This is a genomic window from Bradyrhizobium septentrionale (assembly GCF_011516645.4).
Classification (GTDB): Bacteria; Pseudomonadota; Alphaproteobacteria; order Rhizobiales; family Xanthobacteraceae; genus Bradyrhizobium; species Bradyrhizobium septentrionale.
This window is the reverse complement of record NZ_CP088285.1, coordinates 3,863,423-3,919,395: the sequence shown is the minus strand read 5'-3', so window position 1 is coordinate 3,919,395 and position 55,973 is coordinate 3,863,423. Positions and strand designations below refer to the sequence as shown.

Annotated in this window: 51 protein-coding genes and 2 pseudogenes (2 of these 53 running past the window's edge); 21 read left to right on the top strand and 32 right to left on the bottom strand. The window is 64.8% G+C overall.

What is annotated here, in order from left to right; all coding sequences use genetic code 11:
• The 7 genes and pseudogenes from HAP48_RS20305 to HAP48_RS20275 form a co-directional block, all read right to left on the bottom strand.
• On the bottom strand, positions 1-205 hold the 5' portion of the coding sequence (locus HAP48_RS20305) for a hypothetical protein (RefSeq protein WP_029878796.1). 68 nt of this gene lie to the left of the window's left edge; only the first 205 of its 273 coding nucleotides appear in the window; the start codon lies at positions 203-205; its stop codon lies off the left edge, out of view.
• Positions 206-434: 229 nt separating this feature from the next.
• Complete coding sequence (locus HAP48_RS20300) at positions 435-1,661, bottom strand: integrase core domain-containing protein (RefSeq protein WP_420869824.1); 1,227 nt, start codon at positions 1,659-1,661, stop codon at positions 435-437.
• Between the two features lie 194 nt (positions 1,662-1,855).
• Positions 1,856-2,740, bottom strand: a pseudogene (locus HAP48_RS20295) (IS3 family transposase); the annotation flags it as partial.
• Between the two features lie 9 nt (positions 2,741-2,749).
• Positions 2,750-4,117, bottom strand: coding sequence for an IS110 family RNA-guided transposase (locus HAP48_RS20290; RefSeq protein ID WP_166204212.1), 1,368 nt, complete (start codon positions 4,115-4,117; stop codon positions 2,750-2,752).
• Positions 4,118-4,319: 202 nt separating this feature from the next.
• A complete protein-coding gene (locus HAP48_RS20285; protein ID WP_166204213.1) occupies positions 4,320-4,634 on the bottom strand; it encodes a transposase in 315 nt (104 codons plus the stop codon).
• A 146-nt stretch (positions 4,635-4,780) separates the two neighbouring features.
• Positions 4,781-6,691, bottom strand: a complete 1,911-nt coding sequence (locus HAP48_RS20280; RefSeq protein WP_166210848.1) for a propionyl-CoA synthetase — start codon at positions 6,689-6,691, stop codon at positions 4,781-4,783.
• Positions 6,692-6,801: 110 nt separating this feature from the next.
• Positions 6,802-7,584, bottom strand: a complete 783-nt coding sequence (locus HAP48_RS20275; RefSeq protein ID WP_166210851.1) for a hypothetical protein — start codon at positions 7,582-7,584, stop codon at positions 6,802-6,804.
• A 136-nt stretch (positions 7,585-7,720) separates the two neighbouring features.
• On the opposite strand from HAP48_RS20275, the gene HAP48_RS20270 reads away from it, so the two are divergent.
• Both HAP48_RS20270 and HAP48_RS50465 read left to right on the top strand, forming a co-directional pair.
• Complete coding sequence (locus HAP48_RS20270) at positions 7,721-9,265, top strand: cation:proton antiporter (protein ID WP_166210854.1); 1,545 nt, start codon at positions 7,721-7,723, stop codon at positions 9,263-9,265.
• A 75-nt stretch (positions 9,266-9,340) separates the two neighbouring features.
• Positions 9,341-10,109: pseudogene (locus HAP48_RS50465) on the top strand (hypothetical protein).
• A gap of 6 nt (positions 10,110-10,115) precedes the next feature.
• On the opposite strand, the gene HAP48_RS20255 reads toward HAP48_RS50465, so the two are convergent.
• On the bottom strand, positions 10,116-10,922 hold the full coding sequence (locus HAP48_RS20255; RefSeq protein ID WP_166210857.1) for an SDR family NAD(P)-dependent oxidoreductase: 807 nt from the start codon (positions 10,920-10,922) through the stop codon (positions 10,116-10,118).
• 257 nt (positions 10,923-11,179) lie between these two features.
• Here HAP48_RS20255 and HAP48_RS20250 point away from each other — a divergent pair, with 257 nt between their 5' ends.
• Positions 11,180-12,439 (top strand): MFS transporter, encoded by a 1,260-nt coding sequence (locus HAP48_RS20250; protein WP_224496518.1) that lies wholly within the window; start codon positions 11,180-11,182, stop codon positions 12,437-12,439.
• A gap of 371 nt (positions 12,440-12,810) precedes the next feature.
• The gene (locus HAP48_RS20245) at positions 12,811-14,028 is read left to right on the top strand and encodes an EAL domain-containing response regulator (protein WP_166210863.1); all 1,218 of its coding nucleotides are present in this window, start codon (positions 12,811-12,813) and stop codon (positions 14,026-14,028) included.
• Between the two features lie 14 nt (positions 14,029-14,042).
• On the opposite strand, the gene HAP48_RS20240 is transcribed toward HAP48_RS20245, so the two are convergent.
• Together HAP48_RS20240 and HAP48_RS20235 are read right to left on the bottom strand one after the other, a co-directional pair.
• Positions 14,043-14,945, bottom strand: a complete 903-nt coding sequence (locus HAP48_RS20240; RefSeq protein ID WP_210292665.1) for an HpcH/HpaI aldolase/citrate lyase family protein — start codon at positions 14,943-14,945, stop codon at positions 14,043-14,045.
• 19 nt (positions 14,946-14,964) lie between these two features.
• Positions 14,965-15,444 carry a hypothetical protein gene (locus HAP48_RS20235; RefSeq protein ID WP_029077678.1) on the bottom strand — a complete coding sequence of 160 codons (480 nt, stop codon included), beginning with the start codon at positions 15,442-15,444 and terminating at the stop codon, positions 14,965-14,967.
• A 208-nt stretch (positions 15,445-15,652) separates the two neighbouring features.
• Between HAP48_RS20235 and HAP48_RS20230 the strand changes: the two genes are divergently transcribed.
• Entirely contained in the window at positions 15,653-15,952 is a 300-nt protein-coding gene (locus tag HAP48_RS20230; RefSeq protein ID WP_166210869.1) for a hypothetical protein, read from the top strand.
• Positions 15,953-16,068: 116 nt separating this feature from the next.
• Here HAP48_RS20230 and HAP48_RS20225 read toward each other — a convergent pair whose 3' ends face one another.
• Positions 16,069-17,262 carry a hypothetical protein gene (locus HAP48_RS20225; RefSeq protein ID WP_166210872.1) on the bottom strand — a complete coding sequence of 398 codons (1,194 nt, stop codon included), beginning with the start codon at positions 17,260-17,262 and terminating at the stop codon, positions 16,069-16,071.
• Positions 17,263-17,390: 128 nt separating this feature from the next.
• Between HAP48_RS20225 and HAP48_RS20220 the strand changes: the two genes are divergently transcribed.
• Entirely contained in the window at positions 17,391-17,612 is a 222-nt protein-coding gene (locus HAP48_RS20220) for a hypothetical protein (protein WP_210292664.1), read from the top strand.
• Between the two features lie 10 nt (positions 17,613-17,622).
• On the opposite strand, the gene HAP48_RS20215 is transcribed toward HAP48_RS20220, so the two are convergent.
• Positions 17,623-18,252 (bottom strand): NUDIX hydrolase, encoded by a 630-nt coding sequence (locus tag HAP48_RS20215; RefSeq protein WP_166210875.1) that lies wholly within the window; start codon positions 18,250-18,252, stop codon positions 17,623-17,625.
• A 93-nt stretch (positions 18,253-18,345) separates the two neighbouring features.
• Between HAP48_RS20215 and HAP48_RS20210 the strand changes: the two genes are divergently transcribed.
• The 3 genes from HAP48_RS20210 (at position 18,346) to HAP48_RS20200 (ending at position 20,126) form a co-directional block, all read left to right on the top strand.
• Complete coding sequence (locus HAP48_RS20210; RefSeq protein ID WP_050629838.1) at positions 18,346-18,771, top strand: PaaI family thioesterase; 426 nt, start codon at positions 18,346-18,348, stop codon at positions 18,769-18,771.
• Positions 18,772-18,795: 24 nt separating this feature from the next.
• A complete protein-coding gene (locus tag HAP48_RS20205) occupies positions 18,796-19,806 on the top strand; it encodes an aldo/keto reductase (protein WP_166210878.1) in 1,011 nt (336 codons plus the stop codon).
• A 119-nt stretch (positions 19,807-19,925) separates the two neighbouring features.
• The gene (locus tag HAP48_RS20200; RefSeq protein ID WP_166210881.1) at positions 19,926-20,126 is read left to right on the top strand and encodes a hypothetical protein; all 201 of its coding nucleotides are present in this window, start codon (positions 19,926-19,928) and stop codon (positions 20,124-20,126) included.
• 98 nt (positions 20,127-20,224) lie between these two features.
• Here HAP48_RS20200 and katG read toward each other — a convergent pair whose 3' ends face one another.
• Complete coding sequence (katG, locus tag HAP48_RS20195) at positions 20,225-22,390, bottom strand: catalase/peroxidase HPI (RefSeq protein ID WP_166210884.1); 2,166 nt, start codon at positions 22,388-22,390, stop codon at positions 20,225-20,227.
• Between the two features lie 118 nt (positions 22,391-22,508).
• On the opposite strand from katG, the gene HAP48_RS20190 reads away from it, so the two are divergent.
• Positions 22,509-23,468 (top strand): LysR substrate-binding domain-containing protein, encoded by a 960-nt coding sequence (locus HAP48_RS20190; RefSeq protein WP_166210887.1) that lies wholly within the window; start codon positions 22,509-22,511, stop codon positions 23,466-23,468.
• Positions 23,469-24,480: 1,012 nt separating this feature from the next.
• On the opposite strand, the gene galU is transcribed toward HAP48_RS20190, so the two are convergent.
• Positions 24,481-25,356, bottom strand: a complete 876-nt coding sequence (galU, locus tag HAP48_RS20185) for a UTP--glucose-1-phosphate uridylyltransferase GalU (protein ID WP_029077687.1) — start codon at positions 25,354-25,356, stop codon at positions 24,481-24,483.
• Positions 25,357-25,664: 308 nt separating this feature from the next.
• On the opposite strand from galU, the gene HAP48_RS20180 reads away from it, so the two are divergent.
• Complete coding sequence (locus tag HAP48_RS20180; protein ID WP_224497065.1) at positions 25,665-26,981, top strand: lytic murein transglycosylase; 1,317 nt, start codon at positions 25,665-25,667, stop codon at positions 26,979-26,981.
• Between the two features lie 352 nt (positions 26,982-27,333).
• On the top strand, positions 27,334-29,064 hold the full coding sequence (locus HAP48_RS20175; protein ID WP_166216186.1) for an SGNH/GDSL hydrolase family protein: 1,731 nt from the start codon (positions 27,334-27,336) through the stop codon (positions 29,062-29,064).
• A gap of 152 nt (positions 29,065-29,216) precedes the next feature.
• Here HAP48_RS20175 and HAP48_RS20170 read toward each other — a convergent pair whose 3' ends face one another.
• Together HAP48_RS20170 and HAP48_RS20165 are read right to left on the bottom strand one after the other, a co-directional pair.
• Complete coding sequence (locus HAP48_RS20170; RefSeq protein WP_166210890.1) at positions 29,217-29,594, bottom strand: CsbD family protein; 378 nt, start codon at positions 29,592-29,594, stop codon at positions 29,217-29,219.
• A gap of 74 nt (positions 29,595-29,668) precedes the next feature.
• On the bottom strand, positions 29,669-30,403 hold the full coding sequence (locus HAP48_RS20165) for an SDR family NAD(P)-dependent oxidoreductase (protein WP_166210893.1): 735 nt from the start codon (positions 30,401-30,403) through the stop codon (positions 29,669-29,671).
• Between the two features lie 177 nt (positions 30,404-30,580).
• Between HAP48_RS20165 and HAP48_RS20160 the strand changes: the two genes are divergently transcribed.
• Together HAP48_RS20160 and HAP48_RS20155 are read left to right on the top strand one after the other, a co-directional pair.
• On the top strand, positions 30,581-31,360 hold the full coding sequence (locus HAP48_RS20160) for an SDR family NAD(P)-dependent oxidoreductase (protein WP_166210896.1): 780 nt from the start codon (positions 30,581-30,583) through the stop codon (positions 31,358-31,360).
• Between the two features lie 111 nt (positions 31,361-31,471).
• Positions 31,472-32,359 carry a TauD/TfdA dioxygenase family protein gene (locus tag HAP48_RS20155; protein WP_166210899.1) on the top strand — a complete coding sequence of 296 codons (888 nt, stop codon included), beginning with the start codon at positions 31,472-31,474 and terminating at the stop codon, positions 32,357-32,359.
• Between the two features lie 214 nt (positions 32,360-32,573).
• Here HAP48_RS20155 and HAP48_RS20150 read toward each other — a convergent pair whose 3' ends face one another.
• Positions 32,574-33,233, bottom strand: coding sequence for a YqgE/AlgH family protein (locus HAP48_RS20150; protein ID WP_166210902.1), 660 nt, complete (start codon positions 33,231-33,233; stop codon positions 32,574-32,576).
• 136 nt (positions 33,234-33,369) lie between these two features.
• On the opposite strand from HAP48_RS20150, the gene HAP48_RS20145 reads away from it, so the two are divergent.
• Both HAP48_RS20145 and HAP48_RS20140 read left to right on the top strand, forming a co-directional pair.
• Positions 33,370-34,209, top strand: coding sequence for a protein-disulfide reductase DsbD domain-containing protein (locus HAP48_RS20145; protein WP_166210905.1), 840 nt, complete (start codon positions 33,370-33,372; stop codon positions 34,207-34,209).
• Between the two features lie 208 nt (positions 34,210-34,417).
• On the top strand, positions 34,418-35,800 hold the full coding sequence (locus HAP48_RS20140; protein ID WP_175612412.1) for an oligosaccharide flippase family protein: 1,383 nt from the start codon (positions 34,418-34,420) through the stop codon (positions 35,798-35,800).
• A gap of 97 nt (positions 35,801-35,897) precedes the next feature.
• Here HAP48_RS20140 and HAP48_RS20135 read toward each other — a convergent pair whose 3' ends face one another.
• The 3 genes from HAP48_RS20135 to HAP48_RS20125 all read right to left on the bottom strand — a co-directional run bounded on the left by HAP48_RS20135 (position 35,898) and on the right by HAP48_RS20125 (position 38,470).
• Positions 35,898-36,686, bottom strand: a complete 789-nt coding sequence (locus HAP48_RS20135; RefSeq protein WP_166210911.1) for a 3-hydroxybutyrate dehydrogenase — start codon at positions 36,684-36,686, stop codon at positions 35,898-35,900.
• A 12-nt stretch (positions 36,687-36,698) separates the two neighbouring features.
• A complete protein-coding gene (locus tag HAP48_RS20130; RefSeq protein WP_166210914.1) occupies positions 36,699-37,868 on the bottom strand; it encodes a DUF3734 domain-containing protein in 1,170 nt (389 codons plus the stop codon).
• 104 nt (positions 37,869-37,972) lie between these two features.
• A complete protein-coding gene (locus HAP48_RS20125) occupies positions 37,973-38,470 on the bottom strand; it encodes a CAP domain-containing protein (RefSeq protein ID WP_166216189.1) in 498 nt (165 codons plus the stop codon).
• A 399-nt stretch (positions 38,471-38,869) separates the two neighbouring features.
• Here HAP48_RS20125 and HAP48_RS20120 point away from each other — a divergent pair, with 399 nt between their 5' ends.
• Both HAP48_RS20120 and HAP48_RS20115 read left to right on the top strand, forming a co-directional pair.
• Complete coding sequence (locus HAP48_RS20120) at positions 38,870-39,340, top strand: YybH family protein (RefSeq protein ID WP_166210917.1); 471 nt, start codon at positions 38,870-38,872, stop codon at positions 39,338-39,340.
• A 123-nt stretch (positions 39,341-39,463) separates the two neighbouring features.
• On the top strand, positions 39,464-40,546 hold the full coding sequence (locus HAP48_RS20115; RefSeq protein ID WP_166203503.1) for an ISAs1 family transposase: 1,083 nt from the start codon (positions 39,464-39,466) through the stop codon (positions 40,544-40,546).
• A gap of 152 nt (positions 40,547-40,698) precedes the next feature.
• On the opposite strand, the gene HAP48_RS20110 is transcribed toward HAP48_RS20115, so the two are convergent.
• The 9 genes from HAP48_RS20110 to cysG form a co-directional block, all read right to left on the bottom strand.
• Positions 40,699-41,748: a sulfate/molybdate ABC transporter ATP-binding protein gene (locus tag HAP48_RS20110; protein WP_166210920.1), complete on the bottom strand. Its 1,050-nt coding sequence runs from the start codon at positions 41,746-41,748 to the stop codon at positions 40,699-40,701.
• The gene (gene cysW, locus HAP48_RS20105) at positions 41,738-42,700 is read right to left on the bottom strand and encodes a sulfate ABC transporter permease subunit CysW (RefSeq protein ID WP_420869882.1); all 963 of its coding nucleotides are present in this window, start codon (positions 42,698-42,700) and stop codon (positions 41,738-41,740) included. The genes HAP48_RS20110 and cysW overlap by 11 nt, the downstream gene beginning before the upstream one ends.
• 8 nt (positions 42,701-42,708) lie before the next feature.
• Positions 42,709-43,515, bottom strand: a complete 807-nt coding sequence (cysT, locus tag HAP48_RS20100; protein ID WP_166216195.1) for a sulfate ABC transporter permease subunit CysT — start codon at positions 43,513-43,515, stop codon at positions 42,709-42,711.
• 63 nt (positions 43,516-43,578) lie between these two features.
• The gene (locus tag HAP48_RS20095) at positions 43,579-44,568 is read right to left on the bottom strand and encodes a sulfate ABC transporter substrate-binding protein (RefSeq protein ID WP_166210923.1); all 990 of its coding nucleotides are present in this window, start codon (positions 44,566-44,568) and stop codon (positions 43,579-43,581) included.
• Between the two features lie 154 nt (positions 44,569-44,722).
• Positions 44,723-45,454: a phosphoadenylyl-sulfate reductase gene (locus HAP48_RS20090; RefSeq protein WP_166210926.1), complete on the bottom strand. Its 732-nt coding sequence runs from the start codon at positions 45,452-45,454 to the stop codon at positions 44,723-44,725.
• Complete coding sequence (locus HAP48_RS20085) at positions 45,451-45,966, bottom strand: DUF934 domain-containing protein (protein ID WP_166210929.1); 516 nt, start codon at positions 45,964-45,966, stop codon at positions 45,451-45,453. The genes HAP48_RS20090 and HAP48_RS20085 overlap by 4 nt, the downstream gene beginning before the upstream one ends.
• The gene (locus tag HAP48_RS20080; RefSeq protein ID WP_166210932.1) at positions 45,953-47,608 is read right to left on the bottom strand and encodes a nitrite/sulfite reductase; all 1,656 of its coding nucleotides are present in this window, start codon (positions 47,606-47,608) and stop codon (positions 45,953-45,955) included. Before HAP48_RS20080 ends, HAP48_RS20085 begins: the two co-directional genes overlap by 14 nt.
• A 12-nt stretch (positions 47,609-47,620) precedes the next feature.
• Positions 47,621-47,938 (bottom strand): DUF2849 domain-containing protein, encoded by a 318-nt coding sequence (locus HAP48_RS20075; RefSeq protein WP_166210935.1) that lies wholly within the window; start codon positions 47,936-47,938, stop codon positions 47,621-47,623.
• The gene (gene cysG / locus HAP48_RS20070) at positions 47,935-49,386 is read right to left on the bottom strand and encodes a siroheme synthase CysG (protein WP_166210938.1); all 1,452 of its coding nucleotides are present in this window, start codon (positions 49,384-49,386) and stop codon (positions 47,935-47,937) included. The genes HAP48_RS20075 and cysG overlap by 4 nt, the downstream gene beginning before the upstream one ends.
• 247 nt (positions 49,387-49,633) lie before the next feature.
• Here cysG and cysD point away from each other — a divergent pair, with 247 nt between their 5' ends.
• The 3 genes from cysD to HAP48_RS20055 all read left to right on the top strand — a co-directional run bounded on the left by cysD (position 49,634) and on the right by HAP48_RS20055 (position 54,818).
• On the top strand, positions 49,634-50,428 hold the full coding sequence (cysD, locus tag HAP48_RS20065) for a sulfate adenylyltransferase subunit CysD (RefSeq protein WP_166210941.1): 795 nt from the start codon (positions 49,634-49,636) through the stop codon (positions 50,426-50,428).
• Positions 50,429-50,476: 48 nt separating this feature from the next.
• Positions 50,477-52,396, top strand: a complete 1,920-nt coding sequence (gene cysC / locus HAP48_RS20060) for an adenylyl-sulfate kinase (protein ID WP_166210944.1) — start codon at positions 50,477-50,479, stop codon at positions 52,394-52,396.
• Positions 52,397-52,655: 259 nt separating this feature from the next.
• A complete protein-coding gene (locus HAP48_RS20055) occupies positions 52,656-54,818 on the top strand; it encodes a malate synthase G (protein ID WP_166210948.1) in 2,163 nt (720 codons plus the stop codon).
• 168 nt (positions 54,819-54,986) lie between these two features.
• On the opposite strand, the gene HAP48_RS20050 is transcribed toward HAP48_RS20055, so the two are convergent.
• From HAP48_RS20050 to HAP48_RS20040, 3 genes are all read right to left on the bottom strand, one after another.
• Positions 54,987-55,142, bottom strand: coding sequence for a Thivi_2564 family membrane protein (locus tag HAP48_RS20050; RefSeq protein ID WP_021076357.1), 156 nt, complete (start codon positions 55,140-55,142; stop codon positions 54,987-54,989).
• Positions 55,143-55,255: 113 nt separating this feature from the next.
• Positions 55,256-55,888 carry a DUF2865 domain-containing protein gene (locus HAP48_RS20045; protein WP_166216198.1) on the bottom strand — a complete coding sequence of 211 codons (633 nt, stop codon included), beginning with the start codon at positions 55,886-55,888 and terminating at the stop codon, positions 55,256-55,258.
• A gap of 26 nt (positions 55,889-55,914) precedes the next feature.
• On the bottom strand, positions 55,915-55,973 hold the final stretch of the coding sequence (locus HAP48_RS20040; RefSeq protein WP_166210952.1) for a L,D-transpeptidase. Its footprint extends 760 nt past the window's final position; 59 of the gene's 819 nt are visible here — the last part of the coding sequence; the start codon falls outside the window, past its right edge; it ends in the stop codon at positions 55,915-55,917.

Sequence of the window (55,973 nt, the reverse complement as noted above, 5' to 3'; positions counted from 1 at the left end):
CGGCGTTCTGGCGCTGCACGTCGCGGTCCTTGCGGCAGGCGACATATTCGGGCGAACCGACCGCAACCTTGCCGTTGGCCTGGCAGTACTGATCGTCGTCGCCCATGCTCTCCGCAATCGGCGATCGGCCGCGCTCGAGGCAGCCTGCCAGCAGCGGCAGTGCGAGCAGCAGTGCGAGGGGCGCGCGTGCGGAAATGGATCGCATCCGTGGGTCCGTATCTCATGGGGTATGACGTTGGAAGGCCGGGATGACCCGGTAATCCATCAAAATCAAGGCCGTTTTGCTTCCAGATGCGTTTCGGGGTGCGCGGACTGATTGCACGACGCTGCGTTCATCAACCATCGCGCCCGGGGCTTACCCCTCTCCCTTGAGCAACCGGCGACATGGGTAACGGTTCAGACCGACGACATGGGTAACACAATTCTCGTTTCGTTCAGGTCTGTTGTTGGGGCTGTGGACCCTGAGGGCAACGCGTAGCGTTGTCCTCAAGTCCACAGCCTTTTGCCTTGCGTTTGGGTCTGCGGAGTTGGTCACCGCGATGGGCGATCGTGCCGAGCACGATCGGGCCATAGCTGACGGTCCAGCCGTCCGGGTCCTCGGCCAAGCCGACGGGCTCACCGATCAGCGCTTCGCTGATATAGATCGTGTTGCCCAACCACTTGATCTCTCCGTTGTGCCGGACCGAGCGGACGTCCTGACCGTCAGCGTATTCCGGCTTGCGCAAGACACCGTCGAAGCGGCGCGAGGAGGCCTGGTAACGGTCGGCTGGCGTGGCGTTGTCGAGCGATTGGTGAGGACGCTCTTCGTTGTAGAGATGCTGGAAGCTGTGCAAGCGCTTGAGCTGCTCGCGCATGGTGGGAGCCGGCGGATTGGCAACGTCTTGCAGCAGCGTCAGATGCATCCGCTCATGGCGGCCGTTCTGCTGAGGTTTGCCCGGTGCAATGCGCTCCGGCGTCACGCCGGCTTTGATCAGCTTGACCGACAGTCGTGACAATCCTCCGGCGCCGCGCGAGGCAAACGGCGAGCCGTTGTCCGAGCGCATGTAGAGTGGCAACCCAAACTCGCGCAACGCAGCGTCCAGCACAGGCCAGACATGATCCGTGTCGGTGCGTGCCAAGGCCTGGCAGCGCAGCAGATAGCGGCTATAGGCATCGGTGAGCGTCAGCGGTTCGCAGCGCATGCCGTCCCCGGTCAGGAACCAGCCCTTGAAGTCGATGCACCAGACGTCGTTGGCCGCCTCGCAACCGGCAAAGGGCGCGCTCGAGGGCGGCCCGCGCCGGCGCAGCTTGCGCTTCACCGTCAGCCCCTCACGATCGAACAGCTCGCCGATCGTGCTTGCCGCGGGCCATGCCGTCCGAGGTGACTTCCGTTCGAGAAAGGCCAGCACCTTGATCGGCCCCCAGCTAGGATGCGCCCGACGCACCTCAAGGCAGCGCTCAGCGATCTTCTCCGCAACGCTTTGTGGACGATGCAGCGGAGCTCGCGGACGATCGAACAGTCCGGCCGCGCCTTCTTCCTCGAACCGTGCAAGCCATTTGTAGCCCACCCGACGGCTCACTCCGAACCGCCGGCACACCGCCGCAAACGACTCCTCGTGCTTTTGTGCCGCCACCACAAACCGCATCCGTTCATCCACAGCACAGGTCTCCATCCACCCCATCGGCAAGTTCCTCCTTGCCGATCAGTTGACCCGTTACCTATGTCGCCGGTCTATTCTGTTACCTATGTAGCCGGTTAGGACCCCCTAACCCTCTCCCACAAGGGGAGAGGGAACCCCTCTGCTGGTGGCTACCTCCCGTCAGGTGAGCAAACTGGTTAGGCTCCCTTGATCTTCCCCCGAAAAAGTGGACAGGGTTAAGCTGGTTTTAGCTCCATCTCGATCGGGGCGAGGTACCCGATGGCGGAATGGAGTCGAGTTCGATTGTAGAAGCCCTCAATGAAGGCGAAGATATCGCGCTGGGCCTCGGCCCGGGTCTCATATTGGCGATGATGAACGAGCTCGGTCTTCAGGGTATGGAAGAAGCTCTCCATCGGGGCATTGTCGTAGCAGTCGGCTTTGCGGCTCATTGATGCCGTGATGCCGGCGGCCGACAGGATCGCGCGATAGTCCTGTGAGGCGTACTGCACGCCGCGATCGGAGTGATGGATCAATCCGCCTTCCGGATGCTGCTGCTGGATTGCCATCTTCAAGGCGGACGAGGCGAGTTCGACCTGCATGTGATCCCGCATCGCCCAACCGACGATCTTGCGGCTGAAGAGGTCCATGATGGCCGCCAGGTAGAGCCAGCCCTCTGCAGTCGGAATGTAGGTAATATCGGCGAGCCAGATCCGGTTTGGGGCCGCGGCTGCAAAATGACGTTCGATGAGGTTCGGCGCGATCGGCAGGCCGTGGCGGCTGTCGGTGGTCCGAACGCGACGCGGTGATGCCATGATGGCGCGGATGCCGTGCAGATGCATCAAGCGTTCGATCCGGCCACGGCTGGCGCCACGTCCCTGTACCCGCAGAGCGGCATGGACCCGCGGACTGCCATAGCGTCCGCCACTGTCTTGATGGACCTGTCGGATCGCAGCCAGCAGCGCGGCATTGGTGGTTGCGCGTGCGTTTACCGGGCGCTCACGCCAAGCGTAATAGCCGGCCGCCGAGACCCCGAGCACGGCGCACATCAGCCGCACCGGATAGGCGTCGCGATGGTCCTCAATGAAGCGGAAGCTCATGTCCGGGTTCCGGCAAAGATCGCGATCGACTTCCTAAGAAACAGCCTGATTGGCGTTGCACGGAATGGCCTGCAAGACAAAGCCGAGCGATTTGGCCCGGCGCTGAAGGTTAGCGAGGACGCGGCTGCGATATTGTCGCTCATATTGGTCGGCACCTGGATCCCTGTAGCTCATGCCATGCCGGAGTGTGTTGTAGAATAAAACTGCAATCTTGCGGGCGGTCGCCGTCACCGCCTTCGACTTGCCCGCGCGTGAGGACAGCCGGCGATAGAATGCTCCGAGCGCCGTATCGCTCCGCCCCACGGTTGTGGCTGCCAATCGCAGTAGTGCGGCTGCCCGGCTGGAGGATCTCCGCGTGCGTGAAGATAGTACCTTGCCACCGGAGATTTTGTTGCCGGGTGCGAGGCAGAGCCAAGAGGTGAAGTGCTTGGCGGTTGGCCACGCCCTCAGATCCTTGCCGCACTCGCCGACGAGCTTCAATGCGAGTGACGGACCCAGCCCATGGATCTCAGTCAGATCAACGCCGAGCACACCGTACAGCGCGGTCCTGACATCGAAGGTGGGTGTGTTGACCTGCTTGGTCTTTACGCGTGGCTGGGATAGCTTTCCGACCGGCTTTGCTTCTCTGTTGCTAAGCGCGGCGATCAAGACTTCGAGCTTGCGGTCGCAGTCCAGCATCTTCGCCTGGTAGATGTCGTAGAGTTCCAGCGATTGGGTCAGAGCGAAGACATGTTCCTCCCGGTCGTTGCCGATCAGCGCCGCGCGGATCGTCTCCGTTGAAGAATGGCAGCGCACGTCTCGATAGGTTGCCAGAACGTCGGGATTGCGCTCGCCTGCAACAATGGCTCGGATAATCCGCATACCAGTCGCTCCGGTGATATCCGAGACGACATGATGGAGCTGCAGGTTCATCTCCATCAGAGCCTTCTGCATGTGCTGGATATGGGCGGCAGCATATTCAACCAGCCGCTCCCGCTGGCGCAGATAAGCGCGCAGGGTCGCAATCTCGGCATCGGGACGGAAGCTGCCGCGTAACAGCCCATAGGAATGAAGCTGGCGTAACCACGCAGCATCGCTGACATCGGTCTTGCGCCCGGGCACATTCTTGGCATACCGCGCGTTGACCAGAATGACCTCGAACCCGCGCTGCTCCAGAATCTCGTAGACCGGGATCCAATAGACGCCAGTGGATTCCATCGCGACGCTGGTCACACCGCATGTCTTGAACCAGTCCGCCAGACTATGCAGGTCCTGTGTGAACGTGCTGAACGTGCGCACTGGGACATCGGTGCAGGCCGGGTTCACGGCGGCCATGTGCATCTTTGATCCGATGTCGATGGCAGCCGCCCCGACGTTGACTGGCTTCAATTCCGGGCGATCTGCAGTTGTCGTCTTGAGCATTGCGGGTCCTCCGTCCAATCATGGGCAGGAGGGTCTGGGTTATGCCAATTTGTCATCTTCCTAATCGGGATCGCCGCCGGAGCGCCGTCACCACTCTCAAGTCCGCATGCACCCATGGACCACGTTTTTTAACGGGGACAGTGCCTCCAATAAGCTGACGGCCGCTACCCTCCCGGCCTCAGACGATAGCACAAGGCTGTTTCTACCCCGCGCAGGCACGCCACGGCGCTGGACAGTTTTTTAAAATGTCCCGCTCCATGCGCAGCCGCTCATTCTCCTCGCGCAGCCGGGCGATCTCGGCAGCCTGGTCCGCCGGCATCGGCGTCGCTTGCGTCGTGGGGCGCCGCGCCGCCGCTGCCGGCTCCTGCCGGAGCTTCTCCACCCAGCGCCGCAGCACCGAATCACGCAGACCGAGTTCCTTGCCGACCGACGTGATCGACCGGCCACTCGATACCACGAGTTCAGCGGCCTGCCGCTTGTACTCCTCGGTAAACGACCGACGTTGACGCTCTTGCATCCGACACCTCCGGGCTCTCTGAGCCTACTACAGGTGTCCACTCATTCGGAGGAGGTTCACCCTCCCCCCTTGTGGGGACCTTGTGGGGGAGGGTTGGGGAGAGCGGGCCACACGGAGCGATCTCTCAACAGCGCACCGACAACGAGCTACGCCTTGCCCTTCAGCGCCTCGCCGATTTCGTCGAGCACCTTGGGGTCCTCGATCGTCGCCGGCATGGTCCAGGGCTCGCCGTCCGCGATCTTCTTGATAGTGCCGCGCAGGATCTTGCCGGAGCGGGTCTTCGGCAGCCGCGCCACTGTGATCGCAAGCTTGAAGGCGGCGACCGGCCCGAGCTTCTCGCGCACCAGCGCCACGACCTCCTTCTCGACCTCGGCGGGCTGCTTGGTCACGCCGGCCTTCAGCACCAGGAAGCCGCAGGGCACCTCGCCCTTGATCGCATCCTTGACGCCGAGCACGGCGCATTCGGCGACATCGGGATGCGAGGCGAGGATCTCTTCCATGCCGCCGGTGGAGAGCCGGTGGCCGGCGACATTGATGATGTCGTCGGTGCGGCCCATCACCCAGACATAGCCGTCCGCATCCTTGTAGCCGGCATCCGAGGTCTTGTAGTAGCCGGGGAATTCCGAGAGGTAGGCGTCCCTGAAGCGATCGTCCTGCTGCCACAGCGTCGGCAGGCAGGCCGGCGGCATCGGCAGCTTGATCACGATCGAGCCCATCGTGCCCGCCGCCACCGGCTTTGCCGCCTCGTCGACGATGTCGACCTGATAGCCCGGCATCGGCACCGTCGGCGAGCCGTGCTTGACCGGCAGCATGCCCAGCCCCACCGGATTGCCGGCGATGCACCAACCAGTCTCGGTCTGCCACCAGTGGTCGATCACGGGCACCTTGAGCTGCTGCTCCGCCCACTCCACGGTTGGCGGATCGGCGCGCTCGCCGGCGAGGAACAGGGTGCGGAAGCTCGAGAGGTCGTAGCTCTTGAGCAGCCTGCCCTCGGGGTCCTCCTTCTTGATCGCGCGGAACGCGGTCGGCGCGGTGAAGAAGGCGACCGCCTTGTGCTCTGAGATCACGCGCCAGAACGCACCGGCGTCCGGCGTGCCGACCGGCTTGCCCTCATACATGATCGAGGTCGCGCCATGGATCAGCGGGCCGTAGACGATGTAGGAGTGGCCGACCACCCAGCCGATGTCGGAGCCGCACCACCAGATCTCACCGGGCTTGACGCCGTAGAGATTGTACATCGACCATTTCAGCGCAACGAGATGTCCGCCATTGTCGCGCACCACGCCCTTCGGGATGCCTGTCGTGCCCGAGGTGTACAGGATGTAGAGCGGATCGGTTGCGAGCACCGGCACGCAGGGCGCGGCCTTGCCGGCGTCGAACGCAGCGCGGCGCAGCGTCGCCCAGTCATGGTCGCGGCCCGCGGTGAGCTCGCAACCCTGCTGCGGCCGCTGCAGGATAATGCAGGTCTCCGGCTTGGCGCCGGCGAGCCGGATCGCCTCGTCGAGCAGCGGCTTGTATTGCACGATGCGCCCGGGCTCGAGCCCGCAGCTCGCAGAGAAGATCAGCTTCGGCTTGGCGTCGTCGATCCGGGTCGCCAGCTCCTTGGCCGCGAAGCCGCCGAACACCACGCTGTGCACCGCACCGATCCGCGCGCAGGCCAGCATCGCGACGACCGCCTCCGGCACCATCGGCATATAGAGGATGACGCGATCGCCCTTGGTCACGCCGAAATCCTGCATGATCGCGGCGAGCGTCTGCACCTCCTCGAGCAGCTCGGAATAGGTGAACTTGGTGATCGTGTTGGTGAGCGGGGAATCGTGGATCAGCGCGACCTGGCCGGCGCGGCCGCCGGCGACATGGCGATCCAGCGCGTTGTAGCAGGTGTTGACCACGGCGCCGGTGAACCAGCGTCCATAGGCGCCCATCGAGGGATCGTAGATCTTCTTCGCCGGCTCGATCCAGTCGATCTCGCGCGCCGCCTCTGCCCAAAAGCCCTCGGGGTCCCGAAGCGAGCGGGCATGCACCTCATGATACCGGCTCGTCTGCTGGCTGTTCATCGCGTTTCTCCCTCGCGCGGTCGCGCGTCATTTGCCGACCATTGTCACGTGAAGCGGCCGGGTTTCAAGCCGAAATGACCGCGACCTTCGGCCGGGTCGACCGGGTCCGGCTAATAGCCGTCGACCCCGTTGATCCGCTGCAGCCGCTCGCGCATCGCCTTTTGCAAATCATAGCCCGGCTTGCCGAATTCGGCATTGCGGCGGGCGATGAATTGATCCTGCTCGCGCTGCAGCTCGCGTGCCTGCCGCGGGTCTTTTGACTCGCGTACCGCGCGAAAGCTCGACGCACCGATCTCGCGATCGAGATCGGCGAGCGCGGGATTGGCGCAGATCGCCTTCTCCACCGCTCGGCGCACCTTGCGGCAATCGAAGCTCGGCTTGCCGGCGACCGCCATCATGGCGCCGATCCGCTCCAGCTCCAGCGACAGCGATTTGTAGTTGGCTTTGGCTGCGACGTGATCGGGGTTGAGCTTGACGGCGGCACCGAAATCCATGATCGCCTTCGGCCGGTCGCCCTTGCGGCGCCACAGCTCGCCGCGCGCGTTGTGGGCGTCGGCAAGCGAGGGCTCCAGCTTGAGCACGGTGTCATAGTCGGCGATCGCGCGATCGATCATCTGCCTGCGGTCATAGGCGCTCGCGCGCGCCACGAGCGCCTTGATGCGATCGGGCTTCGCCGCCTTCTCATTGTCGATCAGCGCGCCGCAGACATCGATGGTCTTGTCCTCATCCGCCGCTGCAGCCGCCGCGATGCAGGGGCCGGCATCGGCCTGCACATCCTTGGCGGGCTCGCTGCTCGTCGCACGTGCAACGCCTGACGTCAGCGCGCCCGACAGGCAAATGCACAGCACCGCCAAAGCCAGATTCACGGCCAGATTTGCAGAATTGCGTACCATCCCAATCGTCGACAAATCGTCCTTCTCCCCGCACCCAACCACCGGTCCCTGATTTCCGGCAGCGGCGCCATTTGCCGCAAAACCACACGCTGGATTATACGTCAATTGCGACGATCGGCTGCACTGGGGGTTCGCCTTGCTCACATTCGAATGGATCATCGGCCTGTTGCTCGCGGCCGTTGCGTTGTCGGCGCTGGCACGCAAGATCAAGGTGCCCTACCCGACCTTCCTCGCGGTCGGCGGCGTGCTGCTGGCTTTCGTGCCGTCCGGCCCGTCCTGGGCGCTGGAACCGAAACTGGCGCTGGCGCTGTTCGTAGCACCAGTGCTGCTCGATGCCGCGTTCGATACCTCGCTGCGCGATCTCCGCAACAACTGGCTGCCGGTCTCGACGCTGGTGCTGGTCGCGGTCGGCATCACGACGGTGGCGGTCGCGGTGGTGGCGCGCTGGCTGCTTCCCGACATGCCCTGGCCGGTCGCGATCGCGCTCGGCGCCATCGTCGCCCCGCCCGACGCGGCCGCGGCCACCGCGATCCTGCGCCAGGTCAAATTGCCCTACCGGATCCAGAAGATCCTCGAGGGCGAGAGCCTGCTCAACGACGCCAGCTCGCTGCTGATCTATCGCGTCGCCGTCGGCCTGATCGCGGCCGAACACATGAAGGTGCGCGAATTCGTGCCGTCGCTTGCGGTCGCGCTGGTCGGCAGCCTCGCCGCAGGCTATCTGTTCGCGCAGGTCTGGATGATGATCACCCGCCGCATCACCGAGGCACCGAGCGCGATCATCACCCAGTTCGGCGGCACCTTCATGGTGTGGATCATCGCCGAGCATCTCGGACTGTCCGGCATCCTCACCATCATCGCCTATGCGATCACCATCGCCCGCACCGCGCCGGCCCGCACCTCGGCGCGGCTGCGCGTGTCGTCCTACACGGTGTGGGAAACCGTGATCTTCGTCCTCAACGTGCTCGCCTTCATGCTGATCGGCATGCAACTGCGTCCGATCTGGTCGGAGCTCGACGACGAGGTGCGGTGGAAATATTGCAGCTTCGCCGCCGCGATCCTCGCGGTCGTGGTCGTCGTCCGCATCGCCTGGGTGATGTCCTATGGCGCCTTCCTGCGTGCCCTGAAGGCGCGCGGCCTGCTGCCGCGCTACGTAGTGGCGGCGGTGCCGTCGCTGCGACGTAGCATCGTCGTATCCTGGTGCGGCATGCGCGGCATCGTCACGCTGGCGGCTGCCTTTGCGCTGCCGGAGTATTTTCCATATCGCGACCTGATCCTGCTGACGGCGTTTGCCGTGGTGCTCGGCTCGCTGGTGATCCAGGGCCTGACGCTGCGGCCGCTGATCCTGGCGATGAAATTCGATGACGACGATCCGGTCGCGCGCGAGGCCGCGCACGCCCGCGGCGTCGCCTTTCGCGCGGCGCTGGACGAAATCGATGCGGACCCCTCCGAGGAGGCCGAGATCCTCCGGCTCGAATACCGCGCGGTGCTGCTGCGCGCCGAGACCGAGCCGGATGGCGGCATCGCCTCGGGCGAACTGCCGGCCGATCCGCTGCGCCGCCGCGCCATCGCAGCAGCGCGTCATGCACTGCTCGATCTGCGCCACACCGAGGCGATCGGTGACGATGCCTTCCATCTGGTCGAAGAAGAGCTCGACCGCGCCGAACTCAGCGCTGAGGCGTGATGGCCCGCCGTCTTCACAAGATCGTTCGCAGCCGGGCCCGGTTGAACCATCGCTGGATTTGTCAGACCCAACATCATGACAATCCTCATCGATCGCAATTCACAACGCGCCTCGGCGAAGATCGAAGCGCAGTTCTTCTATTTCTATATGGCGTTGTCGTGCATGGCGGTCGCCGTACTCGGCTTTGCCCCGACCTACTGGGTGCCGATGGCGCGGGGTTCGCTGGCAGCGCCCCCTGTCGTGCATTTGCATGGCCTGCTGTTCTTCGCCTGGACGCTCTATTTCGTATTCCAGAGCTGGCTTGCGGCTTCGGGGCGGATCGTGCGGCATCGCCGGGTCGGCATGATCGGCGTGTCGCTTGCGACTGCCATGACGATGCTGGGCCTGATGGCCTCGATCAGCGTCATGAAGCGCTCGGCCGCGATCGGGCAGATCAACGAAGGCATCGCCTTTTCGATCGTTCCGTTCAGCGGCATCGTGTTCTTTGCAATCGTCTTCGCGCTCGCGATCATCTACGTCCGCTACCGCGAAGCACACAAGCGGCTGATGCTGCTCGCGGCCGTTTCGATCCTCGATGCTGCGGTTGCGCTGGTTCCTGACCTTCCTCGCACCATCAGGCCCGCCGGGGCCACCGCCGGTCCCGGTCACGATCGCGCCGGCATTCGTGGCCTATCTGCTGCTGGTCGTCGCGATCGTGTTCGACTGGCGCACCCGCGGCCGTCCGCACCCGGTCTACATCTATGGTGGGTTGGCGCTGGTCGCGGTGAAGCTGTTGAACTGGCCGATCAGCACCTCGGCCGCCTGGCATTCGTTTGCCGGCGGCATCCTGGCGCTGGCGCAGTAACCTCTTTTACGCACCGGACTTCGAAGTAATGCCGCCGTCGACCACGAGCTCGATGCCGGTGACATATTTCGATTCGTCCGACGCGAGGAACAGCGCGGCATTGGCGACGTCCCAGGCGTCGCCCATGTGCCCCATCGGCACCTGCGCGTCGCGGGCGCGCCACATCGCCTCGACGTCGCCCTTGGCGTAGCTCTGCGCCAGCCCCGCCGAATGCGCCACCATCGGCGTCTTCATCAGCCCGGGCAGGATCGCGTTGACGCGGACATGCTTGGAGGCAAACTCGACCGCGGTCGAACGCGTCATTTGGTTCATCGCCGCCTTGCTCGCATTGTAGCTGACATAGGAAATGCCGACATGGCGGATCGATGCGATCGAAGAGATGTTGATGATCGAGCCGCCGCCCTGCTTGATCATCACGGGAATGACGTGCTTCATCGACAGATAAGCGCTCTTGAGGTTGACCGCGAACACGCGGTCCCAATCGGCTTCCGCCACCTCGACCACGCTGCCGACCTCGGCGATGCCGACATTGTTGTCGAGCACGTCGATGCGGCCATAGGTCTTCAGGCAGGCCGCGACCATCGCCTCGACCTCGACGGCACGCGACACATCGGCAGTGAATGCGACAGCCTTGCCGCCCTCCTCGGTGATGATCTTGACCGTCTCCTCGGCCGCCGCGCCGTTGCGATCGACGCAGAACACGCTGGCGCCCTCGCGCGCAAAGGTCACGGCGGTCGCCTTGCCATTGCCCCAGCCGGGCCCAATCGAGCCCGCGCCGACCACCATCGCAACCTTGCCCTTGAGCCGATCCATCGTTTGTTCTCCCTTGTTGTTCTTGTCGCCCGAATAAGGCCCGTAACCCGGATGAAGCGCCAGCGAAATCCGGGGGCCGGTCTCCCCGGATTACGCTGAGCCCTATTCTCCCCTTAGGCTCAGCCGGAAATTGGCCGCACACCCCCACGGGGTCAACCCATCCAAACAGGGATCCCGTATGGCAGCACCGCTCGCCACGACGGGAACTCTGCGCATGCGAGCGGGTTGAGATGCGCAATCCCGCGGCGAGGTATGACTTGCAGCCGTCCCGGACGACCGCCACGCGCGCGCTTGATGCGTTGAACTTCTTCCTCGCCGACGTGCGGGACGGGCTCGGCCCTTATCTGGCGATCTATCTGCTGACCGAACGGAAATGGGACGAGGCCTCGATCGGGTCAGTGATGTCGATCGCGGCGATTGCCGGGATCGTCGCCCAGACCCCGTCCGGCGCCCTGATCGACCGCAGCCACGCCAAGCGCGCCCTGATGATCGCGGCTGCGATTGCCGTGACCGCCGCGTGCCTGCTGCTGCCGCTGCTCGACCGGTTCGAACTGGTCGCCGCGACCCAAGCGCTCGCGGCCGCCGCCGGATCGGTGTTCGCGCCGGCGATCGCCGCGGTGACGCTCGGCATTGTCGGACCCAAGGCATTCGCGGCGCGGACAGGCCGCAACGAAGCGTTCAATCACGCCGGCAACGCGGTCGCCGCGGCGATCGCCGGCGGCACAGCCTACTGGTTCGGCCCAATCGTCGTGTTCTGGCTGCTGGCGGCGATGGCGCTCGCCAGCATCGCCGCAACGCTGTCGATCCCGGCCGCCGCCATCGACCATCAGGTCGCGCGCGGACTCGACGATGTCGCAGAGGGACAAGGCGCGGCGCAGGACCAGCCATCCGGCTTTCGCGTGCTGCTGACCTGCAAGCCGCTTTTGATCTTCGCGGTCTCCACCGTGATCTTTCACTTTGCCAACGCGGCGATGCTGCCGCTGGTCGGCCAGAAGCTCGCATTGGTCAACCGCAACCTCGGGACGTCGCTGATGTCGGTCTGCATCATCGCGGCGCAGATGGTGATGGTGCCGGTTGCGGTGCTGGTCGGACGCAAGGCCGATGTTTGGGGCCGCAAGCCGATCTTCGCTGTGGCGCTCGCGGTGCTGGCCATTCGTGGCGCGCTCTATCCGCTGTCGGACAACCCATACTGGCTGGTGTCGGTGCAATTGCTCGACGGCGTCGGCGCCGGGATCTTCGGCGCTCTATTCCCCCTCGTGGTTGCCGATCTCACGCACGGTACCGGGCATTTCAACATCAGTCAGGGCGCGATCGCCACCGCAACCGGCCTCGGCGGCGCGCTGAGCACGGCAGTCGCCGGATTCATCGTCGTCCACGCCGGTTATAGCGCCGCATTCCTGTTCCTTGCAGCCGTCGCTTGTGCCGGGCTGATCGGCTACTGCGCGTTGATGCCGGAGACATTGCGCACGGCAACGACGCCGTCACACACAACTGCATTGGCACCGCAGAACGGATGATCCGATTCGCCGTCGGCGCTCGGCAGCGGATCAACGCATCACGCCGCGTGACACGATCTGATGTCCGACAATGACGCAGATCCACGTCTGCATCGAAGCGACACCACAGTCATTAACACCGTCTCTCGATGAAACACGCACGCAATGTTTCTGCCGACGTCAAAAGCCGGCGCGATCGCGCTCATGAACGTCAGATGACGCATTTGTTGCGCGCGCGACAGCGGTGAGACGCGCCGATTCCCGCGTCATTTGATTCGAATTGAATCCTTTAAGGTTAGCGGCGCAATCAATGTATGAGCCAGAAATTTCCATGATTGCCGCCGCTCTTGGATGTACGAGTCAGGCCGGGGTAATTACGGATAAGGCGGGGCATGAACCACATCAGTCACATCGGACACGCGCGAGCCGGATGGTTCGGACATCGCAAGCTGACCCCACGCGCATGCATTGCGGACAGCAAAAAACACCTTCGGACCTTCCTCGCGGAGGCGCTGGAAGACCTCGGCTTCATCACCAGTGAATGCAGCCAGGCTTTGGAACTCGAAACCGTCCTGGACGCGGAACGGCCCGATCTTCTGGTGCTCGGCGTGTCCGTTGACGGCATCGAAGTCAGTAAAATTCTCGAGACTTTGGTGAGAAAGGACTACGGCGGCAAGGTCCTCGTCATCGGCCAGCCGGACTCGATCATCGTCAAGGCGGTCCGGCAGATCGGCGATGAATACGGCATCGCCATGCTGCCGGCACTGTCGACGCCGTTCAGCGCGGGAACCCTGCGTGACAGTCTTGCGTCGCTGCTGCCGCTCGAACCCGCGCCGAGCCCCGCGGTGGATGTGCCCGAAGCGCTGAAGGCCGGCTGGCTCGAGCTGTGGTATCAGCAGAAAATTCATCTCCGCACGCTGGTTCCGAGCGGCGCCGAAGCGCTGATCCGGATGCGCCATCCAGCCTGGGGCGTCGTGCCGCCGGCCTACTTCATCCCCGATGAAGGCGATCCGCATTTTCATGCGCTGTCCGAGTTCGTGATCGCGCGCGCGATCGAGGACTGGCGCTATCTCCTCGAGCAGATCGGGCCGGTCGATCTCTCGATCAACCTGCCGATGTCGTTTCTCGCCGATGACGACGCGGTGCGCGAGCTCTGTTACCGCATGCCGGATCATGCGGCCTTCGCCGGCCTGCTGATCGAGATCGACAGCACCGAGGTGGTCGACAATCTCGACCTTGCGATCGATGTCGCGAGGCGTGTGCGGTTGCACAATATCGGCATCTCGATCGACAATGTCGGCGCCAACTGGCCGTCCCTGCTCGGACTGCCGAACTTCCCGTTCGTCCAGCTCAAGGTCGACCATCAATTCGTCACCGGCTGCGCGGACCAGCGCCTGAAGCAGACGGTGTGCCGGCGGGTCATTGAGCTAGCTCACGATAGCGGCGCGCAAGTCGTCGCGCAGGGCGTCGAGACGCGCGCGGACTTCCTCGCCGCGCATGAGATGGATTTCGATCAGGTCCAGGGTTACCTGTTCGGCAAGCCGATGGGCGTCAAGAAGTTCGCGCGCTCACGCATGCACTTCTCGGAGAAAGAGCCGATCGTATCCTGAGGCGTGGCCTCTGGTCAGGCTTGAGCATTGCGATCGATCGCGCGCAGCGCCTCGCCGCGCGCGATCAGACGCTTTGCGTTCGAATAGGTCGGGACCTCGAGCAGCGAGCCATCGAGTTCGACGCGCCCAAGGCCCTGTGTCCGCGCCGCCTCGAACGCCGCGACGATCCTGCCCGCCTGGCGCAGCTCGTCCTCACTCGGCGTGAGGACGCCGTTGACGATTGTCGCGTGCGCAGGATCGACCAGGCTCTTGGCGGTGTAGCCCAGCCGTCGCGCCCACACCGTGTCGCGCGCGACGCCTTCAGCGTCGCTCCAGGTGTAGGGACAATCGACCGCGACGACGCCAGCCGCGCGACATTCGACGATGAAGCGTTGCCGCGCATAGGCGAGCTCCAGGCCATCGCTGCCGCGCTCGGCACCAAGATCGGCGGCGAGATCTTCGGAGGCCATCAGGCAACCGATGATGCGCCGGCTTGCTGCCGCGATCGCGCCGGTCTGCACCAGACCGCGCGCGAACTCGATGTTCGGCAGCAGGGACGTCGATCCCTCGGCGATGCCATAGTCGCGCTCGAACCGCGTCACCGCCTCGTCAAGCCGGACGACATGGTGCGGCTCGGCAACCTTCGGCAGCGCGACGATATCGGGACGTCCCTGCATCACCGCGGCGAGGTCATCCATGCCGTCCTGGTCCAGCGGATTGACGCGGACCGCGACAACAACGCCCTGGTCGCGCCAGGCCGCATAGAGCGCGGCCGCCAGTGCCCGCGCCTTCGGACGCAGCGGCGGCGGGGTGAAATCCTCGAGCTCATGGATCAACACGTCGGCGCCGCTGGCGGCTGCCCGCTGCAGGACCGCCTCATTGGCGCCTTCGAGAAACAGCCAGGAGCGGCAGAGCGGGGCTGGGCGCAGCTTGCGCATCACGCTATCCGCACCGCCGTCACTGGAACGTCATGTCGAGGCACTTCGAGATGTCGGAGCCGAGGCCGGACGAGATGGTGATGCAGCCGCGGATCTTCTGGGTGTTGGCGTCGCTCGCCCAGATCGCATAGCCGCCCGGACCGAAGAACGAATTGGTGTTCGGCGGCTCGGTCTCGGTGGCGTCGAAGGTGTAGTTGCCGTCGGTCTCGAAGATACGCGGCTTCCTGGTGCAGCCGCCATCGGCCTGGACGTTGATGACCTCCTTGTTGTCCCGCGTCAGCGCCAGCGAAACCTGGCAGCGGAAATATTCCGAGGTCTTGGCGTTGAACAGATAGGCGTAGGACTTGCAGGTCGCGGTGTTGAGCTTGCCGGCGGACAGGCCGCGGCTGCAGGAGATGCGCTGGTTGTTGGAGAGCTTGAATTCGTCGGCCTGCGCGGCTGACGCCAGCGTCATGAACGACAGCGCGACACCGATACCGATCTTCATGACGTGGTTCATCCTGATCCATCCCCAAGGTCGTGTTTCTGGCAATCGAGGCGTTTGTAAACGGTAACGCGAAGATAGTCGTCAAGCTCGATGCGGGGAATCACAAAGTCGCAGACCGGCGCGAGCGGCCGCGCCGATTGTCGTATTGACGCACGAATGGCGTTCGTGATTTGTTCAGAACCGTGGGGACGACGCCGTTTTTCTCGGCCGGAGGTGGATCATGACGCATTTTTTGACCAAGACCTTTGTTGCGACTGCGGCGTTTGCCGCGCTGACGACATGCGCCTTCGCGCAGGAGGCTGCGCCGTGGGAGCTGAAGCCCGACATGGGCTACGCCTATGACAAGGAGGGCAAGACCTGGGCCTACAAGATGGGCACCAGCAATGCCGGCACGCTGTTGAAGGGCGCCAAGAAGGTGCCGAGGGGGACGCTGTTCTTCATCGGCCACAATGGCCAGCTCTACATGCGCCCCGGGCCCTATCTCGAGGGCGACGGTAAGTTCATGTTCGGCTCGAACTAGAGCGTTTTCGAGCGAAGTGGACACCGGTTCGCGTGAAGAAAACGCGTCAAAACAAGAGTCTAGAGCTTCGGTTCTGATTCAGTCAGAACCGAAGCTCTAGCGTTTTTCGGCCGACGTCAGAACGCCGCGGCCAATTCCCGGGCGCCAGGCTTGTTGCTGTTGAAGTCCATCCGCTCATTGGTGACGGCGAGCAGCCGGGCCACGGTGTTGTGGCGGATCGCGACCGGGTTGCGCTCGTAGCCGGAGCGCTGGAAGAAGTTCGAGGTCGGCACCTGCTCGCGCATCGCCTGCGGCATGGTCACCATGTCGAGCCCGGTGCCGTCGCCGGTGAGGTTCATCATCTCGAGCTCGGCCGCGGTCAGCGGCCGTGTGTAGCCCTTGTTGCGGGCGAAGATCACCGAGGTCAGCAGCTTATGGGTCTGCAGCATCGGGCCGACGTCGATGTCGAGCACCATGGCATGACAGGCCCAGCCCTGCGCGGTGTCGGCGAGCCGTTGATGCGCCGACCAGTCGTCGGGCACGGTGCGACTAAACGCCACCATCTTCTTCAGCACCGCGAGCTTGTGCTCCATGGCCTTGCGCGCCGGCCCCTGCGTCGCCGCAACCCGCTCGGAAAGGTCCCGCACGAATTCATGACCCTGCTCGGCCAATAACTCGACCGTGTTGGTGGTGAGCAGCTGGTTGTAGCCCATCGCGGTGGAAATGGCGCGCTTGCCGCCATGCTCGATGCCCGCCTGGACGTCGTAATTGCCGGTGCCGCCGGTCTCGAACGAATAGACCCGCACCGCCTGCTCCGGCGTCAGCCCCGCCGCGCGTGCGTAGCGGGCATAGGCGCGCTTGAACTCGACCTCTTTGGCCGGCCGCTGCGGCGTAAACTGGAATTGCTCGGCCGCCGCCCTGAGCAAATCCGAGACCACCGGTATCGTTTTGGGCGGACGCTTGCCGCCCTCCTCCTCTTCCGGAGCCGGATTGACCGGCCGCTTCCGGCCCTCATAGACCGGCGGCTGCTGCAGCACGTAATCATCCAGCGCGACCTGCACCCGGTCGCGGCGCTTGGCATTGCGGCCGCGCCGCTTGTCGGCGATCGCGTTCCAATAGGCGGTCGCATCCTGTTCGAAGGCGGCGCGCGCCTCCTGGTATTCCTGCAGCTTGCGGCGATACTCCATGATCGCCTGCGGCGAGGCCTGCGCCATCGCATTGGCGACGGAAGGCGGCAACGCATCCGCCTCGCCGGCCAACACAGACGGCGCGCTAGCGACCAGCGCGAGCGCGACAAATCCTGACGAGAGGCGAATCAATTGCGGGCGCATCGCCTCCTTGTAGCAAGCGCGGCCGTGAAGTCAGCCCGGAATTGTCCGGATCGAAAGCGGCGGGATGCCGCGACCAAATCCAGAATTTTCGCCATAATGCGGCTCCAAGGAAAGCAGTGGAGCTCGCGATGAGGAAGGCACTCTGGCTCGCCGCCGCAGGCGCGCTGACGCTGATGGCGCCGGCGCGCGCTGAACGTCCGGATTGCGGATCGTTTCCGGATACCCGTTCACGTCTCACCTGTTACGAGAACGTGTCGCGGGCGCCCAATCCGGAACCCGCGGTCGCGGCGCATCCTGCCGCACCACCGAAAGTAACGAAGCCGCGCCGCCACAAGCGAGACCACAGATAGTTTCCTCCACTCACTTCCATGCGAACACCGGCTGCTCGAGATCGGCGACGCGGGTGTTGCGGCCGGCCAGCACCTCGCGGAATTGATAGATCAGCGCCGCGGTCGGCGCATGAATATGCTGGCCGCCGAGACGGAAGCGGATCACGCGCCGCGAACTCTCCGGGATCGTGACGAAGGTGAAGGCGTCCTCTAGCTCGATCGCATCGAGGCCGATGCGGTGGACAGATGCGACCTCGTCCGGGTTCGGCACGATCGCCGCATTGGCGCCGGCCCAGACCACGACCGGCGTGACCAGATAGCCGGACCGGGTCGGATAGTCGTCGAGCATGCCGAGCACGTCGCGGTCGGACAGCGCCATGCCAAGCTCCTCGTGCAATTCGCGCAGCGCAGCCTCGGCCTGCGTCTCGCCGGCATCGCAGCGCCCGCCCGGCAGCGCCCATTGCGCGCTGTGGGCGCGCAGGCGCGCGCTGCGGCGGGTCAAGAGGAAGGCCGCGCCGCTGCCGTCATCGGCTTCGGTCAGCGCGATCGCGACCGCTGCGCGCTTCAGCGTCGGTGCCGCATCGGCCGGCGCGAGGCGCGCGAACGCCGAGCAGAGCTCTGCGATATTCCGCCGGGTGGCATCGTCAAATGTGCGGGCCATTGATCTTGACTACAACACGTCAGCGATTGATGAAATGACCGGAACGGCATGCCTCCTGCGATCAATCATTTGCAAGCAACGGATCCTCACCTCATGACGGCCAAGGCCGCCGACAAACTCAAATCCGACGGCTGGAAGGTCGCCGACACCACGGGCTTCCTGACACTGATCGGCCCGTTGTGGGAACGGCTGAAGGACGGCGCGCTCGAGCTCGCATTGATCACCGAGGACAAGCACCACAACCGCCGCGGCCTGGTGCAGGGCGGTGTCATCATGACCTTCGCTGACCGCGCCTGCGGCATGGCCGCACGTTTCGTCTCGGGCAAGCCAACGCTTGCGACGGTGCAGCTCGACACCCATTTCGTCGAGGCCGGCAAGATCGGCGAGATCCTGACGACGCGCCCGCGCGTGGTGCGCTCGACCCGCAGCCTGATCTTCATCACGGCCGAGGTAACCGTCGACAAGCGCTGCATCGCGATGGCCAACGGCGTGTTCAAAATTTTGAAGAACGAGAGTTGACGCGTCATTCCGGAGGAACGATCGATGCAATATCGCCAGCTTGGCCGCAGCGGCCTGAAGGTTTCGCCGATCTGCCTGGGCACCATGATGTTCGGCGGACCGACCGATGAGGCGACCTCGTCGCGGATCGTGGCGAAAGCGCGCGAGGCCGGCATCAACTTCATCGACAGCGCCGACGCCTATAATGGCGGCAAATCCGAGGAGGTCGTCGGCCGCGCGATCTCGAACAGAAGGTCGAACTGGGTGCTGGCGACAAAACTCGCCAATCCGATCGACGACGACCCCAACCATGGCGGGCTGTCGCGGCGCTGGGTGTTCCAGGCCGCCGACGAGAGCCTGAAACGGCTCGGCACCGACTACATCGACATCTACTACCTGCACAAGGAAGACCACACGACGCCGCTCGACGAGACGGTGCGCGCCATCGGCGACCTGATTCGCGCCGGCAAGGTGCGCTATTTCGGCGTCTCCAACTACCGCGCCTGGCGCGTCGCCGAGATCTGCAACATCTGCGACCGGCTCGGCATCGATCGCCCGGTCGCGAGCCAGCCCTATTACAACGCGATGAACCGGATGCCCGAGGTCGAGCATTTCCCGGCCTGCGCCTATTACGGCCTCGGCATCGTGCCCTACAGCCCCTTGGCGCGCGGCGTCCTGACCGGCAAATACGCGCCCGATGCGGCGCCGCCCGCGGACACCCGTGCGGGGCGCAACGACAAGCGCATGATGCAGACCGAGTGGCGGCCGGAATCGCTGCAGCTCGCGCAAGAGATCAAGCACCACGCCGAGAGCCGCGGCATCACCGCCGGGCAGTTCGCGGTGTCCTGGGTGCTGAACTCGTCGTTCGTCAGCGCCGTGATCGCCGGCCCGCGCACCGAAGCGCAATGGGACGACTACATCCGCGCGCTCGATTATCGCTTCACCGCCGAGGACGAGGCGCTGATCGATCGCCTCGTCGTCACCGGCCATCCCTCGACGCCTGGGTTCAACGATCCCGCCTATCCGATCGAAGGACGCCGGGCGCGGACCGAATAGCATCGCGGCGTCGGCGTTTGTCTCGGCAGCGCCGAAGTTACGTTTCGCACCTTCCGAATTGCGCAATGTCCGCGGCGGCTGCAGCATCAGGGCATCACAATGCTGATACTGGTGCTGCAATGATTGCATCCAATGTACTGGACTGGATCGTGGCGCTGCTGGTCTGCTGGGCAAGCCTGACCGCGATCTTCGAGCCTTCGCGCGATGCCTCACAGTGCGACGTCCCTTATGCGACAAGCAGCGTGCCGCAGGTCCCGCTCGCGGCTCCGACCCAGGCGGAGATCGCAGCGATGATTCGCGACATGAAGCTGCACGACTGAGCGGGATGGCCAAACCGCGAAACCCTTCGTTATCGTCCCCGAAATGAAACAGGGCGGCGCCGAAGCGCCGCCCTGCCCATGTTGTCGTTGCTCGCCGCTTACTTCACGAGCTCGAAGCGATCGGCGTTCATCACCTTGGCCCAGGCCGCGACAAAATCCTTCACGAACTGCTCCTTGGCATCCGACGAGCCGTAGACCTCGGCGAACGCGCGCAGCTGCGAGTGCGAGCCGAAGATCAGGTCGGCGCGGGTGCCGGTCCACTTCACCGCCTTGGTCTTGCGGTCGCGGCCCTCATAGACGCCCTCGCCGGCATCGCTCCACACCGTGCCCATGTCGAGCAGGTTGAGGAAGAAGTCGTTGGTCAGCGTCCCCGGCTTGCCGGTGAAGACGCCGTGCTTCGACTTCTTGGCGTTGGCGCCGAGCACGCGCAGGCCGCCGACCAGAACCGTGAGCTCCGGTCCGGTCAGCCGCAAGAGGTGTGCACGATCGACCAACGCCTCCTCGGGCTGCATGAACTGACGCTTGCCGCTGATATAGTTGCGGAAGCCGTCAGCCCGCGGCTCGAGCGGAGCGAAGGATTCGACGTCGGTGTGGTCCTGCGTCGCATCGGTGCGGCCCGGCGTGAAGGGGACCTTCACATTGGTGCCGCCGTCCTTCGCCGCCTTCTCGATCGCAGCGGCGCCGCCGAGCACGATCAGGTCGGCCAGCGAGACCTTCTTGCCGAACTCCTTCTGGATGGCTTCGAGCTTGCCCAGCACGGTCTTGAGCTGCGCCGGCTCGTTGACATCCCAGTCCTTCTGCGGGGCGAGACGGATGCGCGCGCCGTTGGCACCGCCGCGCTTGTCCGAGCCGCGGAACGTGGAGGCCGAGGCCCAGGCGGTTGACACCAGTTCGGACACCGACAGACCCGAGGCTGTTATCTTCGCCTTGAGCGCCTCGATATCCTTGTCGTCGATCACGGCATGATCGAGCGCAGGAACCGGATCCTGCCAGATCAGCGTCTCCTTCGGCACCAGCGGGCCGAGGTAGCGCACGATCGGACCCATGTCGCGGTGGGTGAGCTTGAACCAGGCGCGGGCAAAGGCGTCCGCGAACTGATCCGGATGCTCATAGAACCGGCGCGAGATCTTCTCATAGGCCGGGTCGTAGCGTAGCGAGAGGTCGGTGGTCAGCATCGTCGGGACATGCTTCTTCGACGGATCGAACGCGTCCGGAATGACGGCGTCCGCGCCCTTTGCCTTCCACTGCTTCGCACCCGCCGGGCTCTTGGTCAGCTCCCATTCGTACTTGAACAGGTTTTCGAAGAAGTGGTTGCTCCACTTGGTCGGGGTCTGGGTCCAGGTGACCTCGGGGCCGCCGGTGATCGCGTCAGCGCCGACACCGGTGCCGAACTTGCTCTTCCAGCCGAGGCCCTGCTCCTCGAGCGCGCCGCCTTCAGGCTCCGGCCCGATCAGCGACGGATCACCCGCGCCGTGGGTCTTGCCGAAGGTGTGGCCCCCGGCGATCAGCGCAACGGTCTCCTCGTCGTTCATCGCCATGCGGAAGAACGTCTCGCGGATGTCCTTGGCCGCGGCAACCGGGTCCGGATTGCCGTTCGGGCCTTCCGGGTTGACGTAGATCAGGCCCATCTGCACCGCGCCGAGCGGCTCGGAGAGCTGGCGCTCGCCGCTGTAACGCTCGTCGCCGAGCCAGGTGCCTTCCGGACCCCAATACAGCTCCTCGGGCTCCCACACGTCGGCGCGGCCGCCGGCGAAGCCGAAGGTCTTGAAGCCCATCGATTCCAACGCGACGTTGCCGGCGAGGACCATCAAATCGGCCCAGGAAATCTTGCGGCCGTATTTCTGCTTGATCGGCCAGAGCAGCCGACGCGCCTTGTCGAGGTTGGCGTTGTCGGGCCAACTGTTGAGCGGGGCGAAGCGCTGCTGACCCGCGCCGGCGCCGCCGCGGCCGTCGGTGATGCGATAGGTGCCCGCCGAGTGCCAGGCCATGCGGATCATCAGGCCGCCGTAGTGACCGAAGTCGGCCGGCCACCATTCCTGCGACGTCGTCATCAGGGCCGTGAGGTCCTTGATCACGGCGTTGAGATCGAGGGTCTTGAATTCCTTGGCGTAGTCGAAGCCCTTGCCCATCGGATCGGACAGGCTGGAGTTCTGATGCAGCACCTGAACGTCGAGCGTCTCCGGCCACCAGTCACGATTCGAGTGCCCGCGGGGCCCGCCAGTGAATGGGCATTTGCCCGCGCCTTCGTCGGTTTTTGCGTCCATGTTTCTTCTCCGAGGTGATGGATTCTGGAATGTGCTGGAGCTCTTCCAAGAACGATTCTACGCGCCCCAACCCATCAGGTGAAATTGACTTTAATGATCGCGACGATAAGATAATCTGATGATAAATGTCACACTCCGGCAATTGAGGTATTTCGATGCGCTGGCGCAGCACGGCCATTTCGGCCGCGCCGCGGAGGCCTGCGCGGTCTCGCAGCCGGCGCTGTCGATGCAGATCCGCGAGCTGGAACGCGCCGTCGGCGGCGTGCTGATCGAACGCAATGCGCGACAGGTCACGCTGACGACTTTCGGCGAGGACCTGTTGCATCGCGTGCGCGACATCCTGCGCTCGGTCGACGAGCTCGGCGACTTCGCGCGCGCCTCGCGCGACAAGCTCGCAGGCCGCCTGCGCGTCGGCATGATCCCGACGATTGCGCCATATCTGCTGCCGAAAGTGATCGAGACGCTGGCGCGGCTGCATCCCGAGCTCGACATCCACGTCCGCGAGACGCTGACGCCGAAGCTGATCAAGGAGGTCGCCGAAGGCCGGCTCGACACCGCGATCGTGGCGCTGCCGGTGCATGAACCGTCGCTGACCGAGGTCGCGCTGTTCACGGAAAGCTTTTTGCTGGTGAGGCCAGGCGAGGACGCGAAGACGCCGGTGCCGAGCGCCGAGATGCTGCGCGAGATGCGGCTGTTGCTGCTCGAGGAAGGCCACTGCTTCCGCGACCAGGCGCTGTCGTTCTGCAACATGCAGTCGTCGTCGCCGCTGCGCGAGGTGCTGGACGCGAGCTCGCTGTCGACGCTGGTGCAGATGGTCGGCGCCGGCATCGGCGTCACCTTGATCCCCGAGATGGCCGTGACGGTGGAGACGCGCTCGGCGCCGGTCACGGTCTCGCGCTTCAAGAACCCGCAGCCTTCACGCACCATCGGGATGGTCTGGCGCAAGACCAGCCCGCTCGCGGCGCAGCTCCTGCAGATCGCCGAAGTGGTCAGTCTCGCCGCCGACGAATTGCGCGCGCCGAAGGGGAATGGTGCGAAAGAGCCGGCCAAACGCGCGGGGCGGCGCAAGGCTGGGTGATTGGTTCGGTGGCGCGGCGACGCAGCTCTCGTTTGACGCACACCTCGCGCCACACTCACAGCTGTCGTCCTGGCGAAAGCCAGGACCCATACGCCGCAGCGGATGTTGTGAAAGGGACTCGTCGTTTCAGCGGTGCGCAACAACATCCTTTTGTGGTTATGGGTCCCGGCCTTCGCCGGGACGACACTGAGAATGTTGCACGGCCGGTGAGTCATACATCCGCATTCTCGCGACATGATCTGCCCGAGCTTTGCTCTTCGTTTCGCCCTCTCTCGAACAGAGGGCGCAGGGAAAGCCGGGTGCCGATCGCACCCATGGGCCCCGAGCAAAGGTAGAAAGCTCGGGGGTAGGACCACAGGTGTAACCGGGAACAACCCGGCTTTCCCTGCGCGATGGGTTACGGCTTATTTCGTGCTCTCCCCGGCGAGACTGGGCTTGTTTGTCACCGCCTCGCGAAGATGCTTCGCATCTCGCGGGGGACACCGGCCGCTAGGGCGTCAGGACCACACGACTTCACCGTCCGCGTCATGCGCATTCGTCGACTGCGCAATCGGCGTCCACCGCATCTCACCACAACACCCGTGACGATGCGCAGCGCCCCTCGATCGGGTGAGACGGACGAACCATACACCGAGTTATATTTCTGATAAAGTGAAATATTTTTGCAGAGAGGGCTTGCCACGCCGGGCAACTCAGTGGCACGCGCGCGTGAGGGAGCCACCGGCGGAAGGTTCCCTCCCCCCTCTTGTCCGCCGAAGCCTCTTGGCGAAGGCGGATGCGGTGGAGGGTTAGGGAGAGGGGTGCCACACGACGTGCTCTCTCCCGTATCTGTCACGGCGACAAGCGAACAAGTTGCGTGAGCGATGCGCTCATATCGATCGGCTCGCCCGGGGCCACCCCTCTCCCCCTCTCCCACAAGGGGAGAGGGAGCCTGAGCGGCGTGCTCACCTCACCACTCCGAAGTATCGCGGCGCGATCAGCACCGAATCCATTTATCTACGGAGGCAGCGCCTCACCTCTCCAGATACTTCTTCATCTCGGCGATCAGGCCGTCGCGGAGTTCGGGGCGCTTGAGGCCGAAGGCGATGTTGGCGCGGAGGAAGCCGGGCTTCGAGCCGCAATCGTGACGCTCGCCCTCGAACTCGACGCCGTAGAACTTCTGCGTCCTGGCGAGCCCGATCATCGCATCGGTGAGCTGGATCTCGCCGCCGGCGCCGCGCTCCTGGGTGGCCAGGATATCGAAAATCTCCGGCTGCAGGATGTAGCGGCCGGTGATCGAGAGGTTGGACGGCGCGGTGCCCTGCGGCGGCTTCTCGACCATGCGATCGACCTCGAAGATGTTGCCGGTGCGCTTGCCGACGCTGCAGATGCCGTATTGATGGGTGAGTTCGTCGGGCACCGCCTCAACCGCGATCAGGTTCGACTTCTCGCCGAGCTTGCTTGCGGCGTCGATCATCTGCTTCAGGCAGCCCGGCGTGTTCAGCACCAGCTCATCCGGCAGCACCACCGCAAACGGCTCGTTGCCGACGATGTCGCGCGCGCACCACACCGCGTGGCCGAGCCCGAGCGGCGACTGCTGCCGGGTGAAGCTCATCGCGCCGGCTTCGGGCTGGTTTTGCGCCAGGATCTCCTGCTCGGTCTTCTTGCCGCGCTGCGCGAGCGTGGTGTCGAGCTCGAACATGCGGTCGAAATGATCCTCGATGACGCCCTTGTTGCGGCCGGTGACGAACACGAAGTGCTCGATGCCGGCTTCCCTCGCCTCGTCGACCACGTACTGGATCAGCGGCTTGTCGACGATCGTCAGCATCTCCTTCGGCATCGCCTTGGTGGCGGGCAGCACGCGGGTACCGAGACCGGCGACGGGGAATACGGCTTTGCGGATCTTCATGGGATTATCGGAAGCCTTGAAATGGGTGGGACGGCGGCACGAAATGAATCACGCCTTTGGTAACCCGTTTTGCAGCCGCCAACAAAGGCGGATGTGTGGTGAGGCTTAATTCCGCCGTTCCCGCCGGCCAAAGCTGCGACAGCAAAATCTCGCCGATGTTAAGTTAATGGAAACCGTGCCGGGGCCTTCTGAAACCGCACGTTTTTGACAGGCACACGACAATGCACGCGACGGGAACATCAAGGACCAGGCTTTTCAGCGCGAGCCTCGTCGCGCTGGCCGTTCTGCTGTCAGGCGCGGCGCTGTTGATGCCCCGCGGCGCCCGGGCCCAATCCACGGGCAACGGCCTGACCAACCTGATCGACAGCATCTTTTCGGGACCGAACGCCGCAACGCCGCCGCAGGCCGCGACCGGAGGCGACGGCACCGCGCCGCCCTGGAGCGGGGAAGACGGCGCCTCCGGCCATCCGCTGATGACGGCGGCGGCGATCCGCCAAGCCGCGTCGGACTTCCCGAACTGCGTCGCAGCGATGTGGCCGGATGCCGCGCGGCGCAACATCACGCGAGAAAATTTCGAGCGCTTCACCGCGGGCCTCACGCCCGATCTGCGCATCATGGATCTGCTGGATTCGCAGCCGGAATTCACCAAGGCGATCTGGGACTATCTCGACATCCTCGTCAGCGACGCGAGACTGGCGAAAGGCCGCGAGATCCTTGCGAAATACAAGGCGCAGTTCGACGCGACCGAGCAGGCCTATGGCGTCGATCGCTACATCATCGCGGCGATCTGGGGCATCGAATCGAACTATTCGACCCAGATGGGCGATCGCAGCGTGGTGCAGTCGACCGCCACGCTTGCCTGCATCGGCCGCCGCCAGGCCTATTTCAAGGATGAGTTCCTGTCGGCGCTGGAAATCCTCAACCGCGGCGATCTCAGGCCCGAGCAGATGCGCGGCTCCTGGGCCGGCGCCTTCGGCCCGACCCAGTTCATGCCGACCGCGTTCAAGCGCTACGCCGTCGATGGCGATGGCGACGGCCGCCGCGATGTCGTCGACGATCCGGGCGATTTGATCGCCTCGACCGCCAACAATCTGAAGAAGGACGGCTGGCAGACCGGCGCCAGCTGGGGCTACGAGGTCGTGCTGCCGCAGGGCTTCAACTACATGCTGGCCGACCGCGCCAAGGCGATGCCGCTGTCGCAATGGGAGCAACTCGGCCTCAAGCGGCCGAACGGCCAGCCGTTCCCGCGGTCCTCCGACAAGGCCTATCTGCTGGCGCCGGCCGGCGCCGCGGGGCCGGGCTTCCTGATGCTGCAGAATTTCCGGGTCATCATGAAGTACAACCCGGCGGAGGCCTATGCGCTCGCCATCGGCCATTTCGCCGACCGCCTGCGCGGCGGCCCACCCTTCGTGCAGCCCTGGCCGCGCCAGGAACGGGTGCTGTCGCGTGCCGAGCGGCTGGAACTGCAGCAGTTGCTGGCCCAGCGCGGCTTCTACAAGGGTACGCCCGACGGCCAGTTCGGCGGCCAGACCCGCGAGGCGCTGCGTGGCTTCCAGGTCTCGATCGGCGCCCCCGCCGACGGGTTTGCCACCGCCGAGGTGCTGGAGCGGCTGCGGGGGCGGTAGGGCGCCCTACGGAACCTCTTCACCTCCCCTTGAAAAGGGGAGGTCGTTTTGCTCGAGAGAGCGAAGCGGGATCGTCTCTCTCCACGAGTGACGGTGCGTGTGGCTGCCCCCCATCCCGACCTTCTCCCTTTCAGGGGGAAGGAGAAGGCTAAGCCCCGGATGAGGCCCCGCTCCATACGGGCACGGGCTTGGGCAGCAGGCCTCCTCACCCCAAAAGTAACCGTGAAATCCGATATTTGCCCGGTGCCTTGACGGCCGGCGGGGGCACCCGATTTATGGTGGAAAAGCTGCCCGCTTGCGGCCCGATTCCGCTAGTATGGGGTGGTACTTCCAGATCATTGCGACCGACCCGATGCGAAAGCCGAAGTCCTTCCTGCGCATATTCACCGAAGCCGGCCCGCTGGTCGCGCTCACGGTGGCGCTTGCGCTCCTGATCGGCATCGCCCAGCCCGCCTCGGCGCAGTTCTTCGGCTTCCCGGGCTTCGGTGACGCACCCCAACGCCGCGCGCCGCCACGCAACGGTGGCGGTGGTGGCGGCGGCTGGTTCGGGGGCGATTTCTTCGCGCCGTTCCAGCAGCAGCAGCAGCCGCAATCACAGCAGCAGCAGCGGCCGCGTGAGGATTTCTCGCGCGCCCCGCCGCCGGCCAAGCGCGAGGCCGCCGCGGAGCGCAACGTGCTTGTCATCGGCGACGCCATGGCCGACTGGCTCGCCTATGGCCTGGAGGATGCCTATTCCGACCAGCCCGACATGGGCGTGATCCGCAAGCACAAGACGGTGTCGGGCCTGATCCGCTATCAGCCCAAGGGCGATCCGGCGGATTGGGCTGCCGCCGCGAAGGGCATTCTCGCCACCGAGAACCCCGATGCCATCGTCGTGATGCTCGGCCTCAACGATCGCACGGCGATCCGCGAACCTGTGGTGGAGAAGAAGGTCGACAAGAAGGACGACAAAAAGGACGCGCGCGCCAAACCGGACGCAAAGCCCGGCGACAAGCCCGATACCGCTGCCAAGACTGATGGCAAGACCGACGCCAAGCCCGCCGAGACCGAGCCGCTAGCCGACGACGCCGACAATGACGCGCAGGCCGCGCCGGAAAAGACCGCTCGTTCGCCGAACGGCCTCTATGAATTCCGCGAGGACCGCTGGGTCGAGCTCTACGGCAAGAAGATCGAGGAACTGATCAATGTGCTGAAGAGCAAGGGCGTGCCGGTGCTGTGGGTCGGCCTGCCCGCGATCCGCGGCCAGAAGGGCACGTCGGACATGCTGTTCCTCGACGCGCTGTATCGCGACGGCGCCGGCAAGGCCGGCATCACCTATGTCGACGTCTGGGACGGCTTTGTCGACGAGGCCGGCCGCTTCATGCAGAAGGGCCCGGACTTCGAAGGCCAGCCACGCAAGCTGCGCTCCGACGACGGCGTGTTCTTCACCAAGGCCGGCGCGCGCAAGCTCGCGCATTATGTCGAGCGCGAGGTGACGCGGCTGCTTGCGGTGCGCACCGGCCCGATCGCGCTGCCGAGCGAGCCGGCAACCCCCGATACCAGCGCCGAGCCCGGCAAGCCCGCGCCGCGGCCGCTGGCAGGCCCCGTGCTGCCGCTGGTCGCCTCCACGGTCGGCACGGATCAATTGCTCGGCGGCCCGGGCTCGCGGCCCGCCGCCGTCGATGCGCTCGCCGCGCGCACGCTGGTGAAGGGCGAGGCTCTGGCGCCGCCCGCCGGCCGCGCCGATGATTTCGCCTGGCCGCGCCGCGAGATCGGCCGCGAGCAGGCCAAGGGCGACGTGCCTGTCGCCGCGACCACGCCTGCCGCACCGAGCGGCGCGCCGGCGAACCCGCCGCCTTCGACCACGGCGATCGCGCCCGACGGCTCGATTATCACCGCGCCGAAGCCGCAACGGCGTGCGTTCCGGCCGGCCCAGGCCCAACCGCAGCAACAGCAGCCGCAGACCCAGCCCTGGCTGCGCGACATCTTCGGCTTCGGCGCGCCGCAGCAGCGCCCGCTGGTCGCACCGCCGCCGCGCCCGCCGCGGCCGCCCGGCAATATCGGACAGCGAGCCGCAGCGCCGGGGAATCCCTGGCAGTGGTAATCTCTGTTCGGCGGCTCTTACGACGAAGCGCGTAAGCTCCATCCACGTCATTGCGAGCGAAGCGAAGCAATCCATCGATCCGCGGATGCGGACAAATGGATTGCTTCGTCGCTATCGCTCCTCGCAATGACGGCGGTGAATAAGGCGGCGGCTCAGCCGTAATAGCGCCAGCGCGACGGCGGCGGGCGGCGCGGCTGGCGCGTCATCAAAAGCGCGAGCGCAAAGCCGATGCCGCCGGCGATCAGCAGCGAACCGAGTGGATTGTCCTGCACCGCATGGGCCATCGCCTTCTGCCCGCTGCGAACGGTCTCGCCGCGGTGCTCATAAGCATCTTTGGCATAGTTGACCGCGGTATCAGCCGCGTCGCGCGCGGCATCCTTGGCCTGGCCGTAGAGATCCTGCACTGCGCCTGCGGCCTCGCGCGCACGGCCCGAAGCCTGCGTCTGCGCATCACCGGCCGCATCGCCGACTGCGGCTTCGGCCTTGCCAGCAAATTCCTTCGCCGTTCCGAAAATCCGATCCTTGTCCATCGTGACGCTCCCTGAAATGTCAGGGAGCCAACCGCGGAACCTCGCGCAAGTTCCTGGAGTTCAAGTTCCTGGAGCTAGAGAATGAGCCCGCCATCGACGACGATGGTCTGGCCGACGATGTAGGAGGCGAGCGGCGAGGCCAGGAACAGCGCGGCGCCGGCCATGTCGGCGGGCGTGCCGAGACGCTTCAGCGGAATGCGCTCCAGCGCGCCCTCGAGACGCTTCGGATTGGCCGTCGTCGCCTTGGTCATCTTGGTGTCGACGAGGCCGGGCGCGATGCCGTTGACGCGGATGCCGTTCTCCGCCCAGGCCTCGCCCAGCGTGCGCGTCAGCCCGACGGCGCCGGTCTTCGAGGCGTTGTAGGCCGGATTGCCCATGGTGGAATGATAGGCCGCGGTCGAACTCACGATGATCAGCGATCCCCGGCTCGCGCTGAGCATCGCGTGGAATTTGGTGGCGCAGGCCATCAGGCTCATCAGATTGACCTCGAGCACCTTGCGGAAGCCCGCCATCTCGAATTCCCCGCGGCGGTAAATCACCGCGCCTTGCGCCAGCACCAGCACGTCGAGCCGATCGAACGACGGCGTGAGGCTTTCGATCGCCTGCGGATTGGAGACATCGAGCTGCGCGTAGCCGAGGCCTTCGAGATCCGAGCCTTCCTCTTTCGAATAGTCGCTCGCCTGCGCACGGGTGCCGTACACACTGACGCGCGCCCCCTTGGCGCGGAAGGCCTGCGCGATGCCGTTGCCGATGCCGCTGGAGCCGCCGACCACCAATATTTGCTTGCCGCCGAAATCGAGCTCGTTCATCGCATTCCTCCTGCTCTGTTTTCTTGATTGAGCATCATCCTTTTCGAAAAGCCAACCGAGAAACTTGCGTTAACGCGCTGCGCGCGTGCTGGATACGGATCAGCGGTTTGACGTCTCTGCGGATCGGTGCCAGCGTTGTCGATCTCACAACGCAAAAAAATCAACGGGGGGTCCGTCATGTCCGAATTCAAACAGCTCAGCCGTTCGGTGAAGGGCCTCACCGTTCTCGTCACCGGCGCCGCCAGCGGCATGGGCCGCGCCACCGCGCGGGTGTTCGCCGACGAAGGCGCCAATGTCGCGGTCACCGACCTGACCGAAGAGGGCACGCAGGCGGTGGCGAAAGAAATCTCGGCGAGCGGAGGCTCGGCAAAGGCCTGGACGCTCGACGTCGCCGATCGCGATGCGATCACCAAAGTCGTCAACGATGTCGCCGCGCATTTCGGCGGGCTCGACATCATCGTCAACAATGCCGGCATCTCGGTGCGCGTGGCGATCGACGATCCCGGATACGAGGACGCCTGGGCCAAGGGCATCGCGGTGATGCTGACGGCGCATCCGCGCATCATCCGCGCCGCACTGCCATACCTGCGCAAGTCGCGATCGCCGCGCATCGTCAACATCGCCTCGACCGAGGCGCTGGGCGCGACCGGGTTGCACAGCGCCTACTCCGCGGCAAAGGGCGGCGTCACCAGCCTGACCCGCTCGCTCGCGGTGGAACTGGGGCGCGAGGGCATCACCGTGAACTGCATCTGCCCGGGCCCGATCCGCACCGCCATCACCGACCGCATCTCCGAGGAGCACAAGACGATCTACGCCAAGCGCCGCACCGCGCTCGCGCGCTACGGCGATCCTGAAGAGGTCGCGCACATGACGCTGAGCCTGTGCCTGCCCGCCGCATCGTTCCTGACCGGCGCCGTGATTCCGGTCGACGGCGGGTTGATGGCGCGGAATGCCTGACCCGCGCCAAGCCCACACTTCGCCGCGAAGCGTTGACAGCGCACGCGTCCGGAGTAGCCTTCCCGGCAAACGAAGCGGGACAACCGCCCGCGAGATACGGGGAGATACGCCATGACGGTCCTGATCCGCCAGCTTCACAAGCATTTCGTCGGCGAGGTCTCCGGCGTCGATCTGCGCAAGCCGCTGACGAAGCAGGAAGCGATCGACATCGAGGCCGGCATGGACAAGTACGCCGTGCTCGTCTTCCACGGCCAGGACATCACGGACGACCAGCAGATGGCGTTCGCGCTCAATTTCGGCGAGCGCGAGGATGCGCGCGGTGGCACCGTGGCGAAGAAGGAGGACTACCGCCTCTCCGCCGGGCTCAACGACGTCTCCAATCTCGGCAAGGACGGCAGGCCGCTGCCGAAGGATCACCGCACCCATCTGTTCAACCTCGGCAACTGCCTGTGGCATTCCGACAGCTCGTTCCGGCCGATCCCGGCGAAGTTCTCGCTGCTGTCGGCGCGCGTGGTGAACCCGAAGGGCGGCAACACCGAGTTCGCCGACATGCGCGCCGCCTATGACGCCCTCGACGACGAGACCAAGGCCGAGATCGAGGACATGATCTGCGAGCACTCGCTGATGTATTCGCGCGGCTCGCTCGGCTTCCTCGATTACACCGACGAGGAGAAGGCGATGTTCAAGCCGGTGCTGCAGCGCCTGGTGCGCACGCATCCGGTGCATGGCCGCAAGTCGCTGTATCTGTCGTCGCATGCCGGCGCCATCAGGGACATGAGCATGCCGGAGGCGCGGCTGTTGCTGCGTGACCTCACCGAGCACGCGACCCAGGGCGAATTCGTCTATGTGCACAAATGGACGGTGCACGACCTCGTGATGTGGGACAACCGCCAGACCGTGCACCGCGTCCGCCGCTACGACCAGTCGCAGCCCCGCGACATGCGCCGCGCCACGGTGGCCGGCACCCAGCCGACGGTGGCGCAGGAAGCGGCGGAGTAGCGGGCGCAGGCGCTGTCGTAGCCAAACCCACAGCTGTCGTAACCAAGCCCACAGCTGTCGTCCCGGGCAAGCGTCAGCGCGACCCGGGACCCATAACCACGAATGCATGTAATGGCGCGAGGATGCGGCCACAGCGCGGCACCACAACAACGTCCTGTGGTTATGGGTCCCTGCTTTCGCAGGGACGACATCGAGATCGAGGCGCTGTCGCTGGCTACGCGTGGCCGGCGTCGTTGGAAAGCATGCCGGCCTCGATGCCGATCTTGCGCAAGGCGCGCGCGTATTTCTCATCGACATCGGCGCCGAAGATCAGCTCCGGATCGGCGTCGCAGTGCAGCCAGCCATTGTGCTGGATCTCGTTCTCGAGCTGGCCCGGCGCCCAGCCGGCATAGCCGAGCGCGAGGATCGCGTGCTTGGGGCCTGAGCCCTTGGCGATCGCCTTGAGGATGTCGACGGTCGCAGTCAGCGAGATGCCGTCGTCGATGTTGAGCGTCGCATCCTGGATGTAGAAGTCGCTGGAATGCAGCACGAAGCCGCGGCCGGTGTCGACCGGGCCGCCCTTCATCACCTTCATCATCTCGGCATTTTCGGGCAGCTGGATCTGGTCCGATTTCTCGATGATGTCGAGCTGCACCAGGAGCCCGGGGAAATCGATGCTGCCGGCCGGGCGATTGACGATGATGCCCATGGCGCCCTCGGAGGAATGGGCGCACATGTAGATCACCGAGCGCTCGAAGCGCGGGTCGTTCATCACAGGCATCGCAATCAGCATCTGGCCGTCGAGATAGCCATCATCGGCGGCGTGGGGACCGGGGGCCGGGTTTCTGCCGGCGGCGGTCTTGCGAGTCTTGCCTGTTTTGCCTTCAGGGCGCATCCGCAAAGGCCTTTCCTGCTGATTTGGCATCCTGATATTGGGTCGCGGTTCTGTCAATCAACCATCGCCCGCCATGCGGCGATGCATCACAAGCAATTCAATGGTTTGCAACGAAAGTTGCGGGTAAACACGTCTCATGATCGTCACAGTTCCCCTGCGGGCCGCCTTTGGCGTTGCCGCCCTGCTTTCCGTCGCAACCATGGCAACGGAGGTCCGCGCCGACGACGCCTCGCCGTGGCAGCAGGACACGCATTCGGCGGTACGGCTGCTCGCGGGATCGCGCAGCGGCACGGTGCTGCTCGGCGGCATTGCCTTCCAGTTGCAGGACGGCTGGAAGACCTACTGGCGGACCCCCGGCGATTCCGGTGTGCCGCCGCGATTCGATTTCTCCAGGTCGGACAATGTCGAGGCCGTGACCGTGATGTGGCCCGCGCCGCGGCAATTCGACGACGGCGCCGGCGGCACCTCGCTCGGCTACAAGCACCAGGTGGTGCTGCCGCTGCGCATCGTCGCCAAGAATCCCGACAAGCCGCTGGTGCTGCGCGCCGACATCAACTACGCGGTGTGCGAGAAGCTGTGCGTGCCGGTAGAGGCGAAGGCCGAATTGGCATTCGCCAGCGTCGCCTCGACCGAGGACGCTGCGCTGACCGATGCGCTCAACGCGGTGCCGAAGCCCGCCAATATCGGCGATCCGACCCCGTTCACGATCCGCGACGTCAAGCGCGACGGCAAGAACAACGTGCTGGTCGATGTCACCGCGCCCGAGAGCCGCGACCTCAGCCTGTTCGTCGAGGGGCCGACGCCCGACTGGGCGCTGCCGGTGCCCAAGCTGGTCGAGCACGCGCCGCCCGGCGTGAAGCGTTTCTCTTTCGAGCTCGACGGGCTGCCGCCCGGCGCCACGGCGGACGGCGCCGCACTCAAGCTGACGCTGGTCGGCGGCGACAAGAGCTACGAATTCAATATCAATTTGAACTGACGCCATTTCAATTGACGCCAGTTGAACCGACACCATGAGTGCTCGCCAAGCGGGCAGTTCCTCAGGCGCGCGCAGCGTCTGATACGCAGTTGGCGCATCCCCAGGTTCCCTGCCCGGACGAACACCCAACCCAATCTTAACGTTTCGTTGATAGATCGAGGCGCATTGCCGCGCTGCGGCGCTTCAGGAATTTTCCGCCTTGGCTGTGATGGAAACCCAAACCGCAACCTCTGCGCCATCGGGCCCGGTCGCACGCCTGCGGGGCCTCGCCGCGCGCCTGCTTGGCGGCACCAAGGAGGCCTCGGTCACCAAGCGCCTCGCCGGCACCATCTTCGTCATCCGCGTCATCAGCGCCGCGATCGCCTATCTCGCGCAGATCCTGCTGGCGCGCTGGATGAGCGGTTCGGACTACGGCATCTATGTCTACGTCTGGACCTGGGTGCTGCTGCTCGGCAGCACCATGGATTTCGGCATCGCGCCGTCCTCGCAGAAGATCATCCCGGAATATCGCGCACGCGGCGACCTCGCCGCGCTGCGCGGCTTCCTCTCCGGCGGCCGCTGGGTGGTGCTTGCAGCGTCCAGCACGGTCGCGCTGCTGCTCGCGGGCGTGATCCATTTCGCTTCGCCCTGGATCGACCCCAACGCGGTCGTGCCGCTTTATATCGGCTGCCTGACGCTGCCGCCCTTCGTGGTCGCCAACACCCAGGACGGCATCTCGCGCGCGCATGACTGGATGCAGCTCGGCCTGATGCCGCAGTTCATCGTCCGGCAGGGATTGATCATCGCGCTGACCGCCGGCGCGCTGGCGCTCAGCCTCAATCTCGGCGCGACGGCGGCGATGATCGCGAGCGCCGCGGCCGTCTACATCGCGGCGATCGGCCAGATGATCGTGCTGAACCGCCGGCTCGCCGCCCATGTCGGGCCCGGCGAGAAGACCTATGACGTCAGGGGTTGGTTCGCGATCTCGCTGCCGATCATGCTGGTCGAGAGCTTCTATCTGCTGCTCGGCTACACCGACGTGCTGATGCTGCAGCAATTCCGCTCGTCGGAAGAGGTCGGCATCTATTTCGCCGTGGTGAAGACGCTGGCGCTGGTGTCGTTCGTGCACTACGCGATGTCGGCGACGACGGCGCACCGCTTCGCCGAGTACAACGCGCTCGGCGACAAGGACCGGCTGTCGGCCTATGTCGCGCACGCCATCAGCTGGACATTCTGGCCTTCGCTATTCGCGACCATCGCGCTGCTCGCGTTCGGCAAGCCGCTGCTGTGGTTGTTCGGCCCGAAATTCGTCGACGGCTACAGCATCATGTTCGTCGCCGCGATCGGGCTCGTGATCCGCTCGGCGATCGGGCCGGTCGAGCGCCTGTTGAACATGCTCGGACACCAGGGCATCTGCGCGACGGCCTATGCGGTGTCGTTCTTCATGAATGTCGGGCTCTGCATCGCGCTCGTCCCGCGCTACGGCGGCATGGGCGCAGCCGCCTCGACCTCGCTGTCGCTGACCTTCGAGACGATCCTGCTGTTCTACGTCGTGCGCTCGCGCCTCGGGCTGCACGTGCTGGCGTTCGGAAAGCGGCGGCCGGCGTCGTAACGGGTCAGCAAAGTTCAGTCGCATCTCCAAAAGCAAAAGCCGGCCCTGATCCAATCAGGGCCAGCTTTGCTTTAGCTGACAAATCCCGCCGGAAAAACTACTCCGCGGTCCAGCCGCCGTCGATCGAGAGATTGGCGCCGGTGATCTGCGCGGCATCGTCGCCGCACAGGAACAGCGCGAGTGCTGCGACCTGCTCCGAGGTGACGAACTCCTTGGTCGGCTGGGCGGCGAGCAGCACATCCTTGATGACCTGCTCCTTGGTCAGATTGCGCGCCTTCATGGTCTCCGGAATCTGGTGCTCGACCAGCGGCGTCCAGACATAGCCCGGGCTGATGCAGTTGCAGGTGATCTTGTGCTGCGCGAGCTCGAGCGCGGCGGTCTTGGTGAGGCCGGCAATGCCGTGTTTGGCCGAGACGTAGGCCGACTTGAACGGCGAAGCGACCAGCGAGTGCGCGGAAGCCGTGTTGATGATGCGGCCCCAGCCGCGCTTCTTCATGCCGGGCACCGCGGCGCGGATGCCGTAGAACGCCGACGACAGATTGATCGCGATGATGGCTTCCCACTTCTCCGGCGGAAACTCCTCGATCGGCGAAACGAACTGGATGCCGGCATTGTTGACGAGGATGTCGACCGAACCGAAGGTCTTCTCGCCGAGCGCGATCATGTCGGCGATCTCGGCCGGCTTGGTCATGTCGGCCGGCGAATAGGCCGCCTTGACCTTGAAGTCGGTCTCGATGCCGGAACGCTCCTTCTCGATGTCGGCCGGCACGCCCATGCCGTTGAGGACGACATTGGCGCCGGCGCCGGCGAAGGCGCGCGCATAAGCCAATCCGATGCCGCTGGTCGAGCCGGTCACAACGGCGGTCTTGCCTGTCAACGTACCCATTGTTGTTCGCTCCTATTTGCTTGCCGGGGGCGTGGGTTCGTCCCCCGTGAGATCGTAAGTCACCATGGTTTCCCCGGACTGTGGCCGTTCTAGCCATTCTTTGTGACGCATCGACAAATGCACGTCGCGCACGCCGGCGCCCCAGTGCTCGACCATCGCAACATGGGAGAAGTCGTAGTCCTTCGACGAGCTCTCGTAGTTCTTGCTCTTGTAGATCAGGTGGACCACCGTGACGGTGTTCTCCTTGGACGCCTTGCGCAGCAGCTCGACCGACGGGTCGTTCTTGAGGTAATCTGGCAGTTTGCCGATCAGGTCGCGCACCGCCATGCGGGCGTTATGGATCTGCTTGTTCTTGTCGGTGTTCATCCGCGTCCGGCTGGAAAAGCGGATGTCCTTTTCGCGCTCGGCGGCTTCCAGCAGCGTCTCCGGCAACAGCCCGCGCGCGCTGAACAGGTCGACCTGGAAGATCAGGAGATCACGGCTGATCTCCTCGTCCAGCACGAAGTCGAGCGGGGTGTTGGAGGCGATGCCGCCATCCCAGTAATGCTCGCCCTCGATCACGACGGCGGGAAAGCCCGGCGGCAACGCGCCAGAGGCCATGATGTGCTCGGGGCCGATCTTCTTGCCGCGCTTCTTGAACTCGTAATTGTCGAAATAGCAGAAATTGCCCGAGGTGACGCCGACTGCGCCGACCGACAGGCGCGTCTTCAGATCGTTGATGCGGTCGAAGTCGACGAGCCGCTCCAGCGTCTTCTTCAGCGGCGCGGTGTCGTAATAGCTCAGCGATTGCGAGCTGCCGGGCGGCCACAGCGGCGCCGGCGGAATCCGCGGCGCGAAGAAGCCGGGCACGCCGAAGGTCGCGATGATGGCGGCAGAGGTCTCGTTGAACAGCGAACGGGCTCGCTCATGCTTCGAGATCGGATTCCAGGGCACCGGTGCCGACACCATCTCCCAGAATTCCTTCAGCCGCGGCACGCGCTTGTCCGGCTCGTTGCCGGCGATGATCGCGGCATTGATGGCGCCGATCGAGATGCCGGCGATCCATTCCGGCTCGAAGCCCGCATGGCAGAGCGCCTGAAAGGCGCCGGCCTGATAGGAGCCGAGCGCACCGCCGCCCTGAAGAACCAGCACGCGCTGCGCTTGCGCCGGCGTCGAGGCGGGCGCGGTGTCAGAAGTATCCATTCGTAACCGCCAAGTCAGGAATACCTTGCAGCGCACCGTGGCGGCTGTTCGCAGCCGCGTCAATCGACGAGATGCGGAAGCGGATCACGCGGATTTTATCGAAATCAGGTTGCCGCCAAAATGAGCGTCCAGAACACCTTGTATTTGGTGTTGGGAGCATAGACGGCCGCGATGCCCATTTTTGTGACACCGCTCTTGAGCATATTGGCCTTGTGCGGCGGGGAATCGCGCCACCCTGAAAATGCTTCCGCCAGCGTGTGATAGCCGGCCGAGATGTTCTCGACCGCGACGGTTGCGGGATAGCTCCCGGCCTGCAGCCGCTTGCCGAGCGGGGCCTTCACGTCATGGTCCATCTTGTTGCGGGCGGCCATCGCCTGCGACTGCTGCTCGGCGAGCTTCGTCAGGTCCGGATCCACCACGACGGTGCCAAGACCATTGTTCTGGCGGTATTGCGAAAACATGATCGCGGCCGCCTGGCTATCCAGCACCGCGCCGGCCTGCGCCATGTTGAGATACATGGTCGGTTCTTCCGGGATTTTGGTGTCTGCGGCACAGCCGGCAAGCACCAGAAGCCCGAACAGGGCGACCGTCGTCCGTTTCACTGGTAAAAACCCCCAAGGTTGGCCCGCCGTTGTTGCATACCAACCGTGGCTGAATGGTGAACAGCGGCTAACTTTTGGCCGCCAATTGCCGTCATTCACGAGGGCGCCGGGTTTCGTGGGAGCCCTGTTTCTCCTTCCCCCTGAAAGGGGGAAGGTCGGGATTGGGGGGGCGGCCGCAGGCGACGCTGCAAGTGGAGAGAGCAGATCCCCACCCGCTTTGCTCTGGCGAGCAAAGCGACCTCCCCTTTTCAAGGGGAGGTTTTGACCCGTCGTCCGGATAGAGCCTCCCGCCCGAGCCGGGACCGATCCGCGGAGCAAGTCCCCGGATCTCGCTTCGTTGACACCGTTGTGCGTTTCTGGCTCCGTCGGCCCGGCATAGCCGTCGGGTTGAGGAAGATGATGAGCCAGGAAACAGCTCTGCCGATCGCCGATTCATCGACCACCCGATCGGTCTTCGATTGGCTCGAGCGGTTCGCCGCCTGCGTCCGGGCGGTGGACTATGCTGCCGCCCGTCCGTTCTGGCATCCCGACATTATCTCCTTTGGCACCTACCAGGAACTGATCCGCGGCCGCGCGCGCTGGACGGAGATGCAATGGGACAATGTCTGGCCCCGTACCGCGGATTTCGCCTTCGACCTCGACAATACGGTGGTGCTGGCGAGCGCCGACGGCAACATGGCGACGGTGATCACGCCGTGGACGAGCACCGGCTTCCACGCCGATGGAAGCCGCTTCGACAGGCCAGGACGGGCGACGATCATCCTCGCGCGTCAGGCTGACGGCCGCTGGCTCGGCGTTCACTCCCACATGTCGCTGCAGCGTGGCGTCCCGCAGGACAGTCACGGCAACCGGCCCGTCAAGGCGCGTTAGCGCGTAGCTCGGATGGCTCCTTCCCCCTGAAAGTAGGGGAATCGCATATGGCTCAGGAGGGGTGTTGCCAAGCGGTTGGAACTGGATTCTTTGGGGGTCTCTCGATTGTCGAGGGAGACCCAAATGCGCAAACTCAGGCGCCTGTTTCGACCGCTCAAGGATCCACGCGCCGGCAACACGCGACACGATTTGTTGGAGATCCTCGTCATTGCCTTGGCGGCGACGCTGGCCGGCGCCAAGACCTGCACCGAGTTCGAGTTCTTCGGCAAAGGCCGAGAGCAGCTGTTGCGGAAGTTCCTGGAGCTTGGACACGGTATTCCTAGCCACGACACGTTCAGCAACGTCTTCCGCGTGCTGGACCCGAAGGGTCTGGAAGCGGTTTTGCGTAAGTTCAGCAAGAGCTTCGGCGTCAAGGGCGTGGTCAGCATCGACGGCAAGGCGTTGCGCGGAGCCTTCACGCGTGGCCGGCGGGCTACGCCGCTACATATGGTCAACGTCTGGGCGGCAGGCACGCGCATGGCGTTGGCGCAGAGAAAGGCTCCCAATCGCAACGAGATTGCCGGCGCTCTCGAAGTCCTCGCCCTGCTCGATCTGGATGGTGCTCTTGTCACCGCCGACGCCTTGCATTGCCGGCCCGACACGGCGCAGGCCATCCGCGATCGGAAGGGCCACTATGTATTGGCCATCAAGAGTAATCGCGGCCGGCTCTTCAAAGCCGTCAAGGCGCTGCTCGATACGGCCCGGAAGCCAGCGCGGGCGAGCCAGCGAAGGACATCGGCCCACGGCCGCATCGAGCGCCGGCAGGCCATCGTCGTGCCGGCCCCAGACTTGGCAAAGCAATACAGCTTCCCTGCTATCGCTGTCGTCGGTCGCATCGATAGTTGGCGCGCCAAGGCCGGCAAGACAGCCAAACACACGGCCCGATACTTTCTGGCCTCACGCCGGTTGTCGGCCAAGAAGCTGCTCGAGGCCGTCCGCGCCCACTGGGGTATCGAGAACAACTTGCATTGGGTTCTCGACGTTCTGTTCGACGAAGACGCCTGCCGTAGCCGCAAGGGCCATGCCGCCGGAAATCTTGCCGCCATCCGAAAGCTGGCACTTAACGCTCTACAAGCCACGCCAGGTCCCACGCGCACCAGCCACAAAATGCTCCAGGCCAGATGGAATAACGACTTCCTTCTCTCCGTCCTCGCCCATATGCGATAGCCCTACCCCTGAAAGGGGGAAGGTCGGGATGGGGGTCGGCCACAGGCGACAGCGGATGTCGTGGAGAGAGGATCCCCACCCGCTTTGCTCTGACGAGGAAAGCGACCTCCCCTTTTCAAGGGGAGGTTAGGGCGCAGCGGCCGGGCCGGGCCCTACTCCTGCGCCGCAAAAATCCGGTAGCGGCGGGGCTGCAGCGAGACGATTTCACCGGCCTGCAGCTCGCGGTCGCGGGGGGCGTCGATCTCGATCACGGTCTTGCCCTCGCTACCCGACAGCGCCACTTCGGCGCGCTGGATCGGCCCGAACGAACGGACGTGACGGATGGCGCCTTCCAGGGCGCCGCTTCCGGCCGGACCGACCGCCATGTCGTGGCGGCGGACGAACAGCTTTGCTGCGCCCGACGCCGCGCCGAGCGCCGGAATGTTCAGCGGGCGGCCGTCCAGCCGCACCGCATCGCCGGCCACGTCGACCGGAAGCACGATGGATTCGCCGATGAAGCCGTGCACGAAAGCGGTCGCCGGATTGTCATAGACCTCGCCGGGCGAGCCGATCTGCTCGATCTTGCCCTTGTCCATCACCACGACGCGGTTGGCGACTTCGAGCGCCTCCTCCTGGTCGTGGGTGACGAAGATCGAGGTGACGTGGATCTCGTTGTGCAGCGAGCGCAGCCATTGCCTGAGCTCCTTGCGCACCTTGGCATCGAGCGCGCCGAACGGTTCGTCGAGCAGCAGAATGCGCGGCTCGATCGCGAGCGCACGCGCCAGCGCAATGCGTTGCCGCTGGCCGCCGGACAGCTGGCTGGGATAGCGGTTGGCCAGCCAATCGAGCTGCACCAGGTCGAGCAATTCCTTGACCCGGGCGCGGATCGTCGCTTCGTCCTTGCGGATCGCGCGCGGCTGTACGCGCAGCCCGAACGCGACGTTCTCGAACACCGTCATGTGGCGGAACAGCGCGTAGTGCTGGAACACGAAGCCGACCTGACGCTCGCTGGCGCCGCGCGAGAGCGCATTCTCGCCGTCGATCGCGACCTCGCCGCTGTCGGGCCAGTCCAGTCCCGCGATGATCCGCAGCAGCGTCGTCTTGCCGGAGCCGGACGGGCCGAGCAGCGCCAAGAGTTCGCCGTCGGCGACCATGAGATCGACATTGTCGAGCGCGGCAAAGCTGCCGAACGTCTTTACGATATTCTTGACTTCAATCGCCATCGGGCACCTCTGCCTCGTCGAGCCTTTGCTCGAGAACGGTCTTCGCCACCAGCGTGATCAGCGCCAGCATCGCCAGCAGCGACGCGATCGCGAACGACGCGACGAACTGATATTCGTTGTAGAGAATCTCGACCAGGAGCGGCATCGTGTTGGTCTCGCCGCGGATGTGGCCGGAGACGACCGACACCGCACCGAACTCGCCCATCGCGCGCGCGTTGCAGAGCAGGACGCCGTACAGCAGGCCCCATTTGATGTTGGGGAGCGTCACGCGGAAGAAGGTCTGCAGGCCGGAGGCGCCGAGCGAGATCGCCGCCTCCTCCTCCTGGGTGCCCTGCTCCTGCATCAGCGGGATCAGCGCGCGCGCCACGAACGGGAAGGTGACGAAGATCGTCGCCAGCGCGATTCCGGGCACCGCGAACAGGATGTGGACGTTGTGCGCCTGCAGCCACGGACCGAAATAGCCCTGCGCGCCGAACAGCAGCACGAAGACCAGGCCGGAGATCACGGGCGAGACCGAGAACGGCAAATCGATCAGCGTGATCAGGAAGGTCTTGCCGGTGAATTCGAACTTCGAGATCGCCCAGGCCGCGACCACGCCGAACACCAGATTGAGCGTGACCGAGATCGCGGCGATCAGCAGCGTCAACTTGATCGCGGCGAGCGCCTCGGGCTCGGCCAGCGCGGCGAAATAGGCGCCGATCCCTTTCGAGAAGGCCGACGCAAACACGACGACCAGCGGCAGCACGACGAACACGCTGAGGAAGGTGATCGCCAGCGCGATGATGATGAAGCGGATCGGACCGGGCTCGGTGCGCAGATTGCGCTGCGCCGTGCCCGGCTCCGCGCGCGCGATCTCGAGCCGCGGCGCCGGGGCCGCCACGCTGACATCGGTTGCCGGCGCGTAGGTCCGCAGTTGCGTCGTCGAGGTCACCAATCCCGTCTGCATCGACATCTCGAACCTCAATGCACGGGAATGCGGGCTTGCGCCCAGCGCTGCAGGCGATTGATCACGAAGATGATCAGGAACGAGGCCACCAGCATCACGACCGCGATCGCGGTGGCGTCGGCATAGCGGAATTCGGACAGCCGGATCACGATCAACAGCGGCGCGATTTCGGAGACGTTGGGCAGATTGCCCGCAATGAAGATCACCGAACCGTATTCACCGATGGCGCGGGCAAAGGCCAGCGCAAAGCCGGTCAGCAGCGCCGGGATCAGGCTCGGCAGGATGACGCGAAATACCGTGTGCCAGCGGTTGGCGCCAAGGCTCGCCGCGGCTTCCTCGATCTCGGGATCGAGATCGATCAGCACCGGCTGCACCGTGCGCACCACGAAGGGAATCCCGATGAAGATCATCGCGATGAAGATGCCGATCGGCGTGAACGCGACCTTGATGCCGAGTTCGGCGAGCGGCGCGCCAAGCCATCCCTTCTGCGCGAACAATTGCGTCAGCGCGACGCCGGCGACCGCGGTCGGCAAGGCGAATGGAATATCGACGATGGCGTCGAACAGCCGCCGGCCCGGAAAACGGTAGCGCACCAGCGCCCAGACGATGATGGTGCCCATCACCAAATTGACGCAGGCGGCCGCAAACGAAAGCCCAAACGAAATTTTCAGGGCATTCAGGGTGCGGCGGCTGGTGATGATGGCCCAGAACTGATCGAGGCTGAGCTCGAACGTCTTCAGGAACAGCGCGGCCAGCGGAATCAGGATGATAACGGAGAGCCATGTCAGGGTCAGTCCCATGGTGAGACCGAACCCCGGCAGGGTACTGCGCCGTGCAACCGCTGTGCTCACAAATCCCCCTGTTTGGCCCGGACGATAACTCGATCAGTTCTTGTAGATCTGATCGAAAATGCCGCCCTCGGCGAAGTGCTCCTTTTGGGCCTTGGTCCAACCACCAAAAACGTCGTCGATGGTGAAAAGTTCAACCTTGGCGAAGGATTTTTCGTACTCCTTGGCGATTTCAGGGTCGCGCGGCCGGTAGGAGTTGCGCGCGGCGATCTCCTGGCCTTCCTTGGTGTACCAGTACTTCAGATAGGCTTCGGCGACGGCGCGGGTGCCCTTCTTGTCGGCAACCGTGTCGACCAGGGCGACCGGCGGCTCGGCGAGGATCGACTGCGGCGGGGCCACGATCTCGAACTTGTCCTGACCGAATTCGCGTTGCGCCAGAAAGGCTTCGTTCTCCCACGCGAGCAGCACGTCGCCGACACCGCGCTCGACGAAGGTCACGGTCGAGCCGCGCGCACCGGTGTCGAGCACCGGAACGTTCTGGTAGAGATCGGCGACGAACTTCTTCGCCTTGTCGACTGAGCCGAACTTCTTCTGCGCATAGCCCCAGGCGGCCAGATAGTTCCAGCGCGCGCCGCCGGAGGTCTTCGGGTTCGGCGTGATCACGGCGACGCCGGGTTTAATCAAATCATCCCAATCCTTGATGCCCTTGGGGTTGCCCTTGCGCACCAGGAACACGATGGTCGAGGTATAGGGCGAGGCGTTGAGCGGCAGCCGCTTCTGCCAATCGGCCGCAAGCAGGCCCTTGCCCGCGATCGCATCGATGTCATAGGCGAGCGCCAGCGTGACGACATCGGCCTGCAATCCGTCGATCACCGAGCGCGCCTGCGAGCCAGAGCCGCCATGCGACTGCTTGATCTCGACGCTCTTGCCGGTTTCCTTCTGATAGGCCGCCGCGAACGCCTTGTTGAAATCGACATAGAGCTCGCGGGTCGGATCGTAGGACACGTTGAGCAGCGAAACGTCGGCCGCGAAGGCCGAGCTCGCCCACAACAATCCCGCGATCAGCGGCAGGATACGACGGATCATTTCTGTCTCCATTCAACCCGAGAATGTCAGGGAACACGCCAGACATAACTCGCGGCGAAGTGGCTTTAAGTCAACGAAACCGGTTTTCTTTGTTTGCGGCCGTGCAGCGCGCTTGTGCTACGAAGGCGCCGCACTGCGAAGGCTTTGTCGTGTGCTACGACATCTTCATTGTATGGATGCCGCATTCCGTCTTGGCCCGGCCACGCCAGCGGCCGTCGCGCGCATCCTCGCCGGCGGCAGTCCGGCTCGAACAAGGCATACACCCGACCGACTGATATCCCGATGCGACAAGTGGATGCGGCGGCAGCTTGCCGAGCGTGTAGATCGCCTCGATCTCCTCGCGCGAGACGTTGGCGAACGGATTGAATTTCAGCCTGACGCCGTCGTCCTCGACGACCGGAATCTCGGTGCGGGCGCCGCCCTGGAAGCGCTTGCGGCCGTTGATCCAGCCGGCGAACGGTTTTAGCGCACGCGCCAAGGGCTCGACCTTGCGGATCCGGCAGCAGGCATCGGGATCGGTGAACCACAATTCGCGGTCCGGATCCTGGCGCGACATCGCCTGCTCATCGGGCTTGATCGAACGCACATCGGTGAGGCCGAGCGTGGTTATCAAGGTGTCACGATAAGCCAGCGTCTCCTCGAACAGCCAGCCGGTGTCGAGGAAGACCACCGGGATCGCCGGATCGACATCCGCCATCACCTTGAGCAGCGCAGCGGACTCGGTGCCGAACGACGACACCAGCGCCAGCCTCTCGCGGCCGACCGTCTTCAGCGCGGCCGCGATCACCTCGGCGGGCGATGCCGTGCGCAGCGCGCGATCGAGCGCATCGGCCGCGGGCAATGCGACCGGCGCCGTGGCTGCGAGCTCTGGTGCAAGCGTGCTCACTGGCCCGCGCTCTCCGAGTGACGCAGCTGCATGCGGCGGTTGAGCGCGGTGACGCGGCCGTCGCCGGTCGGCTGGTAGAACACCGAATAGCGCTTCATGGTCGCGGCGAAGGCGTCGGCATCGGCGTCCTTCTTCACCTCGAAGGCGTCGAAGCCGGCGCGGGTCATGAACACGAACTGGTCGCGCAGCACCTGGCCAGTGGCGCGCAGCTCGCCGTCATAGCCGTAGCGCTCGCGCAGCAGGCGCGCCTGGCTGTAGGCGCGGCCGTCGCGGAAGGTCGGGAACACCAGCGCGATCGAGGCGAGACGATCGAGATGCGGCACCAGATCGTCGAGATTGCGGTTGTTCGGCCAGATCACGCCGACCTTGCCGGGGCGGCGCAGCAGCGCCTCCGGATCGGCGAGAAAGCGTTCGGCGCTCACCAGCACCGCACCGTCGCCCGGCAGCTCGGCGCCGTCGGCGACATGGACGAACAGGTCGGTGGTTAGTCTTCCCTGCTTAACGAGTGGCATAGACCCGCTCCCTGAAAGGCTCGACGCCCAGACGCTTCACCGTATCGACGAACAATTCCTCGGGACGGTCGCGCAGCGCGAGATAGGCTTCGACAATGTCTTCGATCACGTCGGCGACTTCCGCATAAGGAACGGCCGGGCCGATCAAGGTGCCCATCTGCGCGTTCTCGTCGGCGCGGCCGCCGATCGTGATCTGGTAGAATTCCTCACCGTTCTTCTCGACGCCGAGAATGCCTATGTGGCCGACATGGTGATGGCCGCAGGCATTGATGCAGCCGGAGATGTTGATGTGGAGCCGGCCGATCAGGTCGGCAGTGTCGTGGTTGGCGAAGCGCCGCGTCAGCTCCTGCGCGACCGGGATCGAGCGCGCATTCGCCAGCGAGCAGTAATCCAGCCCCGGGCAGGCGATGATGTCGGTGACCAGATTGACGTTCGGCGTCGCGAGGCCGAGCCGGTCGAGCGCCTTGAACAGTGCCGGCAGGTCGCGCTTGGCGACGTGCGGCAGCGCCAGGTTCTGCTCATGGCCGACGCGGATTTCGCCGAACGAATATTTGTCGGCGAGATCGGCGAGCGCGTCCATCTGCTCGGCGCTGGCGTCGCCGGGCGGGCCGCCGACCGGCTTCAGCGACAGCACGACGATCGAGTAGCCCTGCACCTTGTGCGGGAACACCGAGTTCTTGCGCCAGCGCTCGAACAGCTTGTCATGTGCGGCCTGCTTCAGCTCGTCCGGCATGTGCGGCAGCTTTTCGTAAGCCGGATAGGAGAAGCGCGAGCGGACCTCCTCGATGGCGGCATGGTCGAGCGTCAGCCCGACATCGCCCATCTGCTTCCACTCCTCGTCGACTTCCTTGGCGAACTTCTCGATGCCGAGCTCGTGCACCAGGATCTTGATGCGCGCCTTGTAGATGTTGTCGCGGCGGCCGTACTGGTTGTAGACGCGCAGGATCGCCTCGATGTAGCTCAGGATATCGCGGCCGGGGACGAACGGCTTGATGGTCTTGGCGATAAACGGGGTGCGGCCGAGGCCGCCGCCGACCAGCACCTCGAACCCGGTCTCGCCGTCGGCGTTCTTGTGCAGGCGCAGGCCGATGTCGTGGATCTTGATCGCGGCGCGATCATGCTCGGAGGCGGTGATCGCGATCTTGAACTTGCGCGGCAGGAACGAGAATTCCGGATGCAGCGTGGTGTGCTGGCGGATCAGCTCCGACCAGATCCGCGGGTCCTCGATCTCGCCCGGCGCAACCCCGGCCCACTGGTCCGAGGTGACGTTGCGCATGTTGTTGCCGGAGGTCTGCATCGCGTGGATGCCGACCTCGGCGAGATCGGCCAGCGCGTCAGGCAGCTCGCTGAGCTTGATCCAGTTGAACTGGATGTTCTGCCGGGTGGTGAAGTGGCCGTAGCCGCGATCGTAGCGGCGCGCGACATGGGCGAAGCGGCGCAGCTGCTTCGACGACAGCGTGCCGTACGGGATCGCGACGCGGAACATGTAGGCGTGCAGCTGCAAATACACGCCGTTCTGCAGACGCAGGATCTTGAATTCGTCCTCGGTGAGCTCGCCGGAGAGGCGGCGCTGCACCTGGTCGCGGAATTCCGAAACACGCTCGTTGATCAGCGTGCGGTCGAGTTCGTCATATGCATACATGATGGATAAGCCTTACGCCGGCACCTGAAGATCGATCGTGACGCCCTTGGCGCGGATGTGTTCGCGGAGATTGCCCGGCTTGACCTTGCCGCCGTCCTTGAGTTCGACCGGCGCGATATAGGGGCCGACCGCGCCGACGTCGTCGGCGGCGGCTTCCGCCAGCAGCGCGCGGGCATCGTCGGAGGTGCTGACGACAGCGGAGTCGGCGAGTTCGGTGGACCAGCCCTTTTGCGCGGTCCGGTAGACGACGGCGCCATCCCAGGTGCGATTGGCGGTCACCACCGAGGGGCCCGTGATCCTGATTTTCTTCTGTTCAAGCGGAGAGGTCATTCGGCAGCTTTCAGCAGTTCGGAGAACATCTGGTTGGAGAAGAGTTGGGTGACGTTGGATCGGCTCCACGGCGCGGAATGCGCGACCACGTCGCCAATGATGAGAACGGCGGGACCGCCATCGACCTGTTTGACCAATTCGGGCAGCCGCGCCAGCGTGCCGACCGCGGCCTTGGCGTCGGGCCGTGTCACCCGCGCGAACACGCCGACCGGCGTCTCCGGCGAGCGGCCCGCGGCGAGCATGCCTTCGCGGATCGAAGGCGCCGCGGTCATGCCCATGTAGACGACGACGGTCATCTTGTTGTCGGTCAGCACCGACCAGTCGACGACTTCGGCATCGCGCGCCTTGTGCGCGGTGAGGAAGGTGATGCGCAGCGCCTCGTGCCTATAGGTCAGCGGCACTTCGAATTGCGCGGCGGCGCCAAGACCGGCGGAGATGCCCGGAATAATAGAATAAGCGACGCCGGCGTCGCGCAGCGCCTCGATTTCCTCGCCGCCGCGGCCGAACACGAAGGGATCACCACCCTTCAGCCGCACCGCGCGCTGGCCAGACTGCGCCGCTTCGATCATCAGGCGGTTGATGGCGTCCTGGCCGATGCCGGGCTTGCCGATCCGGCGACCGACCGGGGTGCGCGCGGCATCGCGCCGGATGCGGTCGAGAATTTCAGGTGACACCAGTTCGTCATAGAACACGACGTCGGCATCCTGCAGCGCGCGCAGCGCCTTCACCGTCAAGAGATCAGGATCGCCGGGACCGGCGCCGACCAGCGTAACGTGTCCGATGGCCTTGCCCTCTGCGCTCGCACCGGCGAATGCCGCGGGATCGGCGATCGCGGTCAGCGCCTGCTCGGCTTCGTCCTTGCGGCCGGCCAGCACCAGCGCGCCGATCGGGCCCTCGACAATGCGCTCCCAGAAGCGGCGGCGCAGCGGAAACTCATCGATGCGGGCATGGATCGATTTGCGGAAGCGGCCGATGAAGCCGGCAAGATCGCCGATCCGTGCCGGCAGCACCGCCTCGATCTTCTCGCGGATGCGGCGCGCCACGACCGGCGACGTGCCGCCGGTACCGACCGCGACCACGACATCGCCGCGATCGACGATCGCCGGCATGATGAAGGTGGAGTGGACGAGGTCGTCCATCACATTGACCGGCAGGCCAATCGCCTTGGCGCGCACCGACATCGCGATGCCGATGTCGCCGGCGCCGGCGCACAGCACGGCGATAACATCTGAAAGATCAGCGGCGAGCGGATCGCCCTCGGCGCGCTCGATCCGCGCGGCCTCCTCCGCAGCGAGGCCGGCGAGATCATGATCGCCGTCGGTCGCGTACCAGCGGACCGCGGCGCCGGCGGCCGCAAGCAGCCGCAGCTTGGCGCGCACGAGCTCGCCCGCTCCAACGAGCAGCACCTTGCCGCTTTGCAGATCCAGAAACACCGGCAGATATCGCATCAGACACTCGCTTCCCCAACTTGGGGGTTGACTGAAATTATTTTCTATTTATCTCTCGATCAAGGCCAGCAAAGAGAAAATTATTTCTTCTCTATTGCAGCGCAACTTTAGAATTTTCAACTCCACAGGCCAAGGCCGATAGATGCATCTTCTCGACAAAGAATCCGCCGCTGCCGGATCACGGTCTGCAGCCCTTGCACAAGCATCTTCCGTGCCGGGGATTTCGGCCCATCGGGCCCCCCCGACCATGGATCACCTGGACGAGCTCGAGGCGCAGAGCATCTATATTCTCCGCGAGGCGTTCGCACGGTTGAAGAAGCTCGCGCTGCTGTGGTCGCTCGGCAAAGACTCCAATGTGATGATCTGGCTGGCACGCAAGGCATTCTTCGGCCGGGTTCCGTTCCCGGCGATGCATGTCGACACCGGCAAGAAGTTTCCGGAGATGTACGCGTTCCGCGACCGCTTCGGCAAGGAATGGGATCTCGACCTGCGCGTCGAGCCCTGCCCGTCGATCGACAGCGTCGACCCGACCCTGCCGCCGGCCGCGCGCTCCGCGGCGCGCAAGACCGAAGGGCTGAAGCTCGCACTCAATAAGTATGGCTTTGACGGATTGATCGCCGGCATCCGCCGCGACGAGGAGGCGACGCGCGCCAAGGAGCGCGTGTTCTCGCCGCGCGGCCTGGAAGGCGAGTGGGACGTGCGCGACCAGCCGCCGGAGTTCTGGGACCAGTTCAACGCCTCGCCGCCGCAGGGCGCGCATCTGCGCATCCATCCGATCCTGCATTGGACCGAGGCCGACATCTGGGCCTACACCAAGCGCGAGAACATCCCGATCATCCCGCTGTATCTCACCAAGGACGGCAAGCGCTATCGCTCGCTCGGCGATCAGGACATTACCAACCCGGTCGCTTCGACCGCGTCCAACATCGACGAGATCCTCGCCGAACTCGACGCCACCAAGATCCCGGAGCGCGCCGGCCGCGCGCTCGACCACGAGACCGAGGATGCGTTCGAGCGGCTGCGTGTCGCCGGCTATCTCTGATCAACTGGCTTCTCAACATTTGGCTTCCCACTTCGCGCGAGCGTTCCGATGAACATGATCCTTCCCACCGCCTCGATCTCGGCAACGCCCAACGGCACGACGCGGCCGCAAGTGCGCATCGTCATCGTCGGCCATGTCGATCACGGCAAGTCGACGCTGGTCGGGCGCCTGCTGCATGAGACCGGCAGCCTGCCGGACGGCAAGCTGGAAATGCTGAAGGCGGTCAGCGCGCGGCGCGGCATGCCGTTCGAATGGTCGTTCCTGCTCGACGCGCTGCAGACCGAGCGCGACCAGGGCATCACCATCGACACCACCCAGATCCGCTTTCGTACCCGCTCGCGCGACGTCGTGCTGATCGACGCGCCCGGCCATGCAGAGTTTTTGCGCAACATGATCACCGGCGCCTCGCAGGCCGACGGCGCCGTGCTGATCATCGATGCGCTCGAAGGCGTGCGCGACCAGACCCGCCGTCACGGCTACCTGCTGCATCTGCTCGGCGTGAAGCAGGTTGCGGTCGTCGTCAACAAGATGGACCGCGTCGACTTCAGCGCTGAGAGATTCAAGGAGATCAGCGACGAGATTTCGGCGCATCTGATCGGCCTCGGCGTCAAGCCGACGGCTGTGATCCCGATCTCGGCGCGCGACGGCGATGGCGTCGCCGAGCGCACGGCGCGGATCGAGTGGTACAAGGGACCGACCGTGGTCGATGCGCTCGATGCGCTCGAGCCGGCGCGTCCGCTCGCCGAGTTGCCGCTGCGGCTGCCGGTGCAGGCGATCTACAAGTTCGACGACCGCCGCATCGTGGCGGGCCGCATCGAGTCCGGCAGCCTCAAGGCCGGCGACGAGATCGTGATCATGCCGACCGGCAAGATCGCCAGGATCAAGACGGTCGAGAGCTGGCCGGTGACGCCGGTCAACGGCCCGCACGGCGCGGGGCGCTCGGTCGGCATCACGCTCGACCGCGAGCTGTTCCTCGAGCGCGGCGACATCATCGGACATAGCGGACAGAGCCCGCGCGACACCCGCCGCATCCGCGCGCGGATCTTCTGGCTGCACGACAAGCCGCTGACCAAGGGCGAGCAGATCCTGATCCGGCTCGGCACCAAGGAAAGCCGCGCCACCGTGGTCGCGATCGAAAAGGCGATCGACCCCGGCGCGCTGTCGAACGAAGAGAACAGCGCGATCGCGCGCAACCATGTCGGTGAGATCGACATCTCGCTGGCGCAGCCGGTGGCGACCGATCCCTACACTGACAATCCGCGCACCGGGCGCCTGGTGATCGAGGTCAACGGCCGAATCGCCGGCGGCGGCCTCGTGCTGTCGGTCGACGCCGGCCGGCCTGCCGTGCCGGTCGATATCGTGCCGGTCGAGTCCGCGCTGCGTGCGGACGAGCGCTCGGCGCGCTACCACCACAACGGCGCGGTGATCTGGCTGACCGGCCTCCCCGGCTCGGGCAAATCGACGCTGGCGCGGGCGCTGGAGCGCCGCCTGTTCGGCAATGGCGGCTCGCCGATCCTGCTCGACGGCGACACGCTGCGTGCGGGCCTCAACAGCGATCTCGGCTTCTCGCCGCAGGATCGGGCTGAGAACATCCGCCGCCTCGCCGAGGTCGCGACCCATCTGGCGCGCAACGGTCATATCGCGATCGTCGCCGCGGTGTCGCCGTCGGCCGCCGACCGTGCGACGGCCCGCCGCATCGCCGACAGCGCGTTCCGCGAGATCTATGTCGCGACGCCTGCCGAGGTCTGCGAGACCCGCGACCCCAAGGGCCACTACGCCAAGGCCCGTTCCGGTGGCTTGCCGTCCTTTACCGGCATCACCAACGACTACCAGCCGCCGGCCGGCAACGAATTGACCATCGATACCTCGAACCGCTCGGTCACCGAGGCCACCGACGAGATCGAGCGGATGCTGGCCGAGACCGGTATCCTGTTCGACGAACTGACCGATCTCGCGGCGAATATCTGACCTCGCTCGCCTTTCATCGCCCGGCTTGTCCGGGCGATCCAGTAGTCCAGAGACGCCCGTGCGTGAGCCGATAGGCCGCGGCGTACTGGATGCCCCGCTTGAAGCGGGGCATGACACCTGAGAGTGGGGTGACAGAGGGCCTTCTCAGAGCCGGGACTTTAGGGCTAAAAGGGCCGTGAACGCGGCCCTTTGGCGCGTTTTTTGCTGATTTCTTTCGAAAACAGCTCCTAAAACGCCCGTTTCTTTGAGAAAGCCCATCATGACTCGTGTCGATGCCCATGGATTGAAGATCGCCCCTGTCCTGTTCGATTTCATCGCCAAGGAGGCGACGCCCAAGACCGGGATCGCTCCCGAGGCGTTCTGGGCCGGACTTGCCGCCATCATCCAGAAGCTCGGACCGAAGAACCGCGAGTTGCTCGCGGTCCGCGACACGCTGCAAGCCAAGATCGACGACTGGCACCGCGCCCACAAGGGCAAGGCGTTCGACATCAACGCCTACACCGCGTTCCTCAAGGACATCGGCTACCTCTTGCCGGAGCCCGCGACCCACAAGGTCGAGACATCAAACGTCGACGAGGAAATCGGCAAGATCTGCGGCCCGCAGCTCGTGGTGCCGTTGACCAACGCCCGCTACGCGCTGAACGCCGCCAACGCGCGCTGGGGTTCGCTGTACGATGCCTTCTACGGCACCGACGCAATCCCGCATGATCCGAGCGAAAGTGGCAAGGGCTACAACAAGGCCCGCGGCGACAAGGTGATCGCCAAGGCAAAGGCCTTCCTCGACGCATCGGCGCCGCTTGCGACCGCAAGCCATACCGACGTGACCTCCTACAGCGTGATCGCCGGCCAGCTGTCGGCCAAGCTGAAGAGCGGCAATTCGACCGCGCTGAAGGACGGCGCCCAGTTCGCCGGCTATCAGGGCGATGCGGCCCAGCCTTCCGCGATCCTGCTCGTCAACAACGGCATGCATGTCGAGATCAAGATCGACCGCAGCAACATCATCGGCAAGGACGATCCGGCCGGCGTCGCCGACATGATCCTGGAATCGGCGGTCTCCACCATTCTCGACATGGAAGACTCGGTCGCCGCCGTCGACGCCGAGGACAAGGTGCTGGTCTATCGCAACACGCTCGGCCTGATGAACGGCACGCTGTCGGCCGATTTCGACAAGGGCGGCAAGACGCTGACCCGCGCGCTCAATGCCGATCGCGTCTACAAGAAGCCCGATGGCAGCGAGCTGAAGCTGCACGGCCGCAGCCTGCTGCTGATGCGCAATGTCGGCCACCACATGTTCACCGACGCGGTGCTCGACGCCAAGGGCGAGGAGATCCCGGAAGGCCTGCTGGATGCCGCGGTCGCCGGCCTGCTCGCGATCCACGACATCAAGGGCAATTCGAAGGTCAAGAACAGCCGAACCGGCTCGGTCTATATCGTCAAGCCGAAGATGCACGGTCCCGACGAGGTGACGCTGACCTGCGACTTGTTCGCCGAGGTCGAGAAGATGCTCGGCTTACCGGAGAACACGCTGAAGGTCGGCATCATGGACGAGGAGCGCCGCACCACGGTCAACCTCAAGGCCTGCATCCAACGCGCTTCCAAGCGCATCATGTTCATCAACACCGGCTTCCTCGACCGCACCGGCGACGAGATCCACACCTCGATGGAAGCGGGTCCGATGATCCGCAAGAACGACATGAAGGCGCAGCCCTGGATCAAGGCCTATGAGGACTGGAACGTCGACAACGGCCTGATCGACGGCCTGCCCGGCCATGCCCAGATCGGCAAGGGCATGTGGGCCGCGCCCGACAAGATGGCCGACATGCTGGTGCAGAAGATCGGCCATCCGCAGGCCGGCGCCACCACCGCCTGGGTGCCGTCGCCGACCGCGGCCACGCTGCACGCCTTGCACTATCACCAGGTCAATGTGACCGCCCGGCAGCACGAGCTCGCCAAGGGCGGGCCGCGCGCCAAGCTCTCCGACATCCTTACCATTCCGGTGTCGCAGTCGAACTGGGCGCCCGACGACGTCAAGCAGGAGATCGACAACAACTGCCAGGGTATTTTGGGCTACGTCGTGCGCTGGATCGACCAGGGCGTCGGCTGCTCCAAGGTGCCCGACATCCACGATGTCGGCCTGATGGAAGACCGCGCCACGCTGCGCATCTCGAGCCAGCATCTGGCGAACTGGCTGCATCAGGGCGTCATCACCAAAGATCAGGTGATGGAGTCGCTGAAGCGCATGGCCGTCGTGGTCGACAAGCAGAACGCCGGCGATTCCCTCTACAAGCCGATGGCGCCGTCGTTCGACGGTGTCGCCTTCAAGGCCGCCTGCGACCTGATCTTCGAGGGCCGTACGCAGCCGAACGGCTACACCGAATACATCCTCACCGCGCGCCGCCGCGAGGCCAAGGCCGCCGGTTGATCGGCGAGTCGCGACGACAAGCAATAGCCCCGGCGATGAGCCGGGGCTTTTTGTTGGGCGTTGGCGGTGCCGCAGGCGTCATTGCGAGCGAAGCGAAGCAATCCATCTCACCACTTGTGGAGGCATGGATTGCTTCGTCGCTTCGCTCCTCGCAATGACGAACTCAGTCTAGAACACCGCCAAATATTTCAGCAGCGAGACGATGCCGATGATGATGACGACGACGCGCGCGATCTGCTTGGCGCGGCCGTCGAGCGGCAGCATGTTGATGAGATAAAGAACGAGAATAATGACAAGGAAGGTGACGAGTACGCCGACGAGCATGCGGGGCCCCCTGATGGCATCGGTAAATGTGCTGTTCGCCCGTTGCTAACGTGCGAGACGGAACCCGGTTCCGGACCACGGAACCGAAAGTGGGCCGCCTCGTGCAAGTGGCGCTACTCGCGCGCCAGCACCGCCGGACGCTGATATTTGGCGCGGATGCGATCCGGCGCCGGCGTGAAGTTGAGAGACGCCCCGCGCCGGTCCGGGCGGCCGACCGACATCAGCCCGTCCTTGCCGGCGACGATGTCGCCCTTGCGCAGGGTCGGATCGTCCTCGATCTTCACCGCGGCCAGGCCGACCGGATCCTTGCCGTTGCAGGTGCAGCCCGCGACGATCGCGTCGCGATAGCGGAACGCGTTCGGCAGCTCGGAATAGGGCTTGCCGTCTTCCGTCGCGGCGTTGTCGATATTGCCGCCATAGACCACTTCGGTCGCGCTCGCCGGGCAGAAGCTGTTGCAGCTCTCCGCCTTGCTCTGGTTGCCGGTCGCGGCCAGCGGGAAATAGCGGCCGTCGCAGGTCCGCACGCAGTAAGCCTGACCGCCGTCATAGCGCGCGCGACGCTCGGCCCGCGGCGCGACAGGCGCCGGGCCGTCATCGAACGGGATGCGGATCACCGGCGGCCGGCCCTGGATGAAGCCGCCGAACAGTTGCGAGAAGAAATCCTGGGCTTGCGCCGCGGGCGCAAGGGACAGGCCAAGCAACGCCGCCGTCCCGAACACCCACCGCCTGGAATATCGCTTCACCATCATCGCCCCTCATACAACGCCGATCCTCAGTACAACGAGGAAGCGGTCGGAATGTTCATCGCCTGGCGGCCTGAGGGCAGCGTCA

What these genes read in the sequence shown, in the direction of transcription:
- HAP48_RS20300 (WP_420869824.1), bottom strand. Translation starts at nt 1,661, where the DNA reads ATGGGGTGGATGGAGACCTGTGCTGTGGATGAACGGATGCGGTTTGTG.
- HAP48_RS20290 (WP_166204212.1), bottom strand. Translation starts at nt 4,117, where the DNA reads ATGCTCAAGACGACAACTGCAGATCGCCCGGAATTGAAGCCAGTCAAC.
- HAP48_RS20285 (WP_166204213.1), bottom strand. Translation starts at nt 4,634, where the DNA reads ATGCAAGAGCGTCAACGTCGGTCGTTTACCGAGGAGTACAAGCGGCAG.
- HAP48_RS20280 (WP_166210848.1), bottom strand. Translation starts at nt 6,691, where the DNA reads ATGAACAGCCAGCAGACGAGCCGGTATCATGAGGTGCATGCCCGCTCG.
- HAP48_RS20275 (WP_166210851.1), bottom strand. Translation starts at nt 7,584, where the DNA reads ATGGTACGCAATTCTGCAAATCTGGCCGTGAATCTGGCTTTGGCGGTG.
- HAP48_RS20255 (WP_166210857.1), bottom strand. Translation starts at nt 10,922, where the DNA reads ATGGATCGGCTCAAGGGCAAGGTTGCGATGGTGGTCGGCGCGGGCTCG.
- HAP48_RS20245 (WP_166210863.1), top strand. Translation starts at nt 12,811, where the DNA reads ATGAACCACATCAGTCACATCGGACACGCGCGAGCCGGATGGTTCGGA.
- HAP48_RS20240 (WP_210292665.1), bottom strand. Translation starts at nt 14,945, where the DNA reads ATGCGCAAGCTGCGCCCAGCCCCGCTCTGCCGCTCCTGGCTGTTTCTC.
- HAP48_RS20235 (WP_029077678.1), bottom strand. Translation starts at nt 15,444, where the DNA reads ATGAACCACGTCATGAAGATCGGTATCGGTGTCGCGCTGTCGTTCATG.
- HAP48_RS20230 (WP_166210869.1), top strand. Translation starts at nt 15,653, where the DNA reads ATGACGCATTTTTTGACCAAGACCTTTGTTGCGACTGCGGCGTTTGCC.
- HAP48_RS20225 (WP_166210872.1), bottom strand. Translation starts at nt 17,262, where the DNA reads ATGCGCCCGCAATTGATTCGCCTCTCGTCAGGATTTGTCGCGCTCGCG.
- HAP48_RS20220 (WP_210292664.1), top strand. Translation starts at nt 17,391, where the DNA reads ATGAGGAAGGCACTCTGGCTCGCCGCCGCAGGCGCGCTGACGCTGATG.
- HAP48_RS20215 (WP_166210875.1), bottom strand. Translation starts at nt 18,252, where the DNA reads ATGGCCCGCACATTTGACGATGCCACCCGGCGGAATATCGCAGAGCTC.
- HAP48_RS20210 (WP_050629838.1), top strand. Translation starts at nt 18,346, where the DNA reads ATGACGGCCAAGGCCGCCGACAAACTCAAATCCGACGGCTGGAAGGTC.
- HAP48_RS20205 (WP_166210878.1), top strand. Translation starts at nt 18,796, where the DNA reads ATGCAATATCGCCAGCTTGGCCGCAGCGGCCTGAAGGTTTCGCCGATC.
- HAP48_RS20200 (WP_166210881.1), top strand. Translation starts at nt 19,926, where the DNA reads ATGATTGCATCCAATGTACTGGACTGGATCGTGGCGCTGCTGGTCTGC.
- katG (WP_166210884.1), bottom strand. Translation starts at nt 22,390, where the DNA reads ATGGACGCAAAAACCGACGAAGGCGCGGGCAAATGCCCATTCACTGGC.
- HAP48_RS20190 (WP_166210887.1), top strand. Translation starts at nt 22,509, where the DNA reads ATGATAAATGTCACACTCCGGCAATTGAGGTATTTCGATGCGCTGGCG.
- galU (WP_029077687.1), bottom strand. Translation starts at nt 25,356, where the DNA reads ATGAAGATCCGCAAAGCCGTATTCCCCGTCGCCGGTCTCGGTACCCGC.
- HAP48_RS20180 (WP_224497065.1), top strand. Translation starts at nt 25,665, where the DNA reads ATGCCCCGCGGCGCCCGGGCCCAATCCACGGGCAACGGCCTGACCAAC.
- HAP48_RS20175 (WP_166216186.1), top strand. Translation starts at nt 27,334, where the DNA reads ATGCGAAAGCCGAAGTCCTTCCTGCGCATATTCACCGAAGCCGGCCCG.
- HAP48_RS20170 (WP_166210890.1), bottom strand. Translation starts at nt 29,594, where the DNA reads ATGGACAAGGATCGGATTTTCGGAACGGCGAAGGAATTTGCTGGCAAG.
- HAP48_RS20165 (WP_166210893.1), bottom strand. Translation starts at nt 30,403, where the DNA reads ATGAACGAGCTCGATTTCGGCGGCAAGCAAATATTGGTGGTCGGCGGC.
- HAP48_RS20160 (WP_166210896.1), top strand. Translation starts at nt 30,581, where the DNA reads ATGTCCGAATTCAAACAGCTCAGCCGTTCGGTGAAGGGCCTCACCGTT.
- HAP48_RS20155 (WP_166210899.1), top strand. Translation starts at nt 31,472, where the DNA reads ATGACGGTCCTGATCCGCCAGCTTCACAAGCATTTCGTCGGCGAGGTC.
- HAP48_RS20150 (WP_166210902.1), bottom strand. Translation starts at nt 33,233, where the DNA reads ATGCGCCCTGAAGGCAAAACAGGCAAGACTCGCAAGACCGCCGCCGGC.
- HAP48_RS20145 (WP_166210905.1), top strand. Translation starts at nt 33,370, where the DNA reads ATGATCGTCACAGTTCCCCTGCGGGCCGCCTTTGGCGTTGCCGCCCTG.
- HAP48_RS20140 (WP_175612412.1), top strand. Translation starts at nt 34,418, where the DNA reads ATGGAAACCCAAACCGCAACCTCTGCGCCATCGGGCCCGGTCGCACGC.
- HAP48_RS20135 (WP_166210911.1), bottom strand. Translation starts at nt 36,686, where the DNA reads ATGGGTACGTTGACAGGCAAGACCGCCGTTGTGACCGGCTCGACCAGC.
- HAP48_RS20130 (WP_166210914.1), bottom strand. Translation starts at nt 37,868, where the DNA reads ATGGATACTTCTGACACCGCGCCCGCCTCGACGCCGGCGCAAGCGCAG.
- HAP48_RS20120 (WP_166210917.1), top strand. Translation starts at nt 38,870, where the DNA reads ATGAGCCAGGAAACAGCTCTGCCGATCGCCGATTCATCGACCACCCGA.
- HAP48_RS20115 (WP_166203503.1), top strand. Translation starts at nt 39,464, where the DNA reads ATGCGCAAACTCAGGCGCCTGTTTCGACCGCTCAAGGATCCACGCGCC.
- HAP48_RS20110 (WP_166210920.1), bottom strand. Translation starts at nt 41,748, where the DNA reads ATGGCGATTGAAGTCAAGAATATCGTAAAGACGTTCGGCAGCTTTGCC.
- cysW (WP_420869882.1), bottom strand. Translation starts at nt 42,700, where the DNA reads ATGTCGATGCAGACGGGATTGGTGACCTCGACGACGCAACTGCGGACC.
- HAP48_RS20095 (WP_166210923.1), bottom strand. Translation starts at nt 44,568, where the DNA reads ATGATCCGTCGTATCCTGCCGCTGATCGCGGGATTGTTGTGGGCGAGC.
- HAP48_RS20085 (WP_166210929.1), bottom strand. Translation starts at nt 45,966, where the DNA reads ATGCCACTCGTTAAGCAGGGAAGACTAACCACCGACCTGTTCGTCCAT.
- HAP48_RS20080 (WP_166210932.1), bottom strand. Translation starts at nt 47,608, where the DNA reads ATGTATGCATATGACGAACTCGACCGCACGCTGATCAACGAGCGTGTT.
- HAP48_RS20075 (WP_166210935.1), bottom strand. Translation starts at nt 47,938, where the DNA reads ATGACCTCTCCGCTTGAACAGAAGAAAATCAGGATCACGGGCCCCTCG.
- cysG (WP_166210938.1), bottom strand. Translation starts at nt 49,386, where the DNA reads ATGCGATATCTGCCGGTGTTTCTGGATCTGCAAAGCGGCAAGGTGCTG.
- cysD (WP_166210941.1), top strand. Translation starts at nt 49,634, where the DNA reads ATGGATCACCTGGACGAGCTCGAGGCGCAGAGCATCTATATTCTCCGC.
- cysC (WP_166210944.1), top strand. Translation starts at nt 50,477, where the DNA reads ATGAACATGATCCTTCCCACCGCCTCGATCTCGGCAACGCCCAACGGC.
- HAP48_RS20055 (WP_166210948.1), top strand. Translation starts at nt 52,656, where the DNA reads ATGACTCGTGTCGATGCCCATGGATTGAAGATCGCCCCTGTCCTGTTC.
- HAP48_RS20050 (WP_021076357.1), bottom strand. Translation starts at nt 55,142, where the DNA reads ATGCTCGTCGGCGTACTCGTCACCTTCCTTGTCATTATTCTCGTTCTT.
- HAP48_RS20045 (WP_166216198.1), bottom strand. Translation starts at nt 55,888, where the DNA reads ATGGTGAAGCGATATTCCAGGCGGTGGGTGTTCGGGACGGCGGCGTTG.